The 57,671-nt window shown below is 42.5% G+C and carries 46 protein-coding genes and 2 pseudogenes (2 of these 48 running past the window's edge); 25 read left to right on the top strand and 23 right to left on the bottom strand.

Annotation, left to right across the window (positions count from 1 at the left end; all coding sequences use genetic code 11):
• The 3 genes in view from ACEN82_RS15305 to ACEN82_RS15295 are tightly spaced (at most 60 nt apart) and all read right to left on the bottom strand, a layout consistent with a single transcriptional unit that may run on beyond the window.
• On the bottom strand, positions 1-30 hold the beginning of the coding sequence (locus ACEN82_RS15305) for a SusE domain-containing protein (RefSeq protein ID WP_413321241.1). The gene continues 999 nt to the left of window position 1, outside the view; the window shows 30 of its 1,029 coding nt (coding positions 1-30); the start codon lies at positions 28-30; the stop codon falls past the left edge of the window.
• Between the two features lie 60 nt (positions 31-90).
• Positions 91-1,680 carry a RagB/SusD family nutrient uptake outer membrane protein gene (locus tag ACEN82_RS15300; protein WP_413321240.1) on the bottom strand — a complete coding sequence of 530 codons (1,590 nt, stop codon included), beginning with the start codon at positions 1,678-1,680 and terminating at the stop codon, positions 91-93.
• Between the two features lie 32 nt (positions 1,681-1,712).
• Positions 1,713-4,736, bottom strand: coding sequence for a SusC/RagA family TonB-linked outer membrane protein (locus ACEN82_RS15295; protein WP_413321239.1), 3,024 nt, complete (start codon positions 4,734-4,736; stop codon positions 1,713-1,715).
• A gap of 413 nt (positions 4,737-5,149) precedes the next feature.
• On the opposite strand from ACEN82_RS15295, the gene ACEN82_RS15290 reads away from it, so the two are divergent.
• From ACEN82_RS15290 to ACEN82_RS15280, 3 genes are all read left to right on the top strand, one after another.
• Positions 5,150-6,223 (top strand): alpha/beta hydrolase, encoded by a 1,074-nt coding sequence (locus ACEN82_RS15290; RefSeq protein WP_495643981.1) that lies wholly within the window; start codon positions 5,150-5,152, stop codon positions 6,221-6,223.
• 253 nt (positions 6,224-6,476) lie between these two features.
• On the top strand, positions 6,477-8,372 hold the full coding sequence (locus ACEN82_RS15285) for a RecQ family ATP-dependent DNA helicase (protein WP_413321237.1): 1,896 nt from the start codon (positions 6,477-6,479) through the stop codon (positions 8,370-8,372).
• Positions 8,373-8,740: 368 nt separating this feature from the next.
• Positions 8,741-9,340 (top strand): GIN domain-containing protein, encoded by a 600-nt coding sequence (locus tag ACEN82_RS15280; protein ID WP_413321236.1) that lies wholly within the window; start codon positions 8,741-8,743, stop codon positions 9,338-9,340.
• A 565-nt stretch (positions 9,341-9,905) separates the two neighbouring features.
• Here the strand turns inward: ACEN82_RS15280 and ACEN82_RS15275 are convergent.
• Together ACEN82_RS15275 and ACEN82_RS15270 are read right to left on the bottom strand one after the other, a co-directional pair.
• A pseudogene (locus ACEN82_RS15275) lies at positions 9,906-10,817 on the bottom strand (IS3 family transposase); the annotation flags it as partial.
• Positions 10,818-10,904: 87 nt separating this feature from the next.
• Entirely contained in the window at positions 10,905-11,192 is a 288-nt protein-coding gene (locus ACEN82_RS15270; protein WP_495643980.1) for a transposase, read from the bottom strand.
• A 339-nt stretch (positions 11,193-11,531) separates the two neighbouring features.
• Between ACEN82_RS15270 and ACEN82_RS15265 the strand changes: the two genes are divergently transcribed.
• From ACEN82_RS15265 to ACEN82_RS15210, 12 genes and pseudogenes are all read left to right on the top strand, one after another.
• Positions 11,532-12,122: a TetR/AcrR family transcriptional regulator gene (locus tag ACEN82_RS15265; protein ID WP_413322731.1), complete on the top strand. Its 591-nt coding sequence runs from the start codon at positions 11,532-11,534 to the stop codon at positions 12,120-12,122.
• A 143-nt stretch (positions 12,123-12,265) separates the two neighbouring features.
• The gene (locus tag ACEN82_RS15260) at positions 12,266-13,120 is read left to right on the top strand and encodes an oxidoreductase (protein ID WP_413322730.1); all 855 of its coding nucleotides are present in this window, start codon (positions 12,266-12,268) and stop codon (positions 13,118-13,120) included.
• A gap of 103 nt (positions 13,121-13,223) precedes the next feature.
• A pseudogene (locus ACEN82_RS15255) lies at positions 13,224-13,901 on the top strand (SDR family NAD(P)-dependent oxidoreductase); the annotation flags it as partial.
• Positions 13,902-14,055: 154 nt separating this feature from the next.
• A complete protein-coding gene (locus ACEN82_RS15250) occupies positions 14,056-14,397 on the top strand; it encodes an ArsR/SmtB family transcription factor (RefSeq protein WP_090524524.1) in 342 nt (113 codons plus the stop codon).
• Positions 14,378-14,842: an SRPBCC family protein gene (locus tag ACEN82_RS15245; RefSeq protein ID WP_413322728.1), complete on the top strand. Its 465-nt coding sequence runs from the start codon at positions 14,378-14,380 to the stop codon at positions 14,840-14,842. Before ACEN82_RS15250 ends, ACEN82_RS15245 begins: the two co-directional genes overlap by 20 nt.
• Positions 14,843-15,181: 339 nt before the next feature.
• Entirely contained in the window at positions 15,182-15,790 is a 609-nt protein-coding gene (locus ACEN82_RS15240; protein ID WP_413322727.1) for a GIN domain-containing protein, read from the top strand.
• 117 nt (positions 15,791-15,907) lie between these two features.
• Positions 15,908-16,630 (top strand): head GIN domain-containing protein, encoded by a 723-nt coding sequence (locus tag ACEN82_RS15235; protein WP_413322726.1) that lies wholly within the window; start codon positions 15,908-15,910, stop codon positions 16,628-16,630.
• A 90-nt stretch (positions 16,631-16,720) separates the two neighbouring features.
• Positions 16,721-17,716 (top strand): c-type cytochrome, encoded by a 996-nt coding sequence (locus ACEN82_RS15230; RefSeq protein WP_413322725.1) that lies wholly within the window; start codon positions 16,721-16,723, stop codon positions 17,714-17,716.
• A gap of 95 nt (positions 17,717-17,811) precedes the next feature.
• Positions 17,812-19,170 (top strand): trigger factor, encoded by a 1,359-nt coding sequence (tig, locus tag ACEN82_RS15225; protein WP_091176391.1) that lies wholly within the window; start codon positions 17,812-17,814, stop codon positions 19,168-19,170.
• 428 nt (positions 19,171-19,598) lie between these two features.
• A complete protein-coding gene (locus tag ACEN82_RS15220) occupies positions 19,599-20,327 on the top strand; it encodes an ATP-dependent Clp protease proteolytic subunit (protein WP_090524532.1) in 729 nt (242 codons plus the stop codon).
• 136 nt (positions 20,328-20,463) lie between these two features.
• Complete coding sequence (gene clpX / locus ACEN82_RS15215) at positions 20,464-21,702, top strand: ATP-dependent Clp protease ATP-binding subunit ClpX (protein ID WP_090524534.1); 1,239 nt, start codon at positions 20,464-20,466, stop codon at positions 21,700-21,702.
• A 90-nt stretch (positions 21,703-21,792) separates the two neighbouring features.
• Positions 21,793-22,650: an AMP nucleosidase gene (locus ACEN82_RS15210; protein WP_091176387.1), complete on the top strand. Its 858-nt coding sequence runs from the start codon at positions 21,793-21,795 to the stop codon at positions 22,648-22,650.
• 117 nt (positions 22,651-22,767) lie between these two features.
• Here ACEN82_RS15210 and ACEN82_RS15205 read toward each other — a convergent pair whose 3' ends face one another.
• Positions 22,768-28,629, bottom strand: coding sequence for a carboxypeptidase-like regulatory domain-containing protein (locus tag ACEN82_RS15205; protein ID WP_413322724.1), 5,862 nt, complete (start codon positions 28,627-28,629; stop codon positions 22,768-22,770).
• Positions 28,630-28,799: 170 nt separating this feature from the next.
• Between ACEN82_RS15205 and ACEN82_RS15200 the strand changes: the two genes are divergently transcribed.
• Positions 28,800-30,161 (top strand): cystathionine beta-synthase, encoded by a 1,362-nt coding sequence (locus ACEN82_RS15200; RefSeq protein ID WP_413322723.1) that lies wholly within the window; start codon positions 28,800-28,802, stop codon positions 30,159-30,161.
• Between the two features lie 99 nt (positions 30,162-30,260).
• Here ACEN82_RS15200 and ACEN82_RS15195 read toward each other — a convergent pair whose 3' ends face one another.
• The 3 genes from ACEN82_RS15195 to ACEN82_RS15185 all read right to left on the bottom strand — a co-directional run bounded on the left by ACEN82_RS15195 (position 30,261) and on the right by ACEN82_RS15185 (position 34,341).
• Positions 30,261-31,823 (bottom strand): ArnT family glycosyltransferase, encoded by a 1,563-nt coding sequence (locus ACEN82_RS15195; RefSeq protein WP_413322722.1) that lies wholly within the window; start codon positions 31,821-31,823, stop codon positions 30,261-30,263.
• Positions 31,824-32,026: 203 nt separating this feature from the next.
• Entirely contained in the window at positions 32,027-33,334 is a 1,308-nt protein-coding gene (gene murA, locus ACEN82_RS15190; RefSeq protein WP_090524545.1) for a UDP-N-acetylglucosamine 1-carboxyvinyltransferase, read from the bottom strand.
• 266 nt (positions 33,335-33,600) lie between these two features.
• Positions 33,601-34,341, bottom strand: coding sequence for a DUF4290 domain-containing protein (locus ACEN82_RS15185; RefSeq protein WP_090524547.1), 741 nt, complete (start codon positions 34,339-34,341; stop codon positions 33,601-33,603).
• A gap of 206 nt (positions 34,342-34,547) precedes the next feature.
• On the opposite strand from ACEN82_RS15185, the gene ACEN82_RS15180 reads away from it, so the two are divergent.
• A complete protein-coding gene (locus ACEN82_RS15180; protein ID WP_413322732.1) occupies positions 34,548-35,645 on the top strand; it encodes a mandelate racemase/muconate lactonizing enzyme family protein in 1,098 nt (365 codons plus the stop codon).
• Between the two features lie 5 nt (positions 35,646-35,650).
• Positions 35,651-36,106, top strand: coding sequence for a GNAT family N-acetyltransferase (locus ACEN82_RS15175; RefSeq protein WP_413322721.1), 456 nt, complete (start codon positions 35,651-35,653; stop codon positions 36,104-36,106).
• Between the two features lie 62 nt (positions 36,107-36,168).
• Here ACEN82_RS15175 and ACEN82_RS15170 read toward each other — a convergent pair whose 3' ends face one another.
• From ACEN82_RS15170 to ACEN82_RS15140, 7 genes are all read right to left on the bottom strand, one after another.
• Complete coding sequence (locus ACEN82_RS15170; RefSeq protein ID WP_188831604.1) at positions 36,169-36,306, bottom strand: hypothetical protein; 138 nt, start codon at positions 36,304-36,306, stop codon at positions 36,169-36,171.
• Between the two features lie 103 nt (positions 36,307-36,409).
• Positions 36,410-37,780, bottom strand: a complete 1,371-nt coding sequence (locus tag ACEN82_RS15165; RefSeq protein WP_413322720.1) for a dipeptidase — start codon at positions 37,778-37,780, stop codon at positions 36,410-36,412.
• A 122-nt stretch (positions 37,781-37,902) separates the two neighbouring features.
• Complete coding sequence (locus ACEN82_RS15160; protein WP_354481868.1) at positions 37,903-38,070, bottom strand: hypothetical protein; 168 nt, start codon at positions 38,068-38,070, stop codon at positions 37,903-37,905.
• Between the two features lie 60 nt (positions 38,071-38,130).
• Complete coding sequence (locus ACEN82_RS15155) at positions 38,131-39,036, bottom strand: hypothetical protein (protein ID WP_495643979.1); 906 nt, start codon at positions 39,034-39,036, stop codon at positions 38,131-38,133.
• Positions 39,037-39,105: 69 nt separating this feature from the next.
• On the bottom strand, positions 39,106-39,258 hold the full coding sequence (locus ACEN82_RS15150; RefSeq protein ID WP_167516176.1) for a hypothetical protein: 153 nt from the start codon (positions 39,256-39,258) through the stop codon (positions 39,106-39,108).
• Between the two features lie 35 nt (positions 39,259-39,293).
• Positions 39,294-39,437 (bottom strand): hypothetical protein, encoded by a 144-nt coding sequence (locus ACEN82_RS15145; protein WP_167516175.1) that lies wholly within the window; start codon positions 39,435-39,437, stop codon positions 39,294-39,296.
• A 50-nt stretch (positions 39,438-39,487) separates the two neighbouring features.
• Positions 39,488-39,649 carry a hypothetical protein gene (locus ACEN82_RS15140; RefSeq protein WP_175489905.1) on the bottom strand — a complete coding sequence of 54 codons (162 nt, stop codon included), beginning with the start codon at positions 39,647-39,649 and terminating at the stop codon, positions 39,488-39,490.
• A 567-nt stretch (positions 39,650-40,216) separates the two neighbouring features.
• Between ACEN82_RS15140 and ACEN82_RS15135 the strand changes: the two genes are divergently transcribed.
• Complete coding sequence (locus ACEN82_RS15135; protein ID WP_090524554.1) at positions 40,217-41,647, top strand: tetratricopeptide repeat protein; 1,431 nt, start codon at positions 40,217-40,219, stop codon at positions 41,645-41,647.
• A 24-nt stretch (positions 41,648-41,671) separates the two neighbouring features.
• Here the strand turns inward: ACEN82_RS15135 and ACEN82_RS15130 are convergent, their stop codons facing one another.
• The 3 genes from ACEN82_RS15130 to ACEN82_RS15120 all read right to left on the bottom strand — a co-directional run bounded on the left by ACEN82_RS15130 (position 41,672) and on the right by ACEN82_RS15120 (position 45,012).
• Complete coding sequence (locus ACEN82_RS15130) at positions 41,672-41,971, bottom strand: hypothetical protein (RefSeq protein ID WP_090524556.1); 300 nt, start codon at positions 41,969-41,971, stop codon at positions 41,672-41,674.
• Positions 41,972-42,191: 220 nt separating this feature from the next.
• Complete coding sequence (locus ACEN82_RS15125; RefSeq protein WP_413317759.1) at positions 42,192-42,560, bottom strand: helix-turn-helix domain-containing protein; 369 nt, start codon at positions 42,558-42,560, stop codon at positions 42,192-42,194.
• 166 nt (positions 42,561-42,726) lie between these two features.
• The gene (locus ACEN82_RS15120; protein WP_112657936.1) at positions 42,727-45,012 is read right to left on the bottom strand and encodes an ATP-dependent helicase; all 2,286 of its coding nucleotides are present in this window, start codon (positions 45,010-45,012) and stop codon (positions 42,727-42,729) included.
• A gap of 164 nt (positions 45,013-45,176) precedes the next feature.
• Between ACEN82_RS15120 and ACEN82_RS15115 the strand changes: the two genes are divergently transcribed.
• Positions 45,177-45,683, top strand: a complete 507-nt coding sequence (locus tag ACEN82_RS15115; protein WP_413317757.1) for a hypothetical protein — start codon at positions 45,177-45,179, stop codon at positions 45,681-45,683.
• 9 nt (positions 45,684-45,692) lie between these two features.
• Here ACEN82_RS15115 and ACEN82_RS15110 read toward each other — a convergent pair whose 3' ends face one another.
• Complete coding sequence (locus tag ACEN82_RS15110; protein ID WP_167516173.1) at positions 45,693-46,052, bottom strand: response regulator; 360 nt, start codon at positions 46,050-46,052, stop codon at positions 45,693-45,695.
• 380 nt (positions 46,053-46,432) lie between these two features.
• Positions 46,433-48,397: a M1 family metallopeptidase gene (locus ACEN82_RS15105; protein ID WP_413317755.1), complete on the bottom strand. Its 1,965-nt coding sequence runs from the start codon at positions 48,395-48,397 to the stop codon at positions 46,433-46,435.
• A 199-nt stretch (positions 48,398-48,596) separates the two neighbouring features.
• On the opposite strand from ACEN82_RS15105, the gene ACEN82_RS15100 reads away from it, so the two are divergent.
• The 3 genes from ACEN82_RS15100 to ACEN82_RS15090 all read left to right on the top strand — a co-directional run bounded on the left by ACEN82_RS15100 (position 48,597) and on the right by ACEN82_RS15090 (position 52,167).
• Positions 48,597-49,544, top strand: coding sequence for a DUF6438 domain-containing protein (locus tag ACEN82_RS15100; protein ID WP_413317754.1), 948 nt, complete (start codon positions 48,597-48,599; stop codon positions 49,542-49,544).
• 85 nt (positions 49,545-49,629) lie between these two features.
• A complete protein-coding gene (locus ACEN82_RS15095; RefSeq protein WP_413317752.1) occupies positions 49,630-51,651 on the top strand; it encodes a thioredoxin domain-containing protein in 2,022 nt (673 codons plus the stop codon).
• Positions 51,652-51,663: 12 nt separating this feature from the next.
• Positions 51,664-52,167: an FKBP-type peptidyl-prolyl cis-trans isomerase gene (locus ACEN82_RS15090; protein ID WP_413317750.1), complete on the top strand. Its 504-nt coding sequence runs from the start codon at positions 51,664-51,666 to the stop codon at positions 52,165-52,167.
• A gap of 146 nt (positions 52,168-52,313) precedes the next feature.
• On the opposite strand, the gene ACEN82_RS15085 is transcribed toward ACEN82_RS15090, so the two are convergent.
• Both ACEN82_RS15085 and ACEN82_RS15080 read right to left on the bottom strand, forming a co-directional pair.
• Complete coding sequence (locus ACEN82_RS15085; protein ID WP_413317748.1) at positions 52,314-53,033, bottom strand: toxin-antitoxin system YwqK family antitoxin; 720 nt, start codon at positions 53,031-53,033, stop codon at positions 52,314-52,316.
• A gap of 69 nt (positions 53,034-53,102) precedes the next feature.
• Positions 53,103-55,886, bottom strand: coding sequence for a TonB-dependent receptor domain-containing protein (locus tag ACEN82_RS15080; RefSeq protein WP_413317746.1), 2,784 nt, complete (start codon positions 55,884-55,886; stop codon positions 53,103-53,105).
• Positions 55,887-56,014: 128 nt separating this feature from the next.
• Between ACEN82_RS15080 and ACEN82_RS15075 the strand changes: the two genes are divergently transcribed.
• Positions 56,015-56,581, top strand: a complete 567-nt coding sequence (locus tag ACEN82_RS15075; protein ID WP_090524579.1) for an acyl-CoA thioesterase — start codon at positions 56,015-56,017, stop codon at positions 56,579-56,581.
• Positions 56,582-56,633: 52 nt separating this feature from the next.
• A protein-coding gene (locus tag ACEN82_RS15070; RefSeq protein ID WP_413317744.1) for an ATP-binding protein crosses the window boundary here: on the top strand, positions 56,634-57,671 show its 5' portion. Its footprint extends 867 nt past the window's final position; only the first 1,038 of its 1,905 coding nucleotides appear in the window; the start codon lies at positions 56,634-56,636; its stop codon lies beyond the right edge, outside the window.

Raw genomic sequence — 57,671 nt, 5'->3', positions numbered from 1 at the left:
TGCCAGGAGCGTGGTAAATATTTTTTTCATATCCTTTTTAGGTTTTATAGTTTTACGGGAGATACTTTAAGAGCATCTCCCGGTATATTATTAATATCCTGTATTTTGTTTTAAGTTAGGGTTGGCTGCAACATCACTTGTTGGTAATGGATAAATGGTGCGGTAGCTTTCAACACCTTTGCCATCTTTCGAGCCGCCTTTAAAAGGCCACAGGTAGCTGGATTCAACAAACTTTTTGTACCTGATCAGGTCGGTACGGCGGAAGCCTTCCCAATACAGTTCGCGGCCCCTTTCATCGAGGATCTGGTCTGTTGTGATGCTGGTTACATTGCCGCCTGCATTGCCATAGGCTCTTTCACGCAGCTTATTGATATAACTTACAGCAAGGCCCATATCGCCGCCTGTGCCGCCCCTTGTTGTTGCTTCGGCATATATTAAGTATTGTTCTGCAAGCCTGAAAATGGGAAGGTCCATATCTGCATAATCAAGGCTTGAACCCGGTTTGCCATCCGCTATTTTCACGTTTTTGAATTTTGAAATAGCATATCCATCTGTAAAGGTGCTGATATCTGAAATTTCAAGGTTTTGCCCGTTGGTATAAAACTGGGCACGTTTATCGGCACTTGAAGCACCATTTGGAAACAGGTTTACCAAAGCTTTGGTGGTACGCAAACCAGCCCATCCGCCGCTAATACCATAATCAGCCGCCGGCATTGAGCCACCAACAGGCGCGTGGGTCATAAAGGTAGCACCGCCGTAGCTTTGCGTGCGCAAGCCATCGTAGTTAATGGTTAAGATAAACTCATCTGTATTTACGTTATTGTCGGCGCGCATCAGTTTAGTATAATCACTGATCAATTTGTAACCGCCGTTTTCAATAACTTTCTTTGAGTAAGTGATAGCGTCAGTATAACGTGCAGTGCCAGTATAAACTTCGGCATTCAGGTAAATCCTGGCCAGCAATGCCCACTCGGCAGCCTGGTCGGCACGACCATATTCGTTGGCCCGGGGTTTTGCTAAAGTTCCGTCAATCGCTTTGAGTTCACTTTCAATATAATTAAATAGGTCTTTGCGGGTTATTTGTTTTGGTAAGGTTGATCCAAGGGCATCATTTTCGGTAACAAACGGAGGATTTGCAAAAAGGTCCATTAATACCGAATACTGATAAGCTCTTAAGAAACGTGCCTCAGCAGCATACATTTTTATATTGGTGGCATCAGCTCCTGAAATGCCCCTGCTGCTCAGGTTAGCATCTGTTGACTGACGAATAAAATCGTTAGCCAGCGTTATCTGGTAAACTGCTCTGTAATAAATGCCTTTCAGGAACAAGTTGCTTGATGACCAGGACATATTGTGAAAGTCGGGCAGACCGGGGTCGCCCCACCCAACTACGGCTTCATCAGTGGGTAGTTCTTCCGCACACCACATTAAACGATAAAAATCAGATGTTCCTTCATCAATACCCTGAACATCGCCATTACCGGCAGGACCTGAATTGCCTGTTAATGCATATGCGGCATATACTTTAGCAAATGCCTGTTTGTAACCTTCCGGAGAATTATAAACCTGTGCCGATGTCAGGTCGTTTGTAGGGATCAGGTCAAGCTTTTTATTGCATGATACTGAACCTGCGGCTATCAGGCCGCCGATTAATATAAGTTTTATTGAATTTTTTTTCATGTTGATTTCTTTTAAAATGATCAGCTATAAGGTTATAGTGATAAATTAAGCCCTAAAACATAGGTACGTGGCCGCGGATACAGGTTGTTATCGATACCTGTGCCTATTTCAGGGTCAACTCCTTTATATTTAGTAATTACGAATACATTTTGCACGTTAGCGCTCAATCTTAAGTTTCCGGTATTTTTGAATACTTTACCAAAATTGTAACCTACGTTTATATTGTCCATACGGATAAATGACGCGTTTTGGATATAGTAATCTGACAACACATTTTTATCACTGTTTCCGGTCAAACCGCTTTGCAGTACATTGGTTGATCCATTGTTTATAACACCGATAGGGTTAATAATGCTTCTTTGGGTGCCGGTGCTTGAAAACACGTTGTTATATGCGTAGTTTCCTACGCTCGCCCGTGCAGTAAAACCTGCCGACCATTTTTTGTAGTTTACATTTGATGTTAAACCAAAGTAGCCTTTAGGGTCAGGGCTTTTATAATGGTACAGGTCCTGATCATTGATCACTCCATCTTTGTTTCTGTCAACAAATACGCCATCAAGCGGTTTGCCGTCGGCGCCATAAACCTGTTGGTATACGTAGAAAGAATAGCGTGGATAGTTTACGGAGTTGATCTGGATGTTTTGACCAGTTCCGCCCGAAATACCGCCGGTAGGGCTTCCTGCATAGCTTGGGTCTGGTGCTATAGTCAGTTTGGTGATCTTGTTTTGGTTATAAGTAGCGTTAAGGCCTACGCTCCAGGTAAGGTCCGTACTCCGGATAATATCCGCGTTGATATTAAATTCAACACCGCTGCTGGTAGCGTCGCCAATATTAGCCACGATTTCGTTCGAGAAATTTGAACCGGCCGGCTGAGAAATCCTGTTAAGCAGGTTTGAAGTTTTACGGTGGTAATAATCTATGGTACCGGTGATACGGTTATCAATGAAGCCAAAATCAAAACCAACGTTGGCGGATGTGGTTTCTTCCCAGGTTCTGTTAGGATAATAGCCACCCGGACGGTACAAGTTATAAAACTTATCACCTAACTGGTACTGAGCAGTATTGTTACTCAGGTTGTAATATGATATATAGCTATAATTTTCGCCGATATCCTGCTGGCCTGTTTTACCATAACCTAAGCGTAATTTCAGGTCAGAAAAAACTTTTGATCCTTTAAGAAAATCTTCCTGGATCATTTTCCATGCAAAGGCCGCGGATGGAAAAGTACCATATCTTCTGTCTGGTGCAAACTTTGATGATCCGTCCCTTCTTACAGTACCGGTTAAAATGTATTTATCATCATAAATATAATTTACACGGCCATAAACTGATATCAGCCTGTTTTCAGGTTTATCGAAAGGATAAACTGGTTTTGATACAATGGTACCATCGGCAGTCACATCAGGAAAATTATAGGTTGTGGTTTTGAAATCCTGGTATGAATAACCTGCTACCGCATCGATATGGCTTTTAATGCCTTTTATATCTTTAGCGTAACTCAAATAGCCTTCAAATATTTTATTTGACTGCAATTGTTTGTATTGAGTGTTTGTACCGCCATGGAAAACCCCGGCGGCATCTTTATATCTTTTATAGCCAGATGCAGCGCTATCGTTTACAAACACTGTACCACGACCGTTTGATACGTCATAACCAAGGTTCACGTTAGCATGCAGCTCAGGAAGGAAGTGGAATTTATAATCTAAGGTTAAGTTGCCGATGCTGCGGTAAACATTACTTTTATCATCGCGCTGTTCCAATAAACCAAGCGGGTTTAAAGGTGCCAATGATTTAAGGCCGTTAACCGAAGATGGGTCAAGCCACTCATAGTAGCCGCCAAAACGCTTACTGCCCGAATATACCGGCAGGGTAGGATTAAAGCTAACTGCCGAGCCAATAGCGTCCTGATTGGCAAACCTTTGCTTTACATTTGCGCCTTTAACGTTTAAATTAACTTTCAGGTGATCGGTAAAAAAGCTTGGGCTTAAATTAATAGCACCAGTAAAACGCCTTAATGAGCCGGTTTTTAAAATACCTTCCTGGTTAAGGTACCCTGCCGAAACACGGTATGGCAATACCTTGGTAGCGCCAGATACACTGATATTATTATCGGTGGTTTGCGCGGTTTGATATATTTGTTTTTGCCAGTCGGTATTTGCTGTACCCAATAAAGCTTGCTGAGCGGTTGTGCCATTAGCTTTAACATAGTCACGCAGTTGATCTGCGGTTAAAACGCTTACTTCCTTGCCTAATTTGGATACAGAAAATTGCGAGCTGAAATCGACAGTTGGTTTACCTTTTTTACCTTTTTTAGTAGTGATCAAAATCACGCCGTTTGAGGCCCTATTACCATAAATGGCTGTGGCCGAAGCATCTTTTAATACTGAAAACGACTCGATGTCATTAGGGTTTATTAGACTTAAAGGGTCGGCAACACCGGATATTTTTGAAGTACCGTCGGCGTTGCGGGCGTTATCCAACGGCACACCATCAATAACAATAAGCGGGTCGTTGCTGGCAGACAAGGAAGCACCACCGCGAATACGGATCTTGCTGCCTGCACCAGGCGCGCCACTGTTTGATATTACAGATACACCGGCAACTTTACCGGCAATTAACTGCTCGGGAGTGGTAATAACGCCTTTTTGAAAATCTTTGGCGGTTACGTTGGTAATAGAACCCGAAAGGTCTTTCTTGCGTTGCGTTCCGTAACCGATTACTACCACCTCATTAAGGCTTTTACTTTCGGGCTGTACGGTAAAGTTTTCGATTATTGCACCGTTAACTGTCACTGTCTTCTTAAGGGTAACATAACCTATAAATTTTACGCTTAGCGTATAAGTACCGGCTTTAACATTGTTAATGGCATAGTTACCATTAGGGTCGGTAGTTGAACCAATAGTGGTACCATCGACGGTAACCGTAGCACCAGGGAGGGGCTGGTTGGTTTCGTCAGATACCTTTCCTTTAATACTCCCGGTTTGTGAAAACGCCATGAATGACATCATCAGGAAAGCACAAAGAAGAACATACTTTTTTGAGTAATTTTTTCTCATTTACTTATTGATTTTTATGAATAAAAAAAGGCTTATTTTGCCGTCTATAATTGGTTTATTATTGTGGCCGAAACAGCATGCGACTAATTTACATTTACAAATATCAATTGCAAATTTTATATAAAAGATAATTTTAAAGCGTTTAATTAAGGCTTTTTTAACTTTAACGAAATGTTGAAAATTATTAAAATAACCGGGAAAAAATATTGTTTTTATTCGAAATTTGGATTTAAACACATATTTGTGAAATAAGTAAGTGTCATGTTTACACAATATGTAATTTTACTTTTATGCAACCTATTTCCGGGAACGTTCCCGGAAACGTTCCCGGTTTTTAGCTTTTTATGATGATGAAAAAAATAATTTTCTGCGCGTTTTTGCTTTTTGGACAAAATTTTTTGCTTTTTAGCCAGGTGAAAATCTCCTTTTTTACCGGCAAAATTGCAGCCCTGAAAAGCCCGTCGGATCGCCTTTTTTTGGCATGTGATTTTAATGGTTGGAACCCTGCTGATAAAGCCTGGGAACTGCTCAAAACCCCGGCCGGGAATTACGTGTTAAATAAAGAACTGCCGGTTGGTATCGTTCATTTTAAAGTGACCCGTGGCAGTTGGAGCACCGTTGAATGCGATGTTGTTGGTAAGGCCATTGATAACCGCAGCCTAAAAATAACCGCAGATACAACTATTAAGCTGGATATTGAAGCCTGGCAGGATAACTTTGGCGTACCTGAAAAGAAACATACCGCTACAGCGAGGGTACATGTGATCAGCGAAAACTTTGGAATACCTCAATTAGGCAGGCAGCGGAGGGTTTGGATCTATTTACCGGCCGGTTATGAGGCAGACAAAAAGAAATACCCGGTAATTTACATGCACGATGGGCAAAACCTTTTTGACGATTACACCTCAAGTTATGGCGAATGGGGCATTGATGAGCTGATGGATAAACTACCTGTTCAACAGGAAAGCATCATAGTGGGTATCGATCATGGTGGCGAATACCGCATAACCGAATATGACCCGTATAACTCAAGATACGGAGAAGGCAGGGGAGATGATTATGTGCAATTTTTAATTAACGACCTTAAACCATATATTGACACACATTACCGTACCCAAACTGATGCCGCGCACACAACCATTGCGGGCAGCTCTATGGGCGGACTTATCTCGATGTATGCCGCGCTTAAATACCCCGGGGTGTTTGGAAATGCAGGGGTATTTTCGCCCGCATTCTGGATAGCGCCGCAAATTTATGACCAGGCGCAACAGGCTGCAATAAATAAAATGAGCCGATTTTATTTTGTTTGCGGTGATGCAGAAAGCGCCAGTATGGTAGCCGATATGCAAAAAATGGCCGATTTGCTGAAATCAAGAGGGGTAAAACCCGAAAACGCCCCCGTTACTCTAATCAAAGGCGCATCCCACAATGAGAAGCAATGGAATGGCGATTGGTCCGGGTTTTATAAATGGTTGATGGAGTTTTAATTAACTACCTGTTTTGCGTTAGCGATAGTAGCGGATACCGGCCAAGCGGCTAAGGCCTGCGCAGTATGAGCGGATAGCGCGGGCCGAAGGTAACGCCCACAATGATAATTTGGGATTTCGGATGTTCGATTTCGAATTTTCTTTGCATCTGTAAATCCTTAATTCTATGAATTCTGATTCCGACCTTAACGTTCTATCCATAACCCGCCCAAATTTCCCTTAAATTTAATAGTTTTGAGGTCAGCGTTTACCCATGACCATCGAAGAAATATTAAAACAATACTGGAACCATGACACCTTCAGGCCCATGCAGGCCGAGATCATCCAGTCTGTTTTATTAGGAAATGATACTTTGGCGCTGTTGCCTACCGGTGGCGGTAAATCAGTTTGTTTCCAGGTGCCGGCGTTGGCTAAAGAGGGGATCTGTATAGTGGTGTCGCCGCTTATTGCGCTCATGAAAGACCAGGTTGAAAACCTGCGGGCCAAAGGCATCAACGCGATATCCATAGTATCGGGAATGGGTCGCCGTGAGATAGACCTGGCGCTGGATAATTGCATTTATGGTTCGGTAAAGTTCCTGTACCTGTCGCCCGAGCGCCTGCTGAGCGAATTGGTGCGTGAGCGGGTAAAGTACATGAAAGTAAACCTCTTCGCGGTGGACGAGGCGCATTGTATTTCGCAATGGGGTTACGATTTCAGGCCGCCGTACCTGCATATTGCCGATCTGCGGGAGCTGCATCCCAACGTGCCCGTGCTTGCGCTTACAGCAACAGCTACCGCCGATGTTAAGGCCGATATTCAGGAAAAGCTAAAATTCAAAAACCCGGTAGTTTACCAGCAAAGTTTTGAACGACGCAATATCAGTTATGTGGTGCAGCATGAGGAAGATAAGTTCCGTAAAATGCTCAATATCGTACGCGGTGTCAAGGGGAGCGGCATTGTATATGTACGGAGCAGGAAGGAAACTTTTGAGATAGCGAAGTTCCTGACAGATAACGGTATAAGGGCCGATTATTACAACGCAGGCCTGACTGTTGACCAGCGCGCCGAAAAGCAGGAGGCCTGGAAAAATAACCGGGTACGGGTGATCGTAGCTACCAATGCTTTTGGTATGGGGATAGATAAACCGGATGTACGGTTTGTGATCCACAAGGATATTCCCGAAAGTTTGGAAGCCTATTATCAGGAAGCCGGCCGGGGCGGCCGCGATGGTAATAAAGCTTTTGGCGTACTGCTATATAACCCTGCCGATAAGCTGAAACAGGAAAAGATGTATGAACTTAATTTTCCATCGGTTGAGGAGATTAAGCAGGTATACCATAACCTGGCCAATTATTACCAGGTAGCTTATGAGGCCGGCGAGGGTTTAAGCTTTGATCTTGACCTTGGTGAATTTTGCAGCCGCTTCAAGCTCGATGCTATTAAAACGCTCAACGCCCTTAAGTTTTTAGAGCGTGATGAATACCTGGCTTTTAACGAAAGCGTATTTTTACCCTCGCGTTTTCAGTTTGAGGTAGTTAACGAGCAACTATACAACTTCCAGATCCAGAACGCCGGCTGGGACCCTTTTATCAAAACCCTGCTGCGCTCATACGGGGGGGCTTTTGAAAATTATGTGCGTATCAAGGAGTTTGATATCGCAAGGCGAACAGGTTTGAGCGTTCAGCAGGTTATTGAAGGGATGTTACAGTTGCAGCAGTATGGATTGCTTAGCTATATGCAACAAACTGATAAACCCCAGGTTACCTATTTAAAACCACGGGTACAGGGAAGCCACCTCATCATCGACAGGAAATATATTGAGCAGCGCAAAGAAGTGTACCGCCAAAAAATGGAAGCCGTTTTTGCCTACGCCATTCATAAACGCTGCCGGAGCCAGATGTTGCTGGCTTATTTTGATGAGCCAAACGGCCGTAAATGCGGGATCTGCGATGTTTGCCTTGAGGAAAAACGCAGGGTAAATCAAGACGAAATTTTCGACAACATCACCACCGAAATAGTACAATTGCTCAGTATTAGCAACCCCGATATCGGCGGACTGATAACCGGGATCAACATTGGTACCGAAAAAGAAAAAATGGAGGCCGTACGCCTGCTGCTCGATGCAGGGAAGATTAAGACCGACGGTGAGGCTTATTATTTGAGTTGATAGGTTGTATAACAAGGGTTTTCACCCGTCCATCATGCCCAGAAACTCTAAAGGAGAAATGACAATATAAATAGGGGGCCTGCCACCCTGAGCCTGTCGAAGGGTCGCGCGCAGAGGCCTGCCCACGATGCTTCGAGTGCCTCAGCATGACCCCATTTTTAATTGTGTCGTGCTTCGATCTAATTTATCTTTCTTTCCCTCAAATTCTCTACCCCATTTCACCGGGAAAAAATACCCCTTTACCGACAAAAACCTGCCCTACAGCTAATTAGGCCAAACCTGCTGTAACGTTTTTTATTTGAGATCGTCATATATATGTATTCAATGAAATAAAATAATAATCACTTGACAATCAAAATATTAATACCATGAAAACTACATTGACCGCCATCGCTACCATACTGTTTATGGTACTTGGCTTCGCAAACATCGCATCTGCAAATACTGCTAAAACTGATGCAGGCATCATTTTAACCGACATCAGCAAAATCAACAAAATTGAAGTTTACGGCAATGTTGAACTTTATATATCAAGCGGCCCGGCCGACCAGGTAAAAGTTTACAACCGCTACTATTCTGAAAACGCTCTGGTTCAGTCACAAAAAGGCGTATTGCGCATCTCATCATATAAAGCCGAAAAATTGGTAGTTTGGATAACTGCAAACCAATTAAGCGCCATCAATGCCTATGATAATGCCGAGATCAAATCATTCGGTTGCCTTTCAGGTATCGAGCTTGATGTTAAATTGAACAACAATGCATCTGCAAATCTTAACCTGGATACTTATAGCGCCAGCATCACCCTAAGCGGTAATGCCAAAGCCGAACTTAAAGGTAATACCAACGAGTACAGCCTAACCCGCAACGCAACATCAAATGTAAACAGCAATGGTTTAGCATATGCCCACGCCACCGAAACTTTGAATAAAGAAACCAGGCCGAGGGCCAATGACTTTGCAACTTTATAAGCGCCATTTTTTTGAGTCAATTATATATAGTGTAGCCGCTCCGAAAGGGGCGGCTTTTTTTGTTGTCAGTTGCGTTGTAAACGCAAACCTAGGTTACACACCCGTCGCAAATGAGCGCCAGATCATAAACTAAAAACGGGTGTCATGCTGAGTGATTTAAATCCGGTGGCCTCTGAAGGTAAAATGACATCTGCGTCACGTCATTGCTGTAAGGAATGAAGCAATCCCCGACAGGCTGGTAACGAGCTTCATTAGTATTTGACTTACATCGTCGCGCTCCTGGCCGCGCGGGGCCAGTTACTTTTGTCGCCACAAAAGTAACCAAAAAGGCTTGCAGCAGAGAGGCTTCTTTGCGCACAACCTGGCCCCATAGCCATCGGCGCGGCCTTCACCCTGCAAAACGAACAGAACCACGGGCTGCAATTATTTTGCCCCGATTCGCCCGCAATGCCTCCACTTCTGCAAAAGCTTGCTATGCCCCTGCTGTCTCGTCCTAAAAAAAGTTTACAGATTAAATGCTAAATCCTGTTATACGTTTACAATATTTATTAGTCCTAAAATAGGTTTACAAAACCACATTTTGAGATTTATAATAATTTTTCCATGTTCGCTCTGCTTCTATATTATTTTGATGTACAAACTCAGGTGTGAGCATATTACAACTCATATGTGGTCTTTGGTTATTATAGCTTTTTACAGACTTAATTAATAGTTCCATTACCTCTTCTTTGGTACTCAGACTCTGATGTTCCAGGTACTCCTGTTTGATGATTCCGTTGATCCTTTCAGCAATTGCATTTTCTAAAGGATCACCGTTTTCAGTCATGCTGATGATTATATTGTTGTCCTGTAATAGCTTTACATAATCATAACTGCAATATTGAACCCCTCTGTCTGAATGATGTATTAAACCATTTATCGGTTGCCTGTTTTCTCTGAGGGCCATTTGTAAAGCACTCAGCGTATGAACAGCTTCTAATGTGTCAGCAGCATGATAACCAACAATTTTTCTGCTATATGCATCTGTTATAAAACTTATATATACAAAGCCTTTGGTTGTTCGGTAATACGTTATATCTGATACCCATATCTCATTTACTTTATTAGGGATTATTTCTTTTATACAGTTGGGATACTTTTTTAACCAGTGAAAAGACTGGGTGGTATAAACACGTCGCCTTTTCTTCCGTACTAAAAGATGATGTGCAGCAAGAAGATCAAAAAGGGCATCCCTTCCCATCTTTATCTGATGTTCAAGTAAAAATGATTGTAATAATACATAGAGCTTTCTGACACCGATAGCCGGATGTGTAGTCCTTAAATGCCTTACTTCATTTAGGATGATCTCCTGTTCAAAACTAATTGCTTCTGCTTCCCAAAAGTGTTGATAATAAGCTTGTCGGGTAATGCCAAGTAAACAACAGCACTTTCCAAGGCTTACCCTGGGATAGCTGTTTTTAGTCTCACGGATTACTTGGTAACGGACTTTTTTCGGATATTGATCTTCAGGTCTCTTTCAGCAACTTCTATCATTTTACGATAAAGCTCCTTTTCCAGAAGTGCATCAGTTAAGTTGCTTTTTCAGCAACTTAACTGATGCACTATCTTCAGGCTGGATATCCGGATCTCTCTTTGCTGGCATGATACACGAAGATACATAAACCGGTCTTTTTTTCTCCAGGCCAAACGATTTTAACCAGGCTGAAATCCGGCTATTCCCTAAATTATATTTCCGCTCAAGAAAACTCAGGCCTTCTTCTCCTGTTAAATATTCCTGGCAAATTTTTCGCTTAAACTCATCACTGTATCGGCTCTGCCATTTACTCCCATAGGTCTTTGAATATCTTTCCATTTTTGTTTACTGTTGTGTAAACCTATTTCAGGACAAGACATGCAGCCGCACCGCCCAGCATCGTTCTGCTCGTTTTCACCCGAAGCTGATCTGCTGCGAAAAACCACATTTTTTATCTTGTCATGGGTAGGTCCTCGAAGCATGGTGGGCGAGGCCTCTGCGCGCGACCCTTCGACAGGCTCAGGGTGACAGGCCTGTTATTCAAAATGTAATTTTACCTTCAGGGTCCGCGGATTTAAACATTTACAAATCCTTCCTTCATCCTAATGTCATCAATCAAAATATAGTTTCTATTTTAGACTTTTTAGTCGAATTTTGATTCGTTAAACAAAAACAACAATGGGCAAAGCAGAAAGAACCAGGCAATTCATTATCGAGACGGCAGCGCCGATCTTTAATGAAAAAGGTATAGCCGGTACTACCATTGATGATATTTTGGCTGCAACAAAAATGGCTAAGGGTGGACTTTATGGGCACTTTGAAAGCAAGGAAGAAATAGCCAACGTAATGGTTAACTACCTGCTCGATAAATTGAGCGACAAAGTAATCACTGTTATGGCTAAAAAAAAAACAGCCATTAGGAAAATCCATGCTTTTATTGATATATATAAAGACCCGATAGATTCATACATAGACGGTGGTTGTCCGATACTTAATTTTGGCGTTGAGGCTGATGATAATAACCCTGTTTTGAAGCAAAGACTGAAAACAATGATTGAGGCAGGGCAGAAAGACTTTGTTGAAATCATCAATAAAGGTGTTGCGGACGGCGAAATATCGCCTGAAATAAACGCTGCCGATTATGCGCTCAAAATGTTTACGCTGCTGGAAGGCGGGATGCTGGTATCTAGGGTTACCGGAAGCAGTAGATATATGAACAGCCTTGTACGCATGCTTAAAACCGAATTAAAAGAATACGAGTTGAAATAATTTTTTTTGATTGATAACAGACTTTTTGGTCGTTTTTAATCAGAGGCAATGAAGATAAATACAATAACCGGGAACGGATTTTTTTTAATGACAAAAACGACTAAAAAGTCTAAAAAATAAAGCGCAATAAAACAAACAACATCATGAAAACTCAAAAAGTAATATTAGTAACCGGCGCCTCAAAAGGCTTTGGTTTAGAGATAGCAAAAACAGCATTGGCCGCAGGTGATAAAGTAATAGCAACCGTACGCAGCAAAGCCGATCAGCTTGCGGCCTCATTAAATAATAATCCTAACCTGTTGGTTGTTACTATGGATGTAACCAATGAAGCACAGATTAAGGCTGCAGTTGCCGAAGGTTTGCGCCGTTTTGGTAAAATAGATGCGGTAATCAATAATGCAGGTTACGGCATTGTGACTGCCATTGAAGAAGCTACCGATGCCGAAGTAAAGGCACAGTACGAAACCAATGTATTTGGCCTGCTTAACGTAGTGCGTGCTGTGTTACCTCATCTGCGCGCCCAAAGATCAGGTCATATCATCAATGTTTCTTCCCTGTTTGGCTTTGATGCCATACCTGGCTGGGCTTTATATGGTTCTACAAAATTTGCGGTTGAGGGAATTTCAAAAGGCCTTGCCGTTGAGCTTGCACCGCTTAATATTAAAGTAACTGTGGTGGAACCGGGTTTGTTTAGCACCGAGTTCTTGAGTGCCGAATCATACAGCGCCGCAAAAAACGTCATTGATGATTACGCTGCTACTGTTGGCCCAATGAGGGCAGGAGCAGATCAGCTGCATGGTAATCAACCTGGTGATCCACGAAAACTGGCCAGGGTGGTAGTTGATATCGCTCACAATGAAAACCCTCCGCTGCACCTGCCTATTGGTAAAGATGCTGTAGGCATGTATAAAGCCAATGCTGAAAAAACAAGCAACGAAGTTGATCAATGGATCGAAGTATCAACCAGTACCGACCATGATCATGTTGCAGCAAAGTAATTAATCACACCATTCACTCAACAATAAATAGAAATATCATGTCAACAAAAAAAATAGCCTTAATTACAGGCGCAAATCGCGGTATAGGTTTGAAACCGCCAAACAATTAGGAGAAAAAGGTGTGGCCGTTATAGTGGCTGCCCGTAAACTAAGCGCTGCCAAAGAAACTGCGACCCAATTAACCGAACAAGGGATTGAAGCATACGGCGTTCAACTGGATGTTACCAATGCCGATGAAAGAAAAGCAGTTGCTGCTTACATCGAAAAACAATTTGGCAAACTGGATATCCTGGTAAATAACGCCGGTGTAGGTCCTAAAGAAGATGATCTTTTTGTTAAAAAGACCGTTGCTACAACTGCCGATGAATTTGAATATATCTTTAATACCAACCTGTTTAGCATTGTATACCTTACTAACGAGTTACTTCCGCTGCTTAAAAAGAGCGATGCCGGTCGTATAGTTAATCTTTCAAGCATTTTAGGTTCATTGACATTGCATGCAACTGAAGGTAGTCCGATAGCTGATTTTAAACGTTTATCATACGCTGCATCAAAAACAGCTCTGAATGTATTTACCGTTCTTTTAGCCGACGAGTTGAAAGGCACTAAAATTAAAGTAAACTCGGCCCACCCGGGTTGGGTACAAACAGAACTGGGTAGCGTTGAACATGCGCCTATGACTGTTCCTGATGGCGCCAAAACCAGTGTTGAACTGGCACTTATTGGCGAAGATGGCCCTAACGGCCGTTTTATTCACCTGGGGGAAGAACTGCCATGGTAATTTGAACTGACCTCAAATTGTTTTCTGGAGCGTCGTTACCTTTAATAGGGTGGCGACGTTTTTTGTTTTTTATGGAATAAAACTATTTTTAAAAAAAAACACTTGCGCAAGTAAGTGCTTGCATTTATATTTGCAAGTACTTACTTGCGTAATTATGAAAGCCAGACGAGATGTTTACCAGGCGATAGCCGACCCCACCCGAAGAGCGATTATCAATATGATTGCTGCACAGCCGCATAACGTGAATGCGATAGCTGCAAACTTTGATGTTACACGGCAGGCAATTTCGCTGCATATCCAGATCCTGGCCGATTGTGGTTTGATAAACGTTAAACAGCAGGGCCGCGATAGGGTCTGCGAAGCCCGGCTTGATCAGCTTGGCGAAATATCAGTTTGGGTTGATCAATATCGCCAGCACTGGGAAAATAAATTGGATAACCTTGAGAAATATGTAGTAAACCTAAAAAATGAAAGAAATGGAAAACAATCAAAGTAGCACTGCAGATCGTGAACTGCGCTTAACCAGAACTTTAGATGCCCCGGTTGAGCTGGTATGGGAAGTTTGGACCCAACCCGAACATATTGCCCAGTGGTGGGGACCCAACGGCTTCACCAATACCATTAGTAAAATGGAAATTAAACCAGGAGGAGAGTGGGATCTGGTGATGCATGGCCCCGACGGAACAGATTATAAAAATAAGAGTGTATTTAAAGAAGTTATTCCGCTTAAAAAGATAGTATACGAGCATGTCAGCAGTCCAAAATTTGTTGCAACTATTGAGTTTGACGAACGGGGAGAGCAAACTTTCCTGAGCTGGCACATGCTTTTTGAAACGCATGAGCAGTTTGTACAGGTAGTAAAAACATTTAAAGCTGATGAAGGCTTAAAGCAAAACATCGAAAAGCTGAACTTGTATTTAAAAGATGTGAGGAAGGGATAAACTCTATCGAAGGTCACATAGATATCTTCTTTTGTTAATGTATAAAGCGTTATTGAACAATAACGCTTTTTGCGTTTATAGCAGCCCCAATTAAAGAGGTTTCGAATGGCATTAATAGCATTGCCGTCATCACTTTTCATCTGCACATCTGAAATCTGCACATTTATAATCAAAAATACTTCCGTTTTTTACCGATGATATTCCGCCGTTCGCCGACTAAAACCTGCTGTACATCTAATTTGCCCGAAACCGCTGTAACGTTTTAAAAATGGGGGCGTCTTATCTGTGTATTAAATGAAATAGAAACACAAATAATTGACAATCAAAATATTAATCATCATGAAAACTACAATATTAACAATCGCAGCCTCTTTAGTTTTAGCACTTGGCGTATCAACTGCAGCTAACGCAGCAACCAAAATTGACAACGGCGCAGCCGTAGTTTTAAATAACGTAAGCAAGATCAGCAAGATCGAAGTTCGCGGCAATGTTGAGGTATATGTATCAGCAGGAGAGAATGACAATGTTAAAGTTTATAACAAGTATTATTCAGAAAGCGCATTGGTACAAAACAACAACAGTACCCTACGTATCACCTCGTACAAAAACGAAAAATTGGTAGTTTGGGTAACTGCAAATGATTTGAAAGCCATCAATGCTTATGACAATGCCGAAGTTAAATCATTCGGAAAACTTGCAGCCCTTGAGCTTAACGTTAATCTTTATGACAATGCATCTGCTAAATTAAATGTTGAAGCTTACGCTGCCACAGTAAACGTTAATGATAAAGCTAAAGCCGAATTTACCGGTACCGTCGATGTTTATACCCTGAACCACACCCGCGAATCATTTGTAAACAATAACGCTTTCGCCGCAGCAAGCTTCACCGATAAGGTAACTAACGCTCCTGCCAAATACACTGTTGAAAATGAGTTTGCAGGTCTTTAATAACTTACTTTTGCAAAAGTCTATCATATATTCAAAAGCTATCACTCAAAATGTGGTAGCTTTTTTTAATTTTGATGTAACACTAAACTGCCATTCGGCGTCATAACAAACCATACTATGAAAAAATACCTTTTTACCTTCACTATAGCGGGCGCATTAATAACTACAGCCATATTATCATCATGTAACTACAGGTGCGTACATGGTTCGGGAAACCAGACTACAGAAAAACGCAAAGCTGAAGACTTTAAAAAAGTTGAGATCTCAGGCGCTTTTAAAGTCCACCTGAAACAGGATAGTTCGTTAACTATCGATATCAAAGCTGATGATAACCTGCTCAAATATATTTCAACTTCGGTTGAAGGTGGTGTATTACATATTAAATCAAAAAAGAATTTCTGCGATCCCGGTGATATGGTGATTAACATCGGCGTGAAAAACCTTGAAGAAATTAAAGCTTCGGGCGCGGTTGAAGTTAATTCTGACGGCAAGCTCAACGCTAAAGATTTCAAGCTTGATCTTTCAGGTGCTACTAAAGTTACGCTTGACCTTAACGCGGCCAATGTTTCAACCGATGGCAGTGGCGCTACAGAAGTACATCTTACAGGCCAGGCTGCATCGCACAAAATTGACCTGAGCGGAGCCGGTAAAATAGAAGCCTTTGATTTTGTTGTTGGTGACTATGATATCGAAACATCGGGCATTGGGCATTGCAAGATCAATGTGCTTAAAACACTGAACGTGCACACCAGTGGTGCGTCCGAAATTCAATATAAAGGTTCGCCATCTACCGTGAATAACGATAAATCGGGCGCTTCATCTATCAAAAAAGTTGACTGATCGATATTATAATTAAAGTATAACAAAGGGGCCGGGATCTAACTAATTCATGGCTCTTTTAATTTATTAACCACCTATCACTAATTAAAAATGAAAAAGTTTTTAAAATGGACAGCCTATGCAGTTATAGTACTTGTCCTGATTGCAATTGCTGGCGTATCGTATATTACGCTGGCCCTCCCCAACGTTGGCCAGCCCGAAGCTATTAAAGTAGATGCAACTCCACAGCGTATAGCCCGCGGTAAATACCTCGCAAATAACGTTACAGTTTGCCTGGATTGTCATTCTACCCGAAGCTGGGATAAATTTGCAGGTCCTTCAGATTCAACGATCTCCGGTGCCGGCGGAGAAAAATTTGATGCCTCAGCAGGTTTCCCCGGTACTGTTTATTCACCTAACATTACCCCGTTAAATTTGAGCGGGTGGACAGACGGTGAGATCTTCAGGGCAATGACCACTGGTGTTAAAAAAGATGGGTCGGCTATATTTCCGATAATGCCATGGCCTTATTATGCAAAAATGGATAGGGAAGACCTTTATTCCATCATTGCATATATACGTACATTAAAACCCAGCGGCAAAAATTACCCGGGCCATCAGCTCGATTTTCCGCTGAATGTTATTGTGCATACCATGCCGCGAAAAGCTGCGTTAGGTAATATCCCCAATCCGGCAGATACTGTTAAATATGGAGCTTATTTATTAAATGCAGCGGCCTGTAAAGAGTGCCACACGCAATCAGATAAAGGTAAATTGAATGAGGCAATGGCTTTTGCCGGCGGACAAGGTTATATAGTACCCGGTGGAAGCAAAGTGTTTTCGGCCAATATTACGCCCGATAAGGAAACAGGCATTGGCAGCTGGACAAAAGAGCAATTTGTAAGCCGCTTTACTCAATTTGCCAATGGTAAAATACAGCCGACACCGGTAAAACCGGGCGAATTTCAAACCATTATGCCGTGGTGGCGATATGGCAGCATGAAAGTGTCCGATCTGGAAGCAATTTACGCTTATTTGAAAACAATAAAGCCCATCAGTAACCATGTTGTAAAATTTGAAAACAATATAAAATCAAGCGCTAATTAAAAATAAATTCATACTTTTGCGCCTCGAATTTTGTATAGCACGGATTAGGTTTTAGGCTATATTTCAAAGGATTAAATTAAATACCCGGTAAAAAGATGAATATTACACAGGAAAAAATTAATGACCTGAACGCAGTTGTTAAAATTAACATCAACCCTGAAGATTACCAGCCACGTGTTGAAAAAGCTATAAAGGAAAACGCTAAAAAAGCAAAAATTCCTGGTTTTCGCCCGGGCATGGTGCCTGCATCGCACATCAAAAAAATGTACGGCAAAAGCATCCTTGTTGATGAGATCAACAACCTGTTACAAGATACTTTAAATAACTATATCGACGAGCAAAAACTGGCTGTATTGGGTCAGCCATTGCCTGCTGCAGATGATAACAAAGAATACAACTGGGATTTTGCCGATAACTTTGAGTTTAGCTATGAATTAGGTTTAGCTCCTGAGTTCAGCATCGACTTTTCATCAAAAGATAAATTAACCCAATACGTAATCAAAGTTGATGACGAAACGCTGGCTTCAAGAATCAAAAACATCCGCCGCAGCTATGGCAAAATGACAAACCCTGACGTATCGGCAGATGATGACGTTCTTTACAGCGAATTGGTTCAACTTTCGGCTGATGGTAGTGTTTTTGAGGGTGGAATAACCAATACGGCGTCTGTACGTTTAGATCAGATCAAAGATGAAGCAATCAAAGCTTCATTGATCGGTTTGAAAAAAGGCGATGTGTTAACATTCGATATTCGTAAAGCTTTTGATAACGACGCAGCTAAAATTGCCGGTTTATTGAAAATTGAAGAAGACGATGCAGCTGATTTAAGAGGCGATTTTCAATTAACTGTTAAAAACGTTAACCGTTTAGAAGAAAGCGACCTTAATCAGGAGTTCTTTGACAAATTATTTGGTGAAGGTACAGTAACTACCGAAGAGGAGTTCACAGCTAAAATTACTGAAGAACTTGAAAGCATGATGGTTCAGGATGCCGACCGCAAATTGCAGGACGACATGTACAAACTGGCTATCGCTAAAGTTGATTTCGCCCTTCCTGACGAGTTTTTGAAACGCTGGTTAAAAGCAACCAACGAGAAATTAAGCGATGAGGAATTAGAAGGCGGTTACAACGATTTTGCTCAAAACCTGAAATGGACTTTGATAGAAAACAAGATTATTACTGATAACACAATCGAAATTAAATATGAAGATGTGTTTGAATTAGCGAAGATCCGTTTAGATCAGCAGTTCAGGATGTATAGCCCAACTGCTATCCCTGAAGATCAGTTAGGTCAGTACACCGTTCAGTACCTGCAAAACAAAGACAACGCTAACAAGATATTTGAAGAGGTAAAAGCATTAAAGGTATTTGATTATATCAAAAATGTGATCACTTTAGATAAGCAGGATATCCTTTACACTGATTTCAGTGCATTGGTTACTGCAGCGCAGTAAGCTTCTTTCAATCGCCCTTATTAGGGTAGATTTTATAGTACGTTCACCAAAAGCAACTCATCGGGTTGCTTTTGGTGTCTTATATCCCCAACTCTAAACCAAGCGTCATTGTGAGTACGAAGCAATCCCCAACTGGCAGAGCCGCCCTGTATAGCTCGCGATTGCTTCGTACCTCGCAATGACGGGGTGAAGATGGCAATGCCTGTGCTATTCGATTTGGTGTCCCCGCCCCAATGTTGGTGTTGTCACCAACATTCTTCCGGTAACCTCAACTGTTAGTTTTTGACTAAAAAAATCAAGTTTCGTCACTGCGCCCTCATCAAAAAATTACGTAATAAAAACTATCTTGCAAAAAATCTATTGAACTAAAAACTATATTTATCGCGGGTAAGACGCCCGCATTTCCTAACGAACAACAAACAAAAACCATGAGCAGTAATATCGATAAAAACGAATTCAGAAAATATGCTGTTAAGCATCACCGTATTAACAGCCTTTATGTAGACAAATATATTGCAGGTGTTGAAAGGGGCAATATGCCAACCGGCGGTATCACTACCGTACCAACCGGCATGACACCATACATTCTTGAAGAACGCCAGCTTAATGTACAGGCCATGGACGTGTTTTCACGTTTGATGATGGACCGTATTATTTTCCTGGGCGATGCTATTTATGATAATATCGCAAACATTATCCAGGCTCAGTTGCTATTCTTACAATCGGCTGATGCTAAACGCGATATCCAGATCTACATCAACTCACCAGGTGGCTCGGTTTATGCAGGTTTAGGTATCTATGATACTATGCAGTTTATATCAAATGACGTGGCCACTATTTGTACAGGTATGGCGGCGTCAATGGCTGCAGTACTGTTAGTAGCCGGTACTGAAGGTAAAAGGGCAGCGCTTCCGCATGCAAGGGTAATGATCCACCAGCCATCGGGCGGTGCTCAGGGCCAGCAATCGGATATAGAGATCACTTATCAGGAGATCACTAAATTGAAAAAAGAACTGTACCAGATCATTGCCGATCACAGCGGTGCACCTTACCAAAAAGTTTGGGATGCATCTGACCGTGACTACTGGATGATTGCAGAGGAAGCCAAAGAATTTGGTATGGTTGACGAGATTTTAAGAGGTAATAAAGGAAAATAATTTTTTAGTCCTGAGTTCTAAGTCTTAAGTTTGAAGTCAGAAAAAAAATGACTTTAGGCTTAAGACTCAGTACTTATGGCTACTAACTTTGTTTTCTGCCACTAATTTTTTAACTTTGAGTAAGAAGACGAATCAGATGAATAAAAACAGCAAAGAGATCAGGTGTTCATTTTGCGGTGCCGGTAAACAGGATTCCCTGATGTTAATAGCAGGACTTGATGCACACATTTGTGATAAATGTGTGAACCAGGCCAATGAAATATTGGCTGAGGAGTTGAAGGTACGTAAAGTGAAGTCATCGCCTCTGGCGCCGGCCTTGCTTAAGCCATCAGAGATGAAGGCACATCTTGATCAGTATGTTATTGGGCAGGATGATGCCAAAAAGATACTTTCGGTAGCTGTATATAATCATTATAAACGCTTAAATCAGCGTATTGATAAAGATGAGGTTGAGATTGAAAAATCGAACATCATCATGGTAGGTGAAACAGGTACGGGCAAAACCCTGCTTGCTAAAACACTCGCCAAAGTACTTAACGTTCCGTTTTGCATTTGCGACGCTACCGTATTAACCGAAGCCGGTTATGTAGGGGAGGACGTTGAAAGCATCCTGACCCGCTTACTGCAATCGGCCGATTATGATGTAACCCTTGCCGAAAAAGGTATCGTTTACATTGATGAGGTTGATAAAATAGCCCGTAAAAGCGATAATGCTTCTATCACCCGCGACGTATCCGGCGAGGGTGTACAACAAGCGTTATTGAAAATATTAGAAGGTACCATGGTTAACGTACCACCACAAGGCGGCCGTAAACACCCGGATCAGAAAATGATAACCGTAAACACCAGCAACATCCTTTTCATTTGTGGTGGAGCATTTGACGGTATTGAAAGAAAGATCGCCAATCGTCTGCGTACCCAAACCGTTGGTTACAAGTTTAAGCACGATGAGGGCGATATCGATACCAAAAACTTCTATAAGTATATCACCCCGCAGGATTTGAAATCATTCGGTTTGATCCCTGAGTTGATAGGCCGTTTGCCGGTGCTTACCTACCTCAACCCGCTTGACAGGGAAGCATTGCACAATATCCTTACCGAGCCTAAAAACTCATTATTGAAACAGTACAAAAAACTGTTTGAATATGAAGGTGTAAAGCTTGATTTTGAAGACGAAGTATTGGAGTTTATTGTTGATAAAGCAATGGAATTTAAACTTGGCGCGAGGGGATTACGCTCCATATGCGAAGCTATCATGATCGATGCTATGTTCGAGTTTCCATCAAAAAAAGATGTGAAACGTTTGAACGTGACTTTGGATTACGCACGCGAGAAGTTTGAAAAATCTGATCTGAAAAAGTTAAAAGTAGCTTAACGCACAGTATATAAGCGAACACTTATATTTATTAAAAAATAAAGCGGCCCTGGTTATCATACCGGGGTTTGCTATATAAAAAGAAATCATATGAACGAAGAATTAAACATTAAAAAGGACGGAGATGCCTTACCACCGCCGGTGAAAGAAGTGCAATCGCCCGTAAAATCAGGATTAAAAACAAAAGAAGCAATTGTTGCTAACTGGCTGCCGCGCTATACCGGCAGGCCACTTGAAGCATTTGGTGAGTATATTATCCTTACCAATTTTTCAAAGTATATCCAGCTGTTTTCGCAATGGAATGATAATGCGCCTATTATGGGGCTTGAAAAGCCAATGCAAAGCGTTACAGCAAACGGTATTACCATTATTAACTTTGGTATGGGCAGTTCGGTTGCGGCTACGGTTATGGACTTACTTACCGCTATTCACCCCAAAGCTGTTATATTTTTGGGCAAATGCGGAGGCCTTAAGAAAAAGAACAACGTAGGCGACCTGATCCTGCCGATAGCCGCCATTCGTGGCGAAGGTACGTCCAACGATTATTTACCTCCCGAAGTACCTGCATTGCCGGCATTCGCATTGCAAAAGGCTATCTCTACCACCATTCGTGATTACTCACGCGATTACTGGACCGGTACCTGCTATACCACTAACCGCCGCGTATGGGAGCACGACAAAGTATTCAAGAAATACCTTAAAGATCTGCGTGCCATGGCCGTTGATATGGAAACAGCAACCATTTTTACAACCGGCTTTGCCAACAAGATCCCTACGGGCGCGCTGTTGTTAGTATCAGATCAGCCGATGATCCCTGAAGGTGTTAAAACCGCCGAAAGCGATTCATCAGTAACCGAGCAATTTGTTGAAACACACCTGCATATCGGTATCGAATCGTTAAAGCAGTTAATCAATAACGGGTTAACGGTTAAGCATTTGAAGTTTTAGTCATTTTATTTAGTCATTGAGTCATTTTGTCATTAGGTCATTTTTTTAATAGCTTAATGAATAAAAGACTTACGAAGTTTCAAAAACTTCGTAAGTCTGACAAAATGCAAAAATCACTTAATGACCTGATGCCCCAATGACCACTTGTTTCATCCCCTCTCTGCCATAGAATACCGGGAAATACATCATTTCGGCTTTGGCCGGATTTAGGGTGTATTTGCCGTTGTAACGGGGGATGAGGTTTACCGTGAATGTGTATTTGCCTTGCTTAAGGCTTCGGCAAAATATGCTTACTTTCTCTTTAAAATATTCGCGGTGCACTTCATTGTTGTCCCATTGCTGCTCCTTACTCTCGTACGAGCATCCGGCAGGTATCGGGATCTCTATCATCACAAAATCAGCATCGCCGCGGGCTGTTACTTCTGCTTTTAATAATACAGGTTCACCGCCTTTCAGGGTGGTTATTGTTTTTTCCTTACGTTCAAACCAGGTATTCACTGTAAAATCTTTACTCACTTTTTCGGGCTTGCTGTTCCAGAACTGTTGGTAGCCGGTAATGTACACAGGAAGACTGCCGGTTTTGCTGATACTGATCGTTTTATCAGTTAGCGTTGCCGAATAAGGGAATTTGTCGATCGTTTTTGTATCTGTGCCTGTAAGCGTGATCTGCGATGGTTTAACCTGTTTATTTTCTGTCAACAGATCTGGCAGAATAGTTTCCAGTATCAGTGCCGATTCATAAGTATTGCGCCAGTCACCAAGCCGGCGTTGTTCAAGAAAATAACCGCGTATTTTAGCCAGTAGCCCGGAGTGATTGCCTTCGTTTTTGATAATGCGGTAGGCTAATACGCTTAACTGTACCGAATTGTCAAAAAAGCGATAACTGTCTTCGCCCCAATATATGTTACCAAACATGGTGTGTTTACTTGTATTGAGCAGGCTGTCCATTTTTATGGGTAGGGCAGATTCCTGCCGCAAGAACATCATTCTTAACTTATCATACCCCGACAACTTATAGTCGAAGCTTTTTTGATCCTTAGCCTGCTCTTTTTCAATGCCTGTTACATACTTCTGGTAATCAACTTTAACTCCCAGTTTATGAAGCAACTGAAGACAAAGTATTTTGTCCCTGCGTTTGTAACTTTCAAGCTGAAAGACGAGATAGTCGGTTAATTTTTGTTTATCCAGTTCAACAGCGTAGCCCTCTTTTTGCGCATCTATCAATGCTTCTACCACATGCAGGCTAATCCAGAGTTCTTCGTTACTATCTTTCCACCAGCCCCAGGTACCGTTACTTTTGCGGTTTTCCTGTAGTTTTTTAATTACGTCTTTTATATTTCTCTCGTACTTAAACTCTTCGCCCAAAAACTTTTTAATGTGTCGTTCCATGAGCAGGCCTTTCAATTTTGAAGCCAGCTGCTCATTGCACAGATACTTGTACTCCCTCAGCTTACGGGCTTCTTCAGTCAACGCGGGCAATACAGAAGCCTCTGCCCGGAAAGTGACTGGACCTAATGCGGGATCAAATTTCATATTCACTGTGGTGTCGCGTTCAAGTGCCTCAAAAATGCCTTTGGTTTCTTTAACACCCTGCGGCATTACCGGGATCCTGCGTTGCTCGCCGTCAAAATAGCCGTTATCCCGTTTAATGGTGTATTCAAAAGTGAGGCTGTCGGCAGGAGCAGTTATAGTAAGTGTGTCAATTTTAGAGTTTTTAACTTCCAGCTCGTCTTGTTTCAAAGTCTGGCCGTTGTATTTAAACACACGGATAAGCTTCGCGGAGGTATTGCTGTAGTTCATTACCTTACCAATCAAGTTCATTTCGTCGCCGGCTATGGCAAATTGCGGTGCGATAAAATTTGCGCTTAATGGTTTATATGATTTGATACTGCTTTCGGTAAAGCCGGTTTGCCTGTTGCCCGTTATGCCGATGATAAATGTTCGCCAGTTGGTGATATCATCAGGGTAAGTAACCATGAAACTTGCTTTGCCATGTTCGTCAGTAGTCAGTTTAGGTTGCCAGTAGGCATAATCAGAAAAGTTTTTACGCATGGTTTGCGAACTGCCGGTTTGTGTACTGTCGGCCCTTTGGCCTCCAGCCAAACCCGGTTTAGCTTTGGTCCGGATCACAATGACGCCATTTGCACCACGCGCACCATATATAGCAGTGGCGGCGGCGTCTTTCAATACACTAATTTCTGCAATGTCTTCTTTATTTACGTCAGATAGTTTATCAACAATCTCGCCATCCACCACAATCAGCGGCTGGGCCGACGGTGATGAACTAATGCCCCTAATCATGATATTGGCTTCGTTACCTACTGTCAGGCCAGCAAGCCCGCCTTCTAAGGAAGATACGGTTGCTATCGATCCGGTCATTTCCGCTTTTCGTTGCACGCCATACCCAATAACCACTACTTCCTGCAAGGATTTTGAGCTGGGTTTTAAGACTACCTTGATAGTTGCACCGGGTTGTATGCTTAACTCCTGTGTTTCGTACCCTATAAAGCTTACAATGAGTTTGCCGGTTTTGGGTACTTTTAATTTAAAGCGCCCTGCTATGTCAGTTTGCGTACCTGTTGATGAACCCTTTACCCTTATGGTTACGCCGGGTACAACCAATTTATCATCGCTGGCGGTAACTATTCCGCTCATCATATTGCCGAAGTTGCCGGTATCAAGGTATTTATCATTAAACGCTTCTTTTATTTTCAGGGCATCGTTTTCTATTTCCCGGTCACCGTGATTATAGCTGCCCGTCCTGTTATTGATAATGTTGCTGATCCGGACACCTACCGAATCTTTGCCATGAGTGGGCAGTACCTCAAAGTTGTAAAAATTAGTACCGCCTGTTTTTATGGTTATATTTTCTTTAATATCATAACTATCGCCCTTAAGCAAAAATAAAAGCCTGTAGCTGCCGGCGTTTAGGTTGTTAATATATGTGGTATTGCCGGGATAGATCAATAAAAAGTCCGGGTCATCATATTTATAAACGATCAGGTTTTTAACCAGCAGTTTTTTGCCCTTAGGTTGATCGATGCTCATACTTAGTTTACCTGTTTCGCCGGTGATGGTAGGGTTTACAAAAAGCGATTGCGTGTTGCTGCGCAGGTCAAGATATTGCTGCCAGATACTTTCGGCCTCGGGTTGGGTAAGTACCTGTTGTGTATAATCATCGGCCGGGCCCTGGTATGACGATAGTATGGGGTTGAAGGGATAAGTAGTGGGGATACTTTTTTGTTTAATAAGGCCGGGCTCAAACTGAAATGAATAACCTGGTTCGGCAACAAAACGTCGTGATCCGCTGCCTTGTACATCTAAATTGGCAAAGTTTTCGGCCGACGGACCTATGAGTACGCTGTTGTTCCGGTAACCGTAGTTCGGGTCGGGATTGATCATGAATACCTTTTCGTTTTGGGTAAGGAGGGCCATCTTCCAGCCAAAATTATTGATAACGGTAATCAGGTAACGGTTGATGAGATCGCATTCATAGGTACTCAATGTATCCAAAACCTTTGTTGAGTGCGCATTATCCGCATTAATGCTGAAGATCAGCTTTTTCGATTTTTGTACATCTACACTATCTACCCAAATGTTTTGATGGCTGGTCCTGAACCGGAACATGTGCCTGCCCGGCGATACCGCGAAACTGTAGCGTTTAAGCTGCTGTGTTTGGTCGAAGTACACCGGCCGGTCGTCAATATAAAGGATATGTACGGGCAGTACATCGCCGTTTTTAATCACAAAAGGCGCTACCTGGGTTAGCGAGTCTTTGGCGTCTTCTTCAACCCGGTAAATTTTGTTGGGGTGAGTAAACTGGTAGTAAGCAATACTGTCAAGTCCCATTTCCTTACTCCAGCGCTTCCAGTTGAGCTGTAATGATCCATCGCCATTTATATTGCCGGTATTAAAACCCATTTTTTGCTTGCGATAAGTAAAACCTTTGCCAAGGTATGGCACATAGGGTGTCTTGTAGTTGGCAAACTTACTCGTCATTGACCAGGCCGTTAAATCAGCATTGGCTACAGGCTGGCCTTTAGCATCGGTAACCACGATGTCGGTTTTAGCTTGCTGCCCGGGATAAACGGACACCGGCTGACGAACGTTGATGGTCAGCAGCTTATCGCGGTACATGATATCGGTGGCTTCGGTTTTGCTTTCACCCGCCCAGATATAATGCACCTGAAAGTTTAGGAGGTTTTGATCATTATAAGCACGTACATAAAACAGGTTATTGGCCTGCCCTGCATCAATTAATTTGTTGCCGCCAAATACCGAATACCAAAAATGCAGGTGCCGCGGGTTGTCAACCTTTACAAACACCGAATCGGCAGTTCGATAGCCTGATAGCGAGATGCCGGCGTTATTATCTTTTAGGTCGAGGCCGGCATAGGCGCTGTCTGTTTCAATATTGTAACTATCGGCATACGGGTTAATGATGGTTTTTGCCGGGAGCATTACCCTGACCCTGGTTATGGTATCATACTTTGCGTTAAGGGCGCTGATGGTAGCCATAGTATTTACGGCCTTACCATTATCAAAGGCGGTACTCATCAATGTATCACCGTTTAACTTGGCGGTAATACTAAACCGGCTGTACCGGTAACTCATATCGTTATTGGCCGATTGCTGTTCGTTATTACTGTTCAGAAATTCTGAATTAATGGTGTAAGTAATATCTGCCTTAGGAAAGATGGAATCGGGAATAATTAGCCTGGTTTCACCAACCGGATCAAGCTGTAGCTGGTGTGTCCAAAGCTGGTCGGGTACAAAAGTGTAGCTTTGCCTGCGCGTACCGGTGCCACGGGTATTGAATGTAACAGTAACCCTGCCATCCGTAACCGGCAGGTTATTTTCGTCAATTGCTTTTAAATATAATGTAGCCGGATTTCCGGGCCCGTGTTCTTCTTTATCAACCCTGGTGCTGAACGTAATTGATTTAAGCTCGTATTCTTCATATTTAAACCGGCCCGTCAAAAAAACCTTGCGTTTGGCTAAAAAGCCCTGATCGTCATCGCCATCATAATCATCAAGTTTGTATTTTTCGCTCGACGGATCTTCGAGCGAGATGGTATAATCTTCATCAAGCGAAAGGTCAAGACTATCTGTGAGGGCGAAACTATATTCATAAGCGCCGTCGCGGTAACTGTTTACTTTGCCTATGATCTTACCGTCATCCTCATACCGCTCTTTGAGCCGTACCAAAAGCTGAGCTGTGGTTACAGGTTGTTTTGATTTTTTATTTAAGATGATCGCCTTGAATTTTACCGTATCATGTGGTTTATAAATGGCCTTGTTAAAAACCATGAAGCCTTCGTAATTATCTGCGGGTTGGCGGCTGTAATATTTACCGTGCCCCTTAAACAGGTTTTTAAAGCGTTTCCAGGCAGCTTTAAAAAAGCTCATATGGCGATACGAATTGTAATGATAATAAGATGGGCGCTGCTGCTTTTTTATAGCGTAGTAATTGGTTACGCCCGCGTAATCAACTTTTAGTATGGTATCCCTTTTTGAAGGATTAGCTATATACAAGCCGGCCTTTGAATCATAAGTAACGGTATGATTGTTAAACTGCACTAAAGCGTTGTTAATGGCTTTACCTGTCTGATCAACTAAAATAAAGCGGAGGTCATAGTTATTAGCCAGCAGTTTTAAATTGGCCGAGCGGTTTTCGATAAGCGAATAGCTTAGCACGTTCTTTTTGGCAGCTACTTTCAAATAGTTGCCGGGAGGGAGGGTATTGTTCCATTTATCGTTTGTTTTAAACGAGTCAATGGGGTTGTGTAATATTTGCTCATCAGGTTTTTTACGCGGGTAGCGGTAAAATTTAAGCACATCACCAGCCGTTATTTTATATATGTAGGTATAATAACTGCTTTGCCGGCTTGGGGTAAGCGGCTTTTGCCCAAATGCGGCAGTTATACAAAAACTTAAGAAACTAAAAAATAATAACGATTTTTTTATTGGTGTCTGCATGTTTAGGTATATTTTATGGTAATTGTCACCGGTTTAAATTTATTACATTTATGTATGTATGCTTATAAGATGCAGATCTATTTACTATTCCATAAAAGAAATATCATTTAAGAAACTTATTTTTGAGGCGTAACCCTGCTTTATATACCGGGTTAGTAGAGATTTAAATTATGTGGTACAACAATATACTCGATACCATTGGCAATACGCCGCTGGTAAAACTCAATAAAGTAGCAAAAGATATCCCTGCTACCGTTTTAGCCAAGATAGAGACAACCAACCCCGGCAACTCCATAAAAGACCGTATGGCCCTTAAAATGATTGAGGACGCCGAAAAAAGCGGAAAACTAAAACCCGGCGGAACCATTATTGAAGGCACATCAGGTAATACCGGGATGGGTTTGGCCATTGCGGCTGTTATAAAAGGATATAAATGTATTTTTACCAGCACCGATAAACAGTCAAAAGAAAAGTTTGACGCTTTGCGCGCCTTTGGGGCGGAGGTAATTGTTTGTCCAACCAATGTGGAGCCTGAAGACCCACGATCATACTATTCGGTATCATCACGCCTGGAGCGGGAAGTCCCTAACTCATGGAAGCCCAATCAGTATGATAACCTGAGCAACTCGCAGGCGCACTATGAAAGTACCGGTCCCGAAATTTGGGAGCAAACTGAGGGCAAGATCACGCACCTTATTGCAGGTGTTGGCACCGGTGGTACTATCTCAGGCATCGCCCGTTATCTGAAAGAGAAGAACCCTGCTATCCAGATTTTAGGTATTGATACTTACGGTTCGGTATTTAAAAAATACAAGGAAACAGGTGTTTTTGACAAAAATGAGATCTATCCATATATCACCGAAGGTATCGGCGAAGATTTCCTGCCGCAAAACGTTGATTTTAGCCTGATAGATCATTTTGAAAAGGTGACCGACAAGGACGCTGCCCTCATGACCCGCGAGATTGCACGTAAAGAAGGGATCTTCTCAGGTAACTCAACCGGCTCGGCCGTGGCGGGTTTGCTGCAGATGAAGGATAAGTTTAAAGAGGGCGATGTGGTGGTGATCATCTTCCCGGACCATGGCACCCGCTATCTTGGAAAAATGTATAATGACGACTGGCTGCGCGACCGTGGTTTCCTGAAAGACGAAAAACTAACCGCCCGCGATATCATCAGCAAAAAAGAGGTGCAGGAGATCATCACCATTGATTGTGAGAAGAGTGTGTTGGAGGCAATCAATACCATCAAATCGCTCAATATCTCTCAGATCCCGGTTACGCAAAAAGGCATGGTAATTGGTAAGATCACCGAAAGCGATATCCTTGATTCACTAATCGAAAACCCTTCGATCAAATCGCAGCCGATCAAAAACATTACCACTGCACCGTTCCCGTTTGTTGATCTGAACACTTCGATAGACAGGATCTCGGCCATGATCAATAAAGATAATATTGCTGTGCTTGTTGAAGACGGGCAGGGTAAAATCGAGATTATTACCCAGTACGATATTATAAACGCTATATCAGCCTGATTTTAAGGTGAAAGGATAAAGGCGAAAGGTTAAAGGTAGCTGCAATTTTGGGGTGTCCTTTAACCTTTTTCTTTTAAAAACCTTTCGCCTTTCACCTCACTACTCCAACCTCTTCTTCGCTAACTCAGGAGAATACCGTTCATTTAACCGATAATTTGGCGTGATAATAAACACAGCTGTACCTTTTTCGCGCGCGAGCGGATTAGTTACTTCGCCTACTTTCGTAAAACTGCCTATCATATTTCCGGCTACAAATTCTTTAATATTTTTTCCGCCGTTTTCATCTACATAAATCAGGTATTTGCTTTTGAGGCTATCTGGTGCCCAAAGGGTAAAGCTGCTGTTCAGTGATATTACATCGGGATAGCCGTATTGCTTGCGGTAATGGTGGATTGCACCGGCTTCACCGTAGTTATCGGCATAAACCATAGTCTGTTTTTGATCTTCAGGGTTTAAGCTTTTGTAAGCTTTATCCACTAATGCTGCCATATCATCCCAGCCCAGCATGTCGGCATAATCCTGTGTGGTAGCGTGCTTCTTTCCATCTTCCCAGGTCATCGAAAAACGGGCAGCCGGAAGGTGTCTATCGGCAAATCGAAAAAATGCCAGGGTTTGATCCATTGGCAAAATGGGCAATAAAATTGGCAGTAACAAAGCATTGGGCAACGTAAACAATATTACCAGGGCAGTACGCAAAACATAGCCAGTGGTTTTTAATAAACGCTCAAAACCAAAGGCCCCTGCTGCAAACAACATGGGATAGGCTCCAAATATGTAATAGCTTTTACCATCCATCATCAGTAAAAAAAAGAAGATGAGCGCATAAGCCAATGCCAGAAACTGGAAATTACGCAGCCTGAATGAAAATATCAGGAACGCCAGTCCGTTAAGCCATACAAATAACGCTACGCCATTGACCAGTAATTGCTGTTTAATAAAGTCAGTTGGGGTAATGTAATCCAACTGCTGCTCGCGCAGGGCTTTCATATGCGTAAATACAGGCATGTGGTGCGTTATTTGCCATATCAGGTTTGGCAGCACAATAACTATCGTTATCAAGGCTGCACCAAGGATATGCTTATTGAACAGTAATTTACGTTGTTTGCTAATAAGGATACCGATAACCAGCGAACCGGTAAAAAACAGCATAGTGTACTTAGTAAGTACGCCAAAGCCGACGGCTGCGCCAAGCCAGTACAGGTACCTTACATCGGTAGTGTTGAGGTATTTTACGAGCAGCCAAACCGTTAATACCCACCAAAACTGATCGAATACTACAGGCTGAAAAAGATAGTCACTTGCTGCAAAGGCAGGCGCAAAAATGAGCGACAAACAGGCAAGGGTTATAGCAAACTTCTTTCCGCCAAATTCAATGACGATGAGCCCGGTAAGCAGCACAATGAGCCCACCAAACAGGGTAGGGAACAATCGTGCCGCGAAAACCGAGTTGCCAAAACAAGTTATAGAGATTTTTGCCAGGATGGCTATAAATGGCGGTACTTCCTTATATCCCCAATCCAGGTGATCGGCCAGTACAAGGTGCAAAAACTCATCCCGATGAAAACCGAAATGGGATATAGCGAAAAGATTAAGAACAACTTTAATAAATACAAATATCAGTACAAAATAAACGTAGGTAGATTTCCGGTTTTTGTAAGGCATTGTTTATATAATGGATTTTGAGCTTAAAGCCGAAGGCTAAAAGCATAAAGCTATGAAAAAGCCTTATAAAAGCAAAAAGCTTCATTAAAGCAGAAAGCTCAAAGCATAAGGCCGAAAGCTTTTGCGTGTCCTTATGTTTTGAGCTTTTAATAAGCTTCGGCTTTATGCTTTTAGCCTTAAGCTTTCGGCCTTCGGCTTTCAGCTTATATTCTCGTTATATCAGCACCCAAAGCTTTAAGCCTGGTATCAATATGCTGATAGCCGCGTTCAATTTGTTCAATATTGTAAATGGTTGACTGGCCTTGTGCCGAAAGTGCGGCGATCAGCAATGAAACCCCGGCGCGGATATCTGGCGAGGTCATGGAAATACCGCGCAGCTTAACCTGGTTGTCCAGGCCGATAACGGTAGCACGGTGTGGGTCGCAGAGGATGATCTGTGCGCCCATATCCAGCAATTTATCCACGAAGAATAAACGGCTCTCAAACATTTTTTGATGGATCAGTACCGAGCCTTTGGCCTGGATAGCAACAACCAGTACAATGCTTAATAAATCGGGGGTAAAGCCTGGCCATGGCGCATCGGCAATGGTCATGATACTACCGTCGATAAAAGTCTCTATTTCGTAATGTTCCTGTGCCGGGATAAAAATGTCATCACCCCTAAGCTCCAGTTTAATACCTAAACGGCGGAACACATCAGGAATCATACCCAGTTCTTTGTATTGAACATCTTTAATGGTGATTTCAGATCCCGTCATGGCTGCAAGACCAATAAATGAACCAATCTCGATCATATCGGGCAATAAGCGGTGCTCTGTACCGCCCAGTTTTTCAACACCTTCAATAGTTAACAGGTTTGAGCCAATACCGCTGATCTTCGCGCCCATACGGCTCAGCATTTTACAAAGCTGCTGCAGGTAAGGCTCGCAGGCAGCGTTGTAAATAGTAGTTGTGCCTTTGGCTAATACCGCGGCCATTACCACGTTGGCCGTTCCTGTTACCGAAGCTTCGTCCAGCAGGATATAAGTACCTTGCAGATTGGAGGCATCTACATTAAAGAAACCATTTTCGGGATTGTAGTTGAATTGTGCGCCCAGTTTCTCAAAACCCAGGAAGTGGGTATCCAACCTGCGGCGACCAATTTTATCGCCACCCGGTTTAGGGATAGATGCTTTGCCAAAACGTGCCAGCAAGGGGCCAACTATCATGATAGAACCACGTAAGCCGCCGCCTTTTGATTTAAAAGCTTCAGACAGGAAAAAGTCCTGGTTAATATCTTTGGCTTCAAAGGTGTAAGTATGCTCGTTGATACGTTCAACAATAACGCCCATATCGCCAAGCAGCTCGATCAGTTTGTTTACATCCTTAATATCGGGGATGTTACTGATGGTTACTTTTTCTTCGGTAAGCAATACTGCAGATATAACCTGTAAAGCTTCGTTTTTTGCACCCTGCGGGGTTATTTCACCTTTTAGCGGTTTGCCGCCATTTATTACAAATGCGTTAGTCATGCGGAGTTTCGGATAATTGATATGATCACCAATGATAAACTGTAAAAGCTATGATCGGTTTTGCCAAATAATTTATATGGGGCAAAGATTAGAAAATTAATGCAGATAAAATAAAAGCCGGGTTGGATTTATCATTAATGATATTAATACAAAAACGTCATTGCGAGGTACGAAGCAATCCCAAACTATACAGGTCGGACCTGCTAATCGGGGATTGCTTCGTACCTTGCAATGACGCTCTTTTTGCCCTTCGGAAGTACCCGGGGCTAATATTTTTTTGCGCCGCCGTTGTTACGGTTGCGGTTTTGGTTGTTGTTGCGGTTTTGATTATTGTTTTGCCTGCCGCCATTACCACCGCCACGGTTTTGATTGTTTTGGTTATTGTTGCGGCCGCGGTTGTTATTATTGGTATTGTTTTGCTGGAAGTTATTAGGGCGGAAATCAACGCGGTTAAGGTTGATGTTCTCTTCCAGTTTCAATGTACCGCCCGATAAAGCATATAAGTCAGACAGGATGCTTTCGTCGCTCACCGAGTCTTTGTTCCATTGCACATAAGCCATTTTCATAAAGTTAGCTATCGCCTGGATCATGTGGCGTTTGCGTTCCGGCTCCTCTATGGCTTTGGCCTTTTCAATCATCAGCTCAATGGTTTTGCCATAGTGTTTGTATTTGATACGCTGATGAGGGTAATTTAAAGGTGCGGGTTTAATATGCACAGCATCAGGCGATGGCTTGGGGTACGGTGAATCCACATCAATCTGGTAATCAGATATGATATGCAGGTGGTCCCAAAGTTTGTGCTTAAAATCGGCTACATCGCGCAGGTGGGGGTTTAAAAAGCCCATCAGGTCAATAACTACCTGTGCGTAGCGGTTGCGTTCTTCTTTGGTTGGCAGCGCTACAATATATTTAACCATATTTTGTACGTTGCGGCCATATTCAGACAGGATCAGTTTATTCCTGGTTGAGTTATAATCAAAATTTGCAGGCGTGTTTTCTTTAGCCATGGTAATAATTTTTTAAGAAAGTTGAAAGTTAGCCAGGCAAATTTCCCTGATTGGAAGGGCAAAAGAGGCTAAAATTGAATTGTTACTTGTATTGAAGTAGTGCAAATATAAACTAATACTTATAATACGCAAATTACGTTGGTTAATTGTTGCAAATATTTGTTTTATTTTAGCTTTTAAACATCTACAATTTGGAAAATCAGCAAATTACCATCACGCACACAGAGATCTACCGCTTCAGCATCCCGATGGAGCCGTTTACCATTGCCACCGGAACTTTATCTCACGCCCAAAATGTTTTTATCCGTGTACATACCGATGCCGGTTTTTACGGTGTAGGAGAATGCTCAGCCTTTCCGATGATTGTTGGCGAAACGCAGGATACCTGCCTGATTATGGCGCGTGAGTTTGCCCGCTTATGGAAAGGCAAAGATGCGCTTGATATCGAAGCCCGGCTTGGCGAACTTCACAGTTTTACTGCCGGTAATACCACTATAAAAAGCGCCTTTGATAATGCACTGTTTGATATAGCTGCAAAAAATGCAGGCCTGCCATTATACCAGTTTTTGGGCGGCGAAAAACGTGTTGTTGAATCGGATATTACGATAGGCATAGCCGGGCATCATACCATGGCTTTAAAAGCGCTTGATTTTAAAGCTTCCGGTGCTAATATATTAAAGGTGAAGCTGGGCAAAAATGCAGTGGAAGATGTAGAGCGCATCAAACAGATCCGTGAAGCTGTTGGCCCGGGTATGAAAATCCGTATTGATGCCAACCAGGGCTGGACTTTTAACGAAGCGGTTTTTGCCTTGCAGTCAATTGCGCAATATGATATTGAATTTTGCGAGCAGCCTATGCGTACCTGGTATGACGACCGGTTACCCGAATTGATGCAGCTATCACCAGTTAAGATCATGGCCGACGAAAGTGTGTATAATCATCATGATGCCCGCAAACAAATCAACGCCGGGGCCTGCCATTATATCAATATTAAAATGGCCAAGTCGGGCGGTATTTATGAGGCTAAAAGGATCCATGACGTTGCTGCTTCATACGGGATACCCTGTATGATGGGAGGGATGCTGGAAAGCCGGATAGCATTAAGCGCCAAGCTGCATTTTGTATATACCAGTCCAAATATCCGGTTTTATGATATGGATACCTGTAAACTGGGGCATTTGGTTGACCCGTGTGTTGGCGGGGCCATATATGATGGATATCATTTAACCATCGACGACGCGCCAGGCATAGGCGCCGATGCCGATGAAGCATTTTTGGCCGATTGCGAACGATTTACTATTTAACGAATATGCTGATCAGAAAAGCTACCATTGAAGACCTGCCCGTATTGCTTCAATTTGAGCAGGGTATAATTACTGCCGAACGCCCTTTTGATAGCACGCTTAAACCCGATCCTATCAGTTATTATGATTTGAAGGCGTTCATAACCTCAACAGATGTGCAGGTTTTGGTAGCCGAAATTGACGGAGAGATAGCGGGCAGCGGATATGCCCGAATTAAAAAGAACCCGGACGCGCACTATGACTTTGAAAAATATGCTTACCTGGGTTTTATGTATGTGCTGCCTGCATACCGGGGTATGGGAGTAAACCAGGCCATAATAGAAGAATTGAAGAAATGGACAGTTGAGCAGGGATTGACCGAAATAAGGCTCGAGGTATATAATGATAATATTGGAGCCATTAAAGCCTATGAAAAGGCAGGATTTAAAAAACGTATGATCGAAATGCGGATAAGACTGTAATGGAATTATATAAAATGAGCCGGTAAGTTTTCCTTGCCGGCTCGTGGGGTGTTATAAATATCTTATAGCAGAGGCTTTCGCTTCATTTTATTTTCGCTTAAGGCTTTAGCTGTTTTTGTTTTTTCCTGTTTTGATGATTTTAGATCGCGCAACTGCTTAGATGCATCGGTCTTTTCTTTGTCCAATTCTTTAGTTGCCATGTTTTTGATTTTTGTATAGTTAGATAATATCATAAATATATTATTTGTTTTACCCAAATCAAAAAATAACTGCCGTTATCGCGCAAATTAAAGCTTCATGACATTAGTTTGATAACTCCGCAAAGTATTTGTGAAACAATGGAATGGTTTCTATGCCTTTATAATAATTGTAAATATCATATTTCTCATTAGGCGAGTGCAGGGCATCGCTATCAAGCCCGAAACCCATCAATACAGTTTTTAAACCAAGCTCGGCTTCAAACAAAGCAACAATTGGGATGCTACCCCCACCCCGGGTTGGGATAGGCTCTTTACCAAATGATTCGGCAATGGCTTTTTGAGCAGCACGGTAAGCCACACTGTCGGTTGGGGTTACAGCCGGTTCGCCGCCATGATGCGGGGTTACCTTAACCTTAACATAGGGAGGTGCAATACTTAAAAAATGGTCGGTAAACAGTTTGGTTATAGCTTCTGACGTTTGGTTGGGCACTAAACGCATAGAGATTTTGGCATTGGCTTTTGATGGCAACACTGTTTTGGCGCCCTCGCCGATATAGCCGCCCCAAATGCCGTTTAGCTCAAGGGTAGGACGGGTGCCTGTACGTTCAAAAGTACTGTAGCCTTTTTCGCCCCAAAGCTCGGCTACATCAAGGTCTTGTTTGTACCCGGCTTCATCATAAGGCGCGCTGTTAAGGGCTTTGCGTTCTGCTTCGCTAAGCGGTACTACATTGTTATAAAAACCGGGAATGGTGATATGATTATTTTCATCATGCAGGCTGGCAATCATCTGGGCCAGGATGGTGATAGGGTTAGCTACAGCGCCGCCGTAAACACCCGAATGAAGGTCGCGGTTAGGGCCGGTTACTTCAACTTCAAGGTAGGAGAGGCCTCGTAGGCCTGTTTCAAGCGAAGGGTGTTCCATGCTGATCATCGAAGTATCAGAGATCAGCACCACATCGGCTTTCAACTTTTCCTTGTTGGCTTTTACAAAGATGCCCAGGTTGGATGAGCCCACTTCTTCTTCGCCCTCAATCATAAACTTAATATTGCAAGGAAGTGTACCGGTTTGCATCATCAGCTCAAAGGCTTTTACATGCATGTAAAACTGTCCTTTATCATCGCAGGCACCGCGGGCATATATTTTTCCATCCCGAACGGTTGGTTCAAAAGGAGGTGTTTTCCACAGTTCCAACGGATCTGGCGGTTGTACATCGTAGTGCCCATAAACCAATACGGTAGGTTTGGAAGCATCTATGATCTTTTCGCCGTATACAATAGGGTAACCGGCGGTTTGGCATATTTCAACATTATCGGCCCCTGCATCGCGGAGCTTTGCTGCCACATAGTCGGCAGTTTTCAATACTTCGGGTTTGTACTTTGGATCGGCACTAACCGATGCTAAACGTAACAGGTCAAATAACTCATCAAGTAAACGCTGTTTGTTTTGCTCAACATATTGCTTTATGTGCTGCATAATATTATTGTTTGCAGCAAATATAGTTAGTTCATTGGTTCACTCGTTCATTAGTTTATTGGTGAATGAAATTAACCGCGAAAACCCGTAATTCACCAATTCAATAATTCCCCAATTGATTATCAATCTGCCGAACCCAGATCTGATTTTGGTGTATTGACAGTCTTAGTGGCAAACTCAACTTTCTCAACTTTTATTTTAGCTTCTTGTTTAGGCGCTTTATGAGTTAATGATACAGCGGTAAGGCCTGTAGCTATTAAAACCGCTGCTGCAATGATGAATTTTTTCATGTTGTTAACTATTCAAATTTTAGTTTATAACAAATGATTTTATAATAGAAGAGTTGTTGATTATGCCATAAAATCAGCAGAGCCTAAATCTCTTTTTGGGCCAGGACCAGACTGAGCGAAATCAGCAGAACCTAAATCTCTTTTTGGGCCAGGACCAGACTGAGCGAAATCAGCAGAACCTAAATCTCTTTTTGGGCCAGGACCAGACTGAGCAAAATCAGCAGAACCTAAATCTCTTTTTGGGCCAGGACCAGACTGAGCAAAATCAGCAGAACCTAAATCTCTTTTTGGACCAGGACCAGACATAGCGAAATCAGCAGAACCTAAGTCGCGTTTTGGACCAGGGCCAGACATAGCGAAGTCAGCAGAACCTAAGTCGCGTTTTGGCTGAGGACCGAAAGCAAAATCAGCAGAACCTAAGTCACGTTTTGGTTGAGGACCGAAAGCAAAATCAGCAGAACCAAGATCACGTTTTGGTTGAGGACCGAAGGCGAAATCAGCAGAACCAAGATCACGTTTTGGCTGAGGACCGAAGGCAAAATCAGCAGAACCAAGATCACGTTTTGGTTGAGGACCGCGGGCAAAATCAGCAGAACCTAAGTCGCGTTTTGGTTGAGGACCGAAAGCAAAATCAGCAGAACCAAGATCACGTTTTGGCTGAGGACCGAAAGCAAAATCAGCGGAACCTAAATCTCTTTTTGGCTGAGGACCACGGGCAAAATCAGCGGAACCTAAATCACGTTTTGGCTGAGGACCACGGGCAAAATCAGCGGAACCAAGATCACGTTTTGGTTGAGGGCCACGAGCAAAATCAGCAGAACCAAGATCACGTTTTGGTTGAGGGCCACGAGCATCAGCAGAACCTAAGTCACGTTTTGGTTGAGGGCCGTTAGCGGCATTTGCTAATGTGGTGGCCGATAATATGGTGCTTAATGCTAAAGTTGCTATTAGTGTTAAATTTTTCATGATGTTTTTAATGTGGGGGTACGTAAATATTTTTTGTTTATTAAATCTCTTGTTCGTTAATGTCTTTTTTTAGTCGGCGCTGCCTAAGTCTCTTTTAAAACCGGTTGTCAGCGAGTTTACTGGTGCAATCACCATTTTGGTTTTGTTTTCATTTTTGTTTGTAGCTGATGATAATGCACCTGCACTAAGGGCTACTGTTGCTATGAGGATGAATTTTTTCATGTTGTTTTATATTTTATTGATCTTGAATGGATAAATCAGTCAGCACTTCCCAGGTCTCTTTTGTAACCGGTTGCGAATAAGTGAAGGTTAGCAAACTCAGCTTTTGGTCTTTCCTTTTTGCAGGATGAAATGGCCCCGGTGAACAGAATTGCTAAAGCGATGGTGATTATCTTTTTCATGATCGTGTTATATTATCGATGTGGAACTTCCTGTATGATTTAATTGAATTTCAGTCGGCGCTTCCCAGGTCGCGTTTAAAACCTGCCGGCGTTTTGTTGAAATTGACAGCTGTTGGCTGTACGTCTTTTTTTGCCGATGATGACAAAACTGAGGACGATGAGAGCACTCCGGCGCCTATAGTAAGGAGTACAAAAAACACTGCTTTTTTCATATTGATTAATTATTGTATTTAATATTCTATTTTTTAAATTAATACGATATATAATATTTATTAAAACCCGTCAAGCTTATTTAAAGCTTATCACAAATATTTTAAAAGTTTGATTTTACTCTCTGTTTTTTAAAAACTCTGTTTTTCTAAAATTTTAAAAAAGATTCTCTGTTTCGTATTTTTATACTGTTAATTATGGCGTTAAATTACTAATTTTAAATGTAATATCATCTGGATTAATTACCGGTATGGTATACAATTTATTGCACGATTTTCACATTATTTCATTTATTTGATATACAAACTATAATTATATTGTAAATCTCGGGGTATATGTTGCAATATTATTGTAATTGCCTGTAATTTATTTGAAGTGATATTGTATAGGGTGTTTTTGTGTTTAATATATTGTTTTTCAGATATTTAACAATGCAAATATAGATATGTTTTTAATAGGAGTAAAAAACATATGAAAATAATTTTCCACACTGTTTTTTATTCTTAACATTAAATATAATTCAGCATTATTTTATAACTTTCACCCCAACAGAACGTAGAAGTGTTTCAATGAAAAAAATCGGCACATTTATATTATTCTTTTTATTATCGCTGTCGGTATACGCGAATGATATAATTGATGTTGCTGCAAAAGACACTAATGAGGTAATAAGCCTGAATACCAGCGCTTATTCAAACAGGCTGACAAATCCGGAGCAAACCGTTGAAGATGCCACCAGGGCGCTGAAGCTGTCTACCAAACTCAATTATATTAATGGTATTGCAGAAGCTTACCGTGTTATAGGTATTGGTAAATACTACCTTGATCAGCCTGAAAAGGCTATTGAAAATTATCTGAACTCCCTTTCATATTTTACCCGCAACAATAACCTGAGGGGCGAGGCCAAGGTTTATAATAATATCGGGATCCTGTTTCGTGACCACGACTACGAACGCTCCCTTACCTATCTTAACCGATCGCTCGAGATAGCACAAAAAATAAATGATACCAAATTGGTAGGCTCATTGTATTTAAATATAGGCAACGTTTACACGCGTAAAAATAACCTGTATATGGCGCTTAAGTTTTATGATAAAAGCTTTCCCATATTTCAAAAACTGAGCGATTCGGTAAACCTGATCCAATGTTTGCAAAATCGTGGTGTTATTTATTTTAAACTTAAGGATTACGATAAGGCCCTGGGTTTACTGCTGGAGGCTAATACCGGTGCAAAAGCACGTGACTTGAACGAGTCAGTAGCCAGTGTTGACCTTACGCTGGCAGCGCTTTACATGACAAAAGGCGATTTTAAAAATGCGGAAAAGATGGTACGGGAGGGGACCGCTTATACACAATTAGTAAAGGACCCTAAGCTTGACTACGATTACAAATACACTACATACGAACTGGAGTACAACAAAAAGAATTTTGCCCGTGCGGTAAATTTACTAAGGGAAATATACACCCAGGATAGTGTTACCTATAAAACCAACGTATCGGCGCAAATGAACCTGGTTGAGGCCAAACGCAGGCAGGAAGAGCAGCTGAAAGAAAACGAAAGAATTGCAGAACGACAGGCTTACGACCGGTCGAAATTTTGGGCGGTAACGGTAGTTGCCGGTTTGATGCTTGTGGTAATTGGTTTGCTGATCAGCAATGTAAAACGTAAAGCCAAAACCAATGCACAGCTTACATTGCTAAACGGTGAGGTATCCCGGCAAAAAGACAACCTTGATAGGATCAATCATCATCTTGAAGAGATCATTGATGAACGTACCAAGGATCTGCAGTTAAAAAATAAAAAGCTTTCTGAGCATTCGTCATACCTGTCACATCAAATCAGGGGGCCTATAGCTACGTTACGCGGTTTGATCAACCTTGAAAAAGAAGGCCTGGTTGACCAGGCCGAATGTTTGGATATGATGGATAAATGCGTATCCGAAATTGATGAAAAGATCATCGAGATGAGCGACATGCTGCATAACCCGCCGAGAGTTTAACCCGCGCCCGGTTCTCCTGCAGGTTTAACTAAAGTGTACAGGAAGGCTGGAGTGGATCTGTGCTTCTATAAGCCCCAGGTAAATACAATACCACGATATCATTTGTAAAACCAGCAGCTGTCTGTGTTTATTATAGCCCTGTGTTTCAAAAGCCAGTGTTGTTTCATCGCCGGCAGTTACAAAAAACCTTACTTCGCCTTTACTCGGTTTAAAACGTGCCCGCAGCAAATCAAACGCCTTAACTTTTAGCTTACTTTTAGGATCATGGATGATACCGTCGCTCGAGGTTTCGTTTTTTGATATGGAAATAAGATAATTTGACATACAATTTGCTTTAGTAACCTGCACGCCACAATTATTACTCCAAAATCGCTATAAAACGCTCATTATGGATAAATTAGCTAATACACCGGGAAGCTTTTTTGTCTGAATTTCCTTTTGTTAAATATTGTTAACTACTATTTAATGTATTGAGTAGAATAGGACACTGATGCGAAGCAAACAATGTACACTATCAGTAAATTGTAATGTTTACTGCACACCTTTAGATAGCCACACTGGTCTTATTGCGCAGCTCTTCATAAAGTAATATTACTTTACGTTGTAAACTGGCTATTTCTGATTCGCGATCTATCAATTTTTTCTGTGCAAGGCTTAAACTCGACGGCTTCATATCAGTTTCGTCAGAATCGAGGGCCAGTATGTTTACCACGTTTACATCAAAAATATTGGCAATTTGTTCAAGACGCGAGAGGTTTATATCAGTTACTCCTGTTTCAATTTTTGAAAACGCAGGAATAGAGATGCCCAAACGGTTAGCCACATCTTCCTGGCTCCATCCATGCTGATGGCGTAATGCCCGGATGTTTTTACCAACGGATTTGTTTGTTTGTTTTTTAATAGTATCGCTCATATCAATTAAATATTAATTAAGGAAAGGGGATACTTATGCAATCCAAATGGTATGCCATCATTAAATTACCTTTAAATTAGTGTTATTAAGGCGATTTAATGATGGACTGTGGCGAGGCTTGGGGAATCATTTCCTCAAAGTAGGGATTTTAACTCTTGGTTTATGTTTACTGAACTATGTAAAGTTTCGCAAATTTTAATAACAACTGCTTTTGACCAATCTCCTTAAAGAAGATTGTGGCTTTTATATCGGGCTTATTACCCTCAAGAGCGAGTACTTTACCAAAGCCAAAACGTTCGTGTTCAACCTCCATACCCACTTGTAAACCGGATGTATCAGAAGGTTTGAAATTGGCCGAAGGTACATGCGCCTTGGCCAGTATCGAAGTGGTTTTTACCGGTGCTGCAGCTGCCGGTTTTGGTCGCGAAAATGTGTCGGGCTGCTTATCTCTGCTCCATGCTTTACGCTCATCATCAAAAAATGGATTATTGCCCGAAGCGGGTTTGGCAGTGTAGTCGAGCTCGAGATATTTTGCATCAATTTCGTCCAAAAAACGGCTTGGCTCGCAATTAATCAGTGTTCCAAACTTAAAACGCGAGGTGGCGTAACTGATATGGAGCTTGCTTTCGGCACGCGTAACGGCTACATAAAACAGGCGTCGCTCTTCTTCAAGATCGCTGCGTGAGTTAAGCGACATCTGCGAAGGGAAAAGGTTTTCTTCCAGTCCTACAACATAAACCTGCGGAAACTCAAGCCCTTTTGACGAGTGGATAGTCATGAGCGATACCGTATCGGCATCTTTGTTTTTATCATTATCATCGTTAGTTAACAGGGCCACATCCTGCATGAAAACATCAAGGCCTTTTTCTTCAATATCCTCGCGCTCTGAAAACTCCTTGATCCCGTTTAAAAGCTCCTGGATATTTTCGTAACGGTTAAGCCCCTCTACCGATTTATCTTCATAAAGGTCCTTCAATAAGCCCGAATGCTGCGCGATATATAAAGCCGACTCATAGGCAGACTTGGTTTTGGTCAGCACCTGGAAGCTTTGGATCATGGTAGCAAAAGTGGATACTGCCCCCGATATTTTGCCCTCGAGGTATTTGCCCGGCTCAACAATAACTTCCCAGGGCGTTATACCATGCTGATCGGCAGCTACAATGATCTTATCAACCGAGGTATCGCCAATGCCACGTTTAGGGTAATTGATAACGCGCTTTAAAGCTTCTTCATCATTAGGGTTAAAGGTGAGCCTGAAATAGGCTATCAGGTCCTTAATTTCCTTACGCTGATAAAACGACAGACCACCATATATTTTATATGGGATGCCCAGTTTGCGTAAAGCCTCCTCCATAGAACGCGACTGTGCATTGGTGCGGTAAAGGATAGCAAATGCCGACCATTTAAGCCCGTTTGAGCTGCGGTCTTGCATAATAGCTTCGGCTACTATTTTGCCTTCCTCGTTATCGCTGAAGGCCCGCATAACTTTAATCTTATCGCCCGATTCTTTTTCGGAGAATACGTTCTTTTTAAGCTGGTCTTTATTATTGCGGATGATGCTGTTGGCTACATTCACAATATTTTGGGTTGAGCGATAATTTTGCTCCAGTTTAAACACTTTCAGGTCCGGGTAATCCTTCTCAAAATTGAGGATGTTTTGAATGTTGGCACCACGGAAAGCATAGATACTTTGGGCGTCATCACCTACAACGCAAAGGTTTTCGTTAACAGCGGCAAGCTTTTTAACAATCAGGTACTGCGAAAAGTTGGTATCCTGATACTCATCAACCATAAGGTATTTAAACTTGTGCTGGTATTTGTTGAGCACATCGGGGTGCAGTTTCAATAGTTCGTTGGTTTTATACAGCAAATCGTCAAAATCCATGGCACCGGCACGGTAGCAGCGGGTAGCATACATCTCATAGATCTTACCCATTTGCCCGCGGCCGCTCGAAAAGTCGTCGGCCTGGATCTGCTCGTTCTTGTTATATTCCTGCCACGAGATGAGGTTATTTTTTGATGCCGAAATGCGGTTGAGCACAAAGTTTACATTGTACAGCTTATCATCAAGGTTCATCTCTTTTAAAATGGCCCTTAAAACGCTCTTGCTGTCGTCGGTATCGTAAATGGTAAAGTTGCTTGGATAGCCAATTTTTTCAGCTTCAACCCTCAAAATCTTGGCAAACACGGAGTGGAAGGTACCCATCCAAATATTTTTAGCTTCGGTACCAACAACGTGGGTGATACGCTCGCGCATTTCACGGGCGGCCTTATTGGTAAATGTAAGTACAAGTATGTTAAATGAATCAACACCCTTGCGTATCAAATGCGCCACGCGATAGGTAATAACCCGTGTTTTGCCCGATCCGGCACCGGCAATGATCATCACCGGCCCTTCAGTTTGTTCAACTGCTGCCCTTTGTTCGGGGTTTAATCCCTGTAAGTAATCCAAAATCTTTTCCTCTTTTCTTGAAGCAGCGAAATTAAGGTTTTGGGGCGAAAGGGGAAAGTGGTTTTGTGGATTTCGGATTTTTGATTTTATAATCGCGACAGCAAAAATGATTTATAATAGCTATCAACATTTTATTATTTAAAATTGCGCCGATATATCTTAAAATGACTGAAACCTTTGATACTTACACCCATCGCCCGTTTATTTATAAGCTAATGCAGGGGCCTGCTGTTTTAATGATAGCTGCACTGATTTTAATTTTATTTGATGGTGATAACTTCAATCTGTTTGAAGATATCGTAGTCAGCATTTGTTTATTTGTCGGCTTGGCGGGTTTTTTAGTTCATTCTATGTGGAAAAACATGCCAACTTATATTAAAGACGGGGAGTTGCTTCTTCAGGAAGACCGTGTGAGCTTGAGAGAGGATATTTTTATGCTTAACGATTTGAAGATGATTGAAATAAACTGTTATAACTACGCTGGTTGGAGTAAAAGGTCAAGAAGTGATGGCTCCCGTAACAAAATTATGATAACCAAGATGAATGGGGAACTCATCAAGCAAAAGTTTGTCATAAGCTCGGTAAAAAAATCGCATAACCTCAGGATGATAATGAAGGAATGGAAACAAAATGGCTTTAAAATAATCTCTAATGGGATAGATCTTATCTAATTCCTTCCATCAATTCAAAAACCTGTTAATGGTTTTTACCAGCTTATTTATATCAAAAGGCTTGGGTACAAAGGCATCATATCCAAAATTAACCAGGGCAATAGCCTGTTCATGGTAAGCCGAGATCAGGATCACCGGGATGTGTCGGGTATCTTCGTTGCCTTTAATAAGCTGGCAAATGCGGCCGCCGTTGAGGCCGGGCAGCATATAATCGGTTAATACCAGATCGGGGTTGTACGCTTTTACAGCACCAATAATATCATCAGTACGGTCAAGACCGGTAACCTCAAAATCATGAAAGGTGAGCACTGTTTCAAGTACCCGTAAAATTTCAGCGTCATCTTCAATTATGAGTATATTTCTTGCCATAGTTAACATGCTAATTGTAATTTGCTATTAGCCTTTAATATTAAAAATAAACAAAATGTTTTATAATTAAAAATATTTTCAAGTGTTTAATTGAAGTCGATATAGGTTTGTATTAGTGGGTATATTGCTTATTAACAGTTGGATATAGTGTTTTTTTAAGGATATTTTATGGTTTTTTAAAGGGTGCATAATTTTACACTGACCGCGATAAAAACAACTCACAGTTAAGCAAACAGAATCGTAAAAAAAGCGATGAGCCCAAACACCCATCGCTTTTTGAAGTTTCCTCTAATCTCTAATCTCTAATCTCTAATCTCTTCACAAATCCGAAATCGAAAATCCAAATTCCGAAATCAAAAATCCAAATTCCGAAATCAAAACTACTCTCCCCTGTAAACGTTGTTTTTCAGGTCAACGTCAGGTAGTTGACGATCAGGGTCTATTTCCATGCTTTTGATAGCCGATGTTGAGGGATATTTAAATTTCCAAACGCTATCGCGCTGCCAGATATTTACCGGCAGGTGAATGGTTTCGGTTTTGCCGTTAGCCTGAACAATTTTAAGATCAACAGGCATAGCCATTTTTTCATTATTGGTAAGTGTGATCAGCGCACCTTCGGCTGGGTTACCTTTGATATAGCTTACCGAACTAATGGCCTGGTCAAGCTTCCAGGTGGTGAAGAACCATGATTTCCAGAACCAGTTCAGGTCCTCGCCGCTGGCATCATTCATAGCCCTGAAAAGATCGTAAGGAAGCGGGTGCTTAAACGCCCAGTTCTTAACATACTCGCGAAAGGCATAGTCAAAGCGCTCGGGGCCAAGCACTACGTTGCGCAATATATCCAAACCTAACGCGGTTTTGGTATAATACTGACCGTAATCATTGAGACCAATAGCTTCAGGAGCGGTCATGAGCGGGTCTTTGCTGTTGCGGTAGCCGGCCAGTACATTTTGCGCCGAACCACTTTTCTCAACATATTCGCCTTTATTAAATTGTTCGGTAGCGTACTCATTAATAAAGGTGTTAAAACCTTCGTCTTGCCACATATATTTGCGCTCGTTTGAGCCTACAATCATCGGGAACCAGTTATGGCCTATCTCATGGGTAACATCACCCCAAAGCTGTCCTTTTTTCAGGTTGCTGAGGCAGAAGATAGCGCCCGGATATTCCATGCCTAATGCCACGCCTGATACGTTAACTGCCGAATTCCAGGGATATTCAAAATATAGGTTTGAATAGATCTCCATGCTGTTTTTCAGGTACTCGGTTGAGCGGCCCCAGCCGTCATTGCCCGAGCTTTCAACCGGATAGGCCGACATGGCAATACCCTTGCGGCCCGATGGGAAATTAACCCTTGCCGCGTCCCAGATAAAAGCGTCAGAAGCGCCCCAGGCAATATCGCGGGTATTCTGCATTTTAAAATGCCAGGTAAGCGTACCTTTAAACGGCCGGGTCGAGCCTTTGCCAACTTCACCTGCACTGATGATGGTTACGGTTTTATCGCTGTTGCGGGCTTCTTCCAGCCTTTTTTGTTGTGCTGGAGTAAGTACATCTTCAGGGTTTTGCAAATCGCCCGAGCCAACTACTATTTTGTTGGCAGGAGCAGTGATATAATAGTCAAAATCGCCGTATTCGCAATAGAACTCGCCCAGTCCCATGTAGGGCAGGGTGTTCCAGCCTTCTACATCGTCATAAACGCACATGCGTGGGTACCATTGGGCAATTTCGTAAACATAGCCCTGTTTGAATTTTTTGCGGCCCATACGGTCGGCGCCATAAAATGGGATTGCAAAATCATAATTAACCTTGATCTCTATTTTTTCGCCTTTCCCATCCATCGGGGCATTAAGGCGTAACTGCATCCGTGCATCGGTAATGATAGGATCAACCTTGTAGGTTTCGCCTTTGTAAGTAACCTCAACAGAGGCGATATGATAACCACCGCGGCTAAAGCCGCGAACGTCAAACCTGTCGCCGGTGTATGGCGTTACCGCCGCTCCGCGCGAATCCGGTTTAAACAGGTTTTGATCCAGTTGCAGCCACAGATAATTCAACTTATCAGGGCTGTTATTGGTGTAGGTAATGGTTACTTCGCCGGTTATGGTAGTATCCTTGCCTTCATTAAGAGCAGCTTTGATTTGGTAATCAGCGCGGTTTTGCCAGTAATTTGGTGAGGGCTTGCCTGCAGCCGAGCGTGTACCGCCACTGGTAACGGGCCAGGTAATTGGGCCAAAAAGGTCCTGGTGATTGTATTTTGTGGTGTCGGTAGTTTGGGCCGATGCCGGTCGCGTTAACGGCATCAGCGCCACGGCGCATAATAAATAATTCAGTTTTAAACAATTCATCTTAAATTTTTGATAACAAGGGGGCAAATAAAGGGAAATAATTTGTGAGTTTGATAATTTTTAGGACTGAAAGGGTTGGATATAAGCGATTTTGGCTTATTGGGTTCGGAGTGTTTTAAGGTTGTTACTTCAATTAGGAAATTATTAGTGTTGACTTGTCTTTAATTTAATAAAAGTATCTTTATCTATACCTAACATTATGACCCACCTTTTTAAGTGTTTCTCATTTCTATTGTTCTTCGTTATCGAAACTGCAGTTGTAAAAGCCAATACGATTGACAAGTTGAAAACAGACAAAGATGTTTTTGATTTGCTCATAAATATGAAGGCTTTTGGCAGTAGTGACGCAATAGAAGTAGTGCCTTCAGATATGTTGCTCAAAAGACTGGACTGTAATGATGTTGCTATAAATTGGAAGGTAAAGTCCTGGGAAAAAGTTGATTTCAATCATGATAAACTCACCGATTTGATAGTTACCGTAAAAGACAACAACAGGTCGTTATTCATATTTGCTGTAATTGATAAAGGGAAAGGTGGACTTAAATGTCTTGAATTGTCTAATAACCAGGGTAGTTATTGCCAATTAGTTAAGCCTATAACGGTAGACGGTATACAAATGATCGCTTATTATTCTAAAAGGTTTAGGATGATTAACCAACAGCTTGAATTGAACGAAACGGAGCAAACTGATACGCTAATTTATTTATTTGGGGGTTTTGTTGAATATAACCGCAAGCCACTTGATTATAACATCAAATCGATCTCTATAAAAGTTACTGATTCAATCGGGGTTACCAATCAGGGAAAAGTATTTTATAGTCCGGGCTTGAGAAGAATGTTTCGCGATACGTTGGAAATGAATCTGGCAATTGATAGCAGCCATAATACCTACGTTAGTGATGTGCCGCTAAATAAATTGAACAATATAAAAGCGCTGATAAATTATATTAATATCAAAAAAATGAAAACAAGCTACAGCGTTTTGTGGACTGACGACGCAGAGGCCAATTTAATAGTAGAATTTGCCGATGGAACCAAAAAGAGAATAAGAGACTATGGCATGATCGGCTCATTTGGATTAACCCGTCTGTATCTTACATTACTTGATTTAAAGAATTCGTTGACGTGGAAGTTAGCCCGAAAGTAGTATTGTCCTAAAACTTTTCTAAATAAATTCCATTTAACTTACAGGTGCAATTATATCTGCATTTTTGCAGCAAACACACAGCTATATGAATCGCCTGGCCAATTCCACATCGCCCTATTTATTACAACATGCCAATAACCCGGTAAACTGGTACCCCTGGGGCAAAGAAGCCCTTGATAAAGCCAAAGCCGAAAATAAGCTTATCCTGGTAAGCATCGGCTACTCGGCCTGCCATTGGTGCCATGTTATGGAGCACGAAAGCTTTGAAGATGAAGCTGTAGCCGCCGTAATGAACGAATATTTTGTTTGTATTAAGGTTGATAGGGAAGAACGCCCCGATGTTGACCAGATTTATATGAGCGCCGTACAACTCATGAGCGGCAGGGGCGGATGGCCATTAAACTGTATCTGCCTGCCCGATCAAAGGCCTATTTACGGTGGGACCTATTTCCGCAAAAATGATTGGACTTCGCTGCTCTTTAATCTGGCCGATTTCTACAAACAAAAGCCCGAAGAAGCCGAAGACTATGCCATTCGCCTTACTGAGGGGATTCAAAAATATGAGTCGATAGAATTTGTAGTGGCACAGGCAGAACATACGCGCGGCGATCTGCAAGCTATTGTAAGCAACTGGAAACGATATTTTGATAAGCAGGAGGGGGGTACCGGCAACGCGCCTAAATTCCCGATGCCAAATAACTGGCAGGCTTTAATGCGCTATGGCTATTTAATGAAAGATGATGAAGTAGGGGCGCAAGTGAAACTTACTTTGCATAAAATGGCTTTCGGGGGAATTTATGATCATGTTGGCGGTGGATTTGCACGCTATTCGGTTGACGGACGCTGGCATGTGCCGCACTTTGAAAAAATGCTGTATGATAACGCCCAGCTTATCGGCCTTTATGCCGAAGCTTACACGTGGCAGCCCGACGAATTATACAAACAGATAGTTGATGAGATCATTACTTTCAGTACGCGCGAATTAATGTCGCCCGGGGATGGCTTTTATTCGGCGCTTGACGCGGATAGTGAAGGAAAGGAAGGCAAGTTCTATATTTTTACCAAAAATGAGATTGAAGAGATTTTAGGCGATGATGCCGGTTTGTTCTGTATCTACTACAATATTACGGAGGATGGCAACTGGCAAGAGGAGGAATCGAACGTATTGTTCCGGAAGGACAGCGATGAAAACCTGGCCGCAAAATTAGGGTTGCCTGCTCATGAATTGCTTGCTAAAATAGCTGCATTCCGTCAAAAAGTATTTGATGCCCGCGGCGTACGCGTACGGCCGGGATTGGATAACAAGATCCTGGCATCGTGGAATGGCCTTATGTTAAAAGGACTGACCGATGCTTACCGCACGTTTAATAAGCCGGAGCACCTTGAGCTTGCGCTGAACAATGCCGGGTTTATTTTAAATAATCTGCTTGGCCAAAATGGCAGGTTATCACGGGTTTACAGCGCCACATCGTCACTGGATAAACCTGTAGCATTTTTAGATGATTATGCCAATATCATTGACGGGCTCATTGCGTTATATGAAGTTACTTTCAATGAGCATTGGCTGCAGCAGGCCAAAAGCCTTACCGATACAGCCATAGCTCACTATTATGATGAAGCAAAGGGCATTTTCTTCTTTACTGCCGACGACGATGAGCAACTGATTGCCCGCAAATCTGAAATTATGGATGGGGTGATCCCGGCCTCTAATTCGGTTATGGCACGGGTGCTTAAAAAGTTAGGCTTGCTTTTTGATAACGAAAGTTACATTGAAGTTTCGGCGCAGTTGTTACGCAATGTGATGCCACAGCTGGCAAAATACGGCTCGGCCTATTCAAACTGGGTGATGCTTTTGCTGGATGAGGTGTTTGGAATAAATGAAATTGCGATAACAGGTGCCGGAGCGGAAACTTTCAGAAAGGAAATGGAAAATAATTACATCCCCAATAAAATTATGTTGGGCGGTAATACAGGAAGTTTACCTTTGCTGCAGGATAAGTTTGGTGCATCAACGCAAATTTTCATTTGTAAAGATAAAACCTGCGGATTACCTGCTCATAACCCGGCCGATGCCATAAAAGAGGTTGAAGCCAGATTTTACAACTAAAAACAATTTACAATGAAGATTGCACCTCAGCACGTAGTATCATTAACCTACGATTTGTACGTAGACCGCGAAAACACAGGTACCGAAACTTTGGTAGAAAGTACCACCCAGGAACAACCGTTAACCTTTTTATTTGGTGCAGGACAGATGCTGCCTAAATTTGAAGATAACCTGAGCACACTTTCAACCGGTGATACTTACGAGTTTCGCTTATCTCCCGAAGATGCTTATGGCGTATATGATGAAGAAGCAGTAGCCAACCTGCCTAAAGAAATGTTCCAGGGTACCGAACTGCCTGAAATTGGCAGCATTTTGCCTTTACAGGATAACCAGGGCCACCGTTTCCAGGCTATGGTAGTTTCAATTGCAGAAGATGCTGTTATTGTTGATCTTAACCATCCTATGGCCGGCCAGGAACTGCACTTTAAAGGTAATATCCTTAACGTACGCCCTGCAACTCCCGAAGAATTATCACACGGCCACGCACACGGGCCGGATGGTCATCACGCTCACTAAACCCCACCCAAACCCTCCCCGGAAGGGAGGGCTTTAAATAAAAAGGTTCATTTTATTATTTATATAAAATGAACCTTTTTTATTAGCTGCTAATGAAGTCTCCCCTTCCGGGGGAGATTTAGAGGGGGCTGTTGGGCTGCTGGCTGTTAATAAAACTCCAATCCCCCATCATTCCGGAAAGCGCATTTGATCAGTACACGGCAGCCAACCGCCTCGCCGTTTACAGTAGCCGGTACAAAGATTTTATCGGCAGGGTCGGGTACGTCAATGCTCATATTAAAGGTTTTTTCGTACGAACCGCTGTATACATGTACCTTGAATGATGCAAGCCTCCCCAGCGGACTAATCAACAACTCCACTGCTCCAAACGATACGTTAGGATTAAGGTTCATTAACTCGGGCGGAAGCTTAAAGAGGTTCAGATAGGGGAGGTAGCCAAAAAATCTACCGCCTACTTTAAGCGGTTTGGTTGTTTTGGCCGTGTCGCTAAGTTTTACATCAACAAAATACTGCAGGTTTGAAGTGCTGTCTTCCGGTGCTTCATAGGTGATCTGGTTGGTCCTGTAATCGAAATTTTGTACCAGATGTCCGCGGTTGTCGAAAAAGTGCCAAACGCCGGTCCGTTTATCATTATCATAGTAGCCGCTGGCCAGGGCATAGTTTTTTTGATAAAGGGCCTGGTATAGCCCTTGCCTGATGCCCCTGTTAGTTTTCAGCACATTAAACCGCTCAACTACCGAATCGGTAAGGCGACGTTTTACAACAACGGTTTCCGGGGCAGTTTTTGCAGCGGCAGCATCCTTGGTTTGCGCAAATGTGCTGCCGATAAATATTATCGATATAAAGGTTAAAATAAGCTTTCTCAATGCAGGAATATAGATTGTTGTAAATATATAACAGCGGCTCACGTATCTCCAAAAAAAGCGGGATACAAATTATCCTCTGCCACCACGACGACCGCCGCCAAAGCCACCAAAGCTCTTGCCGCCGCCGTTGCGCCCGCCTTGCGGGCGACTGCCGGTGAATTTTTGAAGCCGGAGCGTAAAGCTCAGCATAAAATACCTGCCCAGCCGGTTGGTACGCGTATCAATGATCTGATTACCCACCGCTGTACGGGTTATACCTTTGTTTTCGTCAAAAATATCAAAAGCCTGGAACCGGAGCGAGGCTATATGCTTGTTTAAAAACTGGTATTCCAGGTAGCTGCTCAGCAGGGTAGGGTTCGCTTTTACGGTACTGCTGAAACCGTGATTGATGGTTTGAGTTAAACTGTAACCAAGCACCCAACTGTAAAAAAAGTAATTACGGCCGTCGAGCCCTAATGTCCAGGTTTGGGCATCGGTATTTAATGAAGATGGCAGGCTGTAACGGGTAGTATTAATGCTGTAATTGGCGCTGATCTCACTGTCCATAATGCTGTCAAGGTCAACCCTAAGTTTAACGCCCTGGTTAAGCACCCAGTTTCTACCCTCATTGCGCTGATTTTCAATATATGAAATATTGTTGTTGTAGCTTGCACCGCCGTTTAAGGATACGGTGTACTTGCGTTCGGCGAATGGTTTTGAAAAGGAATAGTTGCCATTTACATTATAAAAACCATTGGTGTTAATATAGCGGGTTGCCTGTATGGTATTGTTGCCTTTTGTGCTTTGGGTGCTATCGGTAACAGGGGCCGAATTGGTAACTATTTTATCCTGGGTTTCGGCAAATGATAAACTGGCGAACAGTGAATTGCCGCTGGCAATATCAAACTGGTTATAACGCACATTAAAGCTGTTGGTAAATTCAGGTTTCAGGTCAGGGTTGCCATAAACCCTGTTTTGAGGGTTTGAATAATCGGGCTGAAGCTGCAGCTGACTAAATGAAGGTTGGGCGTTGGAGCCGCTATAATTAAACGAGAACGAATGGTTTTTTGAAAAGTTATAGATAAACCTTGCCGTAGGGATGATATTAAAGGTAGATGTGGAGGTATGAAAATTGTGCGATTCCCCGTCAAGTTTTGAAGGCTGCACAGCCAGGCCCAGCGTATAATTGTATTTAGGTTGTATCCCGCGAAGGTTTAAGCCGATGCGGTTGGTGATAAACTGGTAGTTATACAACGTGCTCAATGAATCAACGTAGGTTTGATTGCCTGTTACAGGATCAACCCGGTAGTTGTAGCGGTTATTATCGGTATTTGAATAATTATAACTGTAATTGCTTTCGAGGTAAGTTGTTTTGCCAACAGGTTCGATGTATGAAAAATGCAGGCTTACCCTTTGCGATTGATTATCAGAGTTGATTTGCTGAAACAATGGCGTTACCACGGTATCCTGCCGGGTAGTGTATTTGTCGTTCAATTCCTGATCGTTTTTAGAATAGCTTACATTGGCATTAACACTGAAGTTCCGTCCTTTTTTATGGAACTTGTGGTTGTAAAGCACGTTAAGGCTACCGGTTTGTGATGAGTTATTGGTGAGTGCCAGCTCATTGCCGGTAACTAAACTTTGGTTACGGGTATTGCTGAAGGTATCGGTACTCATGTTTTCGGCGGTGGCATATGAAAAGCCCGGGTTTATTTTGATATAGTTAGATGTATCTATTTTGTACTCGATATTGAAATCAAAGCGGTGGTTGATACCATGGTTATGGTTAGTGCTGTTGTCCATATTGATGATATTACCCGATTGATAAAGGTTTTGCTGCAAGGTTGTGCTGTTAATATCCCTGTCTTTATCGGCAAAACTATAGCTGCCATATACCGTAACCTTTTTGCCCCAGTCATCGCGGTAATTGGTGCCTATGGAGCGGTTGGTAGTAATACCGTTGGCCGTACTCACCCCGCTTGCGCTGCTGCCGCCACCCCCACGCCCTGCCCGGCCTCCGCCTCCACCGCTGCTGCCAAGGTTGAAGCTATTGGTATTATTGTTATTCCAGGTGCCAATAACCGCCAACTGCCTTGCATCATAAAATGAATTGGCCGAAAGACGGGCCTGGTACCGGTCGTCATTACCAACGCCAACGCTGCCCTGGCCAAAATTACCTTTACTTTTTCCCTTTTGTATGGTGATGTTCAGGATCTTGTCCGGGTCGCCGGTTTTGATGCCGGTAAGGTTGGCCTGGTCGCCGTAATCGTCAATCACCTGTATGTTTTCCACAATATCGGCAGGCAGGTTCTGGGTGGCGGTTTGCACATCGCCGGTAAAATAATCCTTACCGTTTACCCGCACCTTGGTAACCTGTTTGCCATGCGCGGTTACATTGCCATCTTTATCAACGCTTACGCCCGGCAGTTTTTTAAGCAGGTCTTCTACCGGCGATCCTTCCCGCACTTTATAGGCGCTGGCCTTATACTCTACAGTATCCTCCTTAATCGTGATAGGGATCACTGCCGAAACTACTACCGTGTTCAGCATATTGGTTTGCACCTTTACTTTGATGGGGTCGAGGTTAATGGGTTTGGTATCATTGTCCATTACGTAACGGCGGGTAAAGGGCTGGTAACCGATACCGCTGATGGTGAGTTTAAAGTTTTTGGACGCAACGGCGGGGAAATAAAATGCCCCGGAAGTGCTGGTTGCTACTACTGCGCTGTCTTTATCGGAGATCAGTTTTACCGTAATTCCCGGTACGGCGCCCACGCTGTCAACTACCGTACCACGCACTTCGCGGGCTTGCTGGGCATAGGCAGTTGATAAAAAAAGAATACCGATAAACGCGAGCAGTAAGTGTTTTTTCATAGTTTAGGGTCAATTTAGGTTATTGACCATTAAAGTTTAACGAAGGTTTAACTATTTAACCCTATGTAATACTAATGTTGCATATATTGTATTTTAGTGCTTAACCTTATACTATATTACCATATATTATGAACCCCTTACCCGATATAGACGGCTACAAAAGCGTGGCATTTTCGCAGGCCACCATTACCGAACTGATGATCCCTTCGTATTCCAATTTTGGCGGAAAGATCCATGGAGGGATCTTGCTTTCGCTCATGGACAAAGTAGCCTATGTATGTGCCGCCAAACACGCCGGTAATTATTGCGTAACAGCCTCTATCGACACTGTGGATTTTTTGCAGCCCGTGGAAGTAGGGGAGCTGGTATCGCTTATGGCATCGGTAAACTATGTAGGCAATACCTCGCTGGTGGTAGGGATCCGGGTGATATCTGAAAATATCAAAAACCATTCGGTAAAACATACTAACACCAGCTATTTTACTATGGTAGCTAAAGATGATTTTAACAAGCCGGCCAAAGTGCCTGGCCTGGTTTTGGAAAACCGGGAGCAGGTAAGGCGTTTTATTGAAGCCCGCCGCCGTAAAGAGATTAAGCAGAGTTATATGAAAGAGGTTGAACAAATTCAAATGCCCGATAACTACGAGAATTGTATTGAACTGTTGCAGGGCGAGCGGTGCATTGTTGCCGGATAGCTATTGCCTATATTAAGTTTATTATTAGATTGCGGTCTGAAACTGTTAGCGAATGACAAGGCCCCTTGGTTTATTATTGCTGTTATTGATGCATAGTACTGTTTATGCGCAAAAAACAAGCGGAATTGAGCCGGAAAAATCGCCGTCACTAATCAAAACCATCGACAGCCTTAACAAACTTGTTGAGGAAACCTATGTTAGTGCCCCCTACGAGGCGAGGGTAAGAGCTGAACATGCCTTGCTGCTTTCGGAAAAAATAAAATATAATGAAGGTACGGGCGCCGCTTTTTTAAATTTAGGGCATGTGTACTGGTCGCAGTCATACTATCCTATCAGTTTGTTTTATTTTAATTCGGCTTTAAATTATCTGCCCAAAAACAAGCCGTTGTTACTGGCCCACTGTTATAGTTCTATCGGCAGGGCTTATACAGATTTGCAAAACTATAGCAAGGCTATAAAAAATTTAGACATCGCGGCCCGGTTTGCCGGTCATGATCCTAAAATGCTTGCCGAAGTTTATAACGAACGTTCATTTGTTTACGCCAGGCTTAAACAATATGATAAAGGCATTGCTCTTGCCAAACTTGCCATGCAGCTTAGCCGTACGGTAAATGATCAGCCCGCGATATGTATATTATATAGCCGGCTGGCTAATGCTTATCGGTTAAAAGGGCAATATCAACAGGCGGTCGCTTATTCAGACACTGCCCTGCAAATGAGTTATATTGTTAATAACAGGCGTTTAAGGGCTATCTCATTTATTGAACGTGCTGTTATTTACAATTCGTTAAACCAGTTTGACAAAGCCGTTGACCTTGCAAAAAAAGGCGCGGCTTTATCCGATAGCATCGGTGTTATGGATGGCATTTCGTCGGCTTATAAAACCATGGCCTATAGCTTTGAGCAAAAGCACGATATGGTGCAGTCGTTAGCCTATCAGAAAAAGTACACCCAGGCGCTCGATAGCGTTAGCGCTGCCAATAAGCGTAAAAGTACCGAGCTCATCCAGAGTTATTTTGAGCTCAACAGCCGTCTTAATGCTATTGCCGCGGTTGAGGAAAAGGCAGGGCAATACCGCGAAAAAATTCAT

It is taken from the genome of Mucilaginibacter sp. Mucisp73 (genome assembly GCF_059491465.1).
Note: the sequence above shows the minus strand (reverse complement) of the source record. Positions and strands in the feature narration are given on the sequence as shown.

Bases quoted from the DNA above. Each gene is read 5' to 3' on its own strand.
- ACEN82_RS15300 (WP_413321240.1), bottom strand. From the start codon at position 1,680: ATGAAAAAAAATTCAATAAAACTTATATTAATCGGCGGCCTGATAGCC.
- ACEN82_RS15295 (WP_413321239.1), bottom strand. From the start codon at position 4,736: ATGAGAAAAAATTACTCAAAAAAGTATGTTCTTCTTTGTGCTTTCCTG.
- ACEN82_RS15285 (WP_413321237.1), top strand. From the start codon at position 6,477: ATGACCATCGAAGAAATATTAAAACAATACTGGAACCATGACACCTTC.
- ACEN82_RS15280 (WP_413321236.1), top strand. From the start codon at position 8,741: ATGAAAACTACATTGACCGCCATCGCTACCATACTGTTTATGGTACTT.
- ACEN82_RS15270 (WP_495643980.1), bottom strand. From the start codon at position 11,192: ATGGAAAGATATTCAAAGACCTATGGGAGTAAATGGCAGAGCCGATAC.
- ACEN82_RS15265 (WP_413322731.1), top strand. From the start codon at position 11,532: ATGGGCAAAGCAGAAAGAACCAGGCAATTCATTATCGAGACGGCAGCG.
- ACEN82_RS15260 (WP_413322730.1), top strand. From the start codon at position 12,266: ATGAAAACTCAAAAAGTAATATTAGTAACCGGCGCCTCAAAAGGCTTT.
- ACEN82_RS15250 (WP_090524524.1), top strand. From the start codon at position 14,056: ATGAAAGCCAGACGAGATGTTTACCAGGCGATAGCCGACCCCACCCGA.
- ACEN82_RS15245 (WP_413322728.1), top strand. From the start codon at position 14,378: ATGGAAAACAATCAAAGTAGCACTGCAGATCGTGAACTGCGCTTAACC.
- ACEN82_RS15240 (WP_413322727.1), top strand. From the start codon at position 15,182: ATGAAAACTACAATATTAACAATCGCAGCCTCTTTAGTTTTAGCACTT.
- ACEN82_RS15235 (WP_413322726.1), top strand. From the start codon at position 15,908: ATGAAAAAATACCTTTTTACCTTCACTATAGCGGGCGCATTAATAACT.
- ACEN82_RS15230 (WP_413322725.1), top strand. From the start codon at position 16,721: ATGAAAAAGTTTTTAAAATGGACAGCCTATGCAGTTATAGTACTTGTC.
- tig (WP_091176391.1), top strand. From the start codon at position 17,812: ATGAATATTACACAGGAAAAAATTAATGACCTGAACGCAGTTGTTAAA.
- ACEN82_RS15220 (WP_090524532.1), top strand. From the start codon at position 19,599: ATGAGCAGTAATATCGATAAAAACGAATTCAGAAAATATGCTGTTAAG.
- clpX (WP_090524534.1), top strand. From the start codon at position 20,464: ATGAATAAAAACAGCAAAGAGATCAGGTGTTCATTTTGCGGTGCCGGT.
- ACEN82_RS15210 (WP_091176387.1), top strand. From the start codon at position 21,793: ATGAACGAAGAATTAAACATTAAAAAGGACGGAGATGCCTTACCACCG.
- ACEN82_RS15205 (WP_413322724.1), bottom strand. From the start codon at position 28,629: ATGCAGACACCAATAAAAAAATCGTTATTATTTTTTAGTTTCTTAAGT.
- ACEN82_RS15200 (WP_413322723.1), top strand. From the start codon at position 28,800: ATGTGGTACAACAATATACTCGATACCATTGGCAATACGCCGCTGGTA.
- ACEN82_RS15195 (WP_413322722.1), bottom strand. From the start codon at position 31,823: ATGCCTTACAAAAACCGGAAATCTACCTACGTTTATTTTGTACTGATA.
- murA (WP_090524545.1), bottom strand. From the start codon at position 33,334: ATGACTAACGCATTTGTAATAAATGGCGGCAAACCGCTAAAAGGTGAA.
- ACEN82_RS15185 (WP_090524547.1), bottom strand. From the start codon at position 34,341: ATGGCTAAAGAAAACACGCCTGCAAATTTTGATTATAACTCAACCAGG.
- ACEN82_RS15175 (WP_413322721.1), top strand. From the start codon at position 35,651: ATGCTGATCAGAAAAGCTACCATTGAAGACCTGCCCGTATTGCTTCAA.
- ACEN82_RS15170 (WP_188831604.1), bottom strand. From the start codon at position 36,306: ATGGCAACTAAAGAATTGGACAAAGAAAAGACCGATGCATCTAAGCAG.
- ACEN82_RS15165 (WP_413322720.1), bottom strand. From the start codon at position 37,780: ATGCAGCACATAAAGCAATATGTTGAGCAAAACAAACAGCGTTTACTT.
- ACEN82_RS15160 (WP_354481868.1), bottom strand. From the start codon at position 38,070: ATGAAAAAATTCATCATTGCAGCAGCGGTTTTAATAGCTACAGGCCTT.
- ACEN82_RS15155 (WP_495643979.1), bottom strand. From the start codon at position 39,036: ATGAAAAATTTAACACTAATAGCAACTTTAGCATTAAGCACCATATTA.
- ACEN82_RS15150 (WP_167516176.1), bottom strand. From the start codon at position 39,258: ATGAAAAAATTCATCCTCATAGCAACAGTAGCCCTTAGTGCAGGTGCA.
- ACEN82_RS15145 (WP_167516175.1), bottom strand. From the start codon at position 39,437: ATGAAAAAGATAATCACCATCGCTTTAGCAATTCTGTTCACCGGGGCC.
- ACEN82_RS15140 (WP_175489905.1), bottom strand. From the start codon at position 39,649: ATGAAAAAAGCAGTGTTTTTTGTACTCCTTACTATAGGCGCCGGAGTG.
- ACEN82_RS15135 (WP_090524554.1), top strand. From the start codon at position 40,217: ATGAAAAAAATCGGCACATTTATATTATTCTTTTTATTATCGCTGTCG.
- ACEN82_RS15130 (WP_090524556.1), bottom strand. From the start codon at position 41,971: ATGTCAAATTATCTTATTTCCATATCAAAAAACGAAACCTCGAGCGAC.
- ACEN82_RS15125 (WP_413317759.1), bottom strand. From the start codon at position 42,560: ATGAGCGATACTATTAAAAAACAAACAAACAAATCCGTTGGTAAAAAC.
- ACEN82_RS15115 (WP_413317757.1), top strand. From the start codon at position 45,177: ATGACTGAAACCTTTGATACTTACACCCATCGCCCGTTTATTTATAAG.
- ACEN82_RS15110 (WP_167516173.1), bottom strand. From the start codon at position 46,052: ATGGCAAGAAATATACTCATAATTGAAGATGACGCTGAAATTTTACGG.
- ACEN82_RS15105 (WP_413317755.1), bottom strand. From the start codon at position 48,397: ATGAATTGTTTAAAACTGAATTATTTATTATGCGCCGTGGCGCTGATG.
- ACEN82_RS15100 (WP_413317754.1), top strand. From the start codon at position 48,597: ATGACCCACCTTTTTAAGTGTTTCTCATTTCTATTGTTCTTCGTTATC.
- ACEN82_RS15095 (WP_413317752.1), top strand. From the start codon at position 49,630: ATGAATCGCCTGGCCAATTCCACATCGCCCTATTTATTACAACATGCC.
- ACEN82_RS15090 (WP_413317750.1), top strand. From the start codon at position 51,664: ATGAAGATTGCACCTCAGCACGTAGTATCATTAACCTACGATTTGTAC.
- ACEN82_RS15080 (WP_413317746.1), bottom strand. From the start codon at position 55,886: ATGAAAAAACACTTACTGCTCGCGTTTATCGGTATTCTTTTTTTATCA.
- ACEN82_RS15075 (WP_090524579.1), top strand. From the start codon at position 56,015: ATGAACCCCTTACCCGATATAGACGGCTACAAAAGCGTGGCATTTTCG.